At 42.7% G+C, this 43862-nt stretch carries 39 protein-coding genes (1 of these 39 only partly in view); 28 read left to right on the forward strand and 11 right to left on the reverse strand.

Going from position 1 to position 43862, the window contains the following annotated elements; all coding sequences use genetic code 11:
• From H6G05_RS11715 to H6G05_RS11725, 3 genes are all read left to right on the forward strand, one after another.
• Positions 1 to 1993, forward strand: partial view of a PAS domain S-box protein gene (locus H6G05_RS11715; protein ID WP_190578353.1) — the 3' portion only. Its footprint begins 1508 nt before the window's first position; the window shows 1993 of its 3501 coding nt (coding positions 1509–3501); the start codon falls outside the window, past its left edge; its stop codon occupies positions 1991 to 1993.
• 156 nt (positions 1994 to 2149) lie between these two features.
• Complete coding sequence (locus H6G05_RS11720) at positions 2150 to 3193, forward strand: response regulator (protein WP_190578354.1); 1044 nt, start codon at positions 2150 to 2152, stop codon at positions 3191 to 3193.
• A 169-nt stretch (positions 3194 to 3362) separates the two neighbouring features.
• Positions 3363 to 3977, forward strand: coding sequence for a precorrin-8X methylmutase (locus tag H6G05_RS11725; protein WP_190578355.1), 615 nt, complete (start codon positions 3363 to 3365; stop codon positions 3975 to 3977).
• 116 nt (positions 3978 to 4093) lie between these two features.
• Here the strand turns inward: H6G05_RS11725 and H6G05_RS11730 are convergent, their stop codons facing one another.
• Positions 4094 to 4825, reverse strand: a complete 732-nt coding sequence (locus H6G05_RS11730; RefSeq protein ID WP_190578356.1) for a pentapeptide repeat-containing protein — start codon at positions 4823 to 4825, stop codon at positions 4094 to 4096.
• 51 nt (positions 4826 to 4876) lie between these two features.
• A complete protein-coding gene (locus tag H6G05_RS11735; RefSeq protein ID WP_094533384.1) occupies positions 4877 to 5104 on the reverse strand; it encodes a gas vesicle protein GvpG in 228 nt (75 codons plus the stop codon).
• 71 nt (positions 5105 to 5175) lie between these two features.
• On the opposite strand from H6G05_RS11735, the gene H6G05_RS11740 reads away from it, so the two are divergent.
• Entirely contained in the window at positions 5176 to 6288 is a 1113-nt protein-coding gene (locus H6G05_RS11740; protein WP_190578357.1) for a quinone-dependent dihydroorotate dehydrogenase, read from the forward strand.
• A gap of 29 nt (positions 6289 to 6317) precedes the next feature.
• On the opposite strand, the gene H6G05_RS11745 is transcribed toward H6G05_RS11740, so the two are convergent.
• Both H6G05_RS11745 and H6G05_RS11750 read right to left on the reverse strand, forming a co-directional pair.
• The gene (locus tag H6G05_RS11745; protein ID WP_190578358.1) at positions 6318 to 6914 is read right to left on the reverse strand and encodes a hypothetical protein; all 597 of its coding nucleotides are present in this window, start codon (positions 6912 to 6914) and stop codon (positions 6318 to 6320) included.
• A 76-nt stretch (positions 6915 to 6990) separates the two neighbouring features.
• Entirely contained in the window at positions 6991 to 7938 is a 948-nt protein-coding gene (locus tag H6G05_RS11750) for a F0F1 ATP synthase subunit gamma (RefSeq protein WP_190578359.1), read from the reverse strand.
• Positions 7939 to 8291: 353 nt separating this feature from the next.
• On the opposite strand from H6G05_RS11750, the gene H6G05_RS11755 reads away from it, so the two are divergent.
• Positions 8292 to 9155, forward strand: coding sequence for a thiazole synthase (locus H6G05_RS11755; RefSeq protein ID WP_190578360.1), 864 nt, complete (start codon positions 8292 to 8294; stop codon positions 9153 to 9155).
• Positions 9156 to 9184: 29 nt separating this feature from the next.
• Here H6G05_RS11755 and H6G05_RS11760 read toward each other — a convergent pair whose 3' ends face one another.
• Entirely contained in the window at positions 9185 to 10192 is a 1008-nt protein-coding gene (locus tag H6G05_RS11760; RefSeq protein ID WP_190578361.1) for a glycosyltransferase, read from the reverse strand.
• 102 nt (positions 10193 to 10294) lie between these two features.
• Between H6G05_RS11760 and H6G05_RS11765 the strand changes: the two genes are divergently transcribed.
• The 4 genes from H6G05_RS11765 (at position 10295) to H6G05_RS11780 (ending at position 16315) form a co-directional block, all read left to right on the forward strand.
• Positions 10295 to 10822 carry a hypothetical protein gene (locus H6G05_RS11765; RefSeq protein ID WP_190578362.1) on the forward strand — a complete coding sequence of 176 codons (528 nt, stop codon included), beginning with the start codon at positions 10295 to 10297 and terminating at the stop codon, positions 10820 to 10822.
• 110 nt (positions 10823 to 10932) lie between these two features.
• Complete coding sequence (locus H6G05_RS11770; protein WP_190578363.1) at positions 10933 to 12882, forward strand: ABC-F family ATP-binding cassette domain-containing protein; 1950 nt, start codon at positions 10933 to 10935, stop codon at positions 12880 to 12882.
• Positions 12883 to 12959: 77 nt separating this feature from the next.
• Complete coding sequence (locus H6G05_RS11775; RefSeq protein ID WP_190578364.1) at positions 12960 to 15449, forward strand: ATP-binding protein; 2490 nt, start codon at positions 12960 to 12962, stop codon at positions 15447 to 15449.
• Positions 15450 to 15484: 35 nt separating this feature from the next.
• On the forward strand, positions 15485 to 16315 hold the full coding sequence (locus H6G05_RS11780; RefSeq protein ID WP_190578365.1) for a response regulator: 831 nt from the start codon (positions 15485 to 15487) through the stop codon (positions 16313 to 16315).
• Between the two features lie 319 nt (positions 16316 to 16634).
• Here the strand turns inward: H6G05_RS11780 and H6G05_RS11785 are convergent, their stop codons facing one another.
• Together H6G05_RS11785 and H6G05_RS11790 are read right to left on the reverse strand one after the other, a co-directional pair.
• Positions 16635 to 17693 carry a thiamine phosphate synthase gene (locus H6G05_RS11785; RefSeq protein ID WP_190578366.1) on the reverse strand — a complete coding sequence of 353 codons (1059 nt, stop codon included), beginning with the start codon at positions 17691 to 17693 and terminating at the stop codon, positions 16635 to 16637.
• Positions 17694 to 17757: 64 nt separating this feature from the next.
• Positions 17758 to 19440, reverse strand: coding sequence for a DUF6930 domain-containing protein (locus tag H6G05_RS11790; RefSeq protein WP_190578367.1), 1683 nt, complete (start codon positions 19438 to 19440; stop codon positions 17758 to 17760).
• Between the two features lie 319 nt (positions 19441 to 19759).
• On the opposite strand from H6G05_RS11790, the gene H6G05_RS11795 reads away from it, so the two are divergent.
• Positions 19760 to 19966 (forward strand): hypothetical protein, encoded by a 207-nt coding sequence (locus tag H6G05_RS11795; RefSeq protein ID WP_199310483.1) that lies wholly within the window; start codon positions 19760 to 19762, stop codon positions 19964 to 19966.
• Between the two features lie 224 nt (positions 19967 to 20190).
• A complete protein-coding gene (gene plsY, locus H6G05_RS11800) occupies positions 20191 to 20844 on the forward strand; it encodes a glycerol-3-phosphate 1-O-acyltransferase PlsY (protein ID WP_190578368.1) in 654 nt (217 codons plus the stop codon).
• A 29-nt stretch (positions 20845 to 20873) separates the two neighbouring features.
• On the opposite strand, the gene H6G05_RS11805 is transcribed toward plsY, so the two are convergent.
• Complete coding sequence (locus H6G05_RS11805; RefSeq protein ID WP_242025443.1) at positions 20874 to 21641, reverse strand: DNA alkylation repair protein; 768 nt, start codon at positions 21639 to 21641, stop codon at positions 20874 to 20876.
• A 45-nt stretch (positions 21642 to 21686) separates the two neighbouring features.
• Between H6G05_RS11805 and H6G05_RS11810 the strand changes: the two genes are divergently transcribed.
• The 7 genes from H6G05_RS11810 (at position 21687) to H6G05_RS11840 (ending at position 31179) form a co-directional block, all read left to right on the forward strand.
• On the forward strand, positions 21687 to 23867 hold the full coding sequence (locus H6G05_RS11810) for a type I restriction-modification system subunit M (RefSeq protein ID WP_190578369.1): 2181 nt from the start codon (positions 21687 to 21689) through the stop codon (positions 23865 to 23867).
• Entirely contained in the window at positions 23864 to 25195 is a 1332-nt protein-coding gene (locus H6G05_RS11815) for a restriction endonuclease subunit S (protein WP_190578370.1), read from the forward strand. Before H6G05_RS11810 ends, H6G05_RS11815 begins: the two co-directional genes overlap by 4 nt.
• Positions 25192 to 26556 (forward strand): AAA family ATPase, encoded by a 1365-nt coding sequence (locus H6G05_RS11820; protein ID WP_190578371.1) that lies wholly within the window; start codon positions 25192 to 25194, stop codon positions 26554 to 26556. The genes H6G05_RS11815 and H6G05_RS11820 overlap by 4 nt, the downstream gene beginning before the upstream one ends.
• Positions 26543 to 27229 (forward strand): HNH endonuclease, encoded by a 687-nt coding sequence (locus H6G05_RS11825; protein ID WP_190578372.1) that lies wholly within the window; start codon positions 26543 to 26545, stop codon positions 27227 to 27229. Before H6G05_RS11820 ends, H6G05_RS11825 begins: the two co-directional genes overlap by 14 nt.
• 141 nt (positions 27230 to 27370) lie before the next feature.
• Entirely contained in the window at positions 27371 to 27673 is a 303-nt protein-coding gene (locus H6G05_RS11830; RefSeq protein WP_190578373.1) for a type II toxin-antitoxin system HigB family toxin, read from the forward strand.
• A 32-nt stretch (positions 27674 to 27705) separates the two neighbouring features.
• Positions 27706 to 28107: a helix-turn-helix domain-containing protein gene (locus tag H6G05_RS11835; protein ID WP_190578374.1), complete on the forward strand. Its 402-nt coding sequence runs from the start codon at positions 27706 to 27708 to the stop codon at positions 28105 to 28107.
• 12 nt (positions 28108 to 28119) lie between these two features.
• Positions 28120 to 31179 (forward strand): type I restriction endonuclease subunit R, encoded by a 3060-nt coding sequence (locus H6G05_RS11840; RefSeq protein WP_190578375.1) that lies wholly within the window; start codon positions 28120 to 28122, stop codon positions 31177 to 31179.
• Between the two features lie 41 nt (positions 31180 to 31220).
• On the opposite strand, the gene H6G05_RS11845 is transcribed toward H6G05_RS11840, so the two are convergent.
• On the reverse strand, positions 31221 to 32660 hold the full coding sequence (locus tag H6G05_RS11845) for a WGR domain-containing protein (RefSeq protein ID WP_190578376.1): 1440 nt from the start codon (positions 32658 to 32660) through the stop codon (positions 31221 to 31223).
• A gap of 255 nt (positions 32661 to 32915) precedes the next feature.
• On the opposite strand from H6G05_RS11845, the gene H6G05_RS11850 reads away from it, so the two are divergent.
• The 4 genes from H6G05_RS11850 to H6G05_RS11865 all read left to right on the forward strand — a co-directional run bounded on the left by H6G05_RS11850 (position 32916) and on the right by H6G05_RS11865 (position 36594).
• A complete protein-coding gene (locus H6G05_RS11850) occupies positions 32916 to 33446 on the forward strand; it encodes a hypothetical protein (RefSeq protein ID WP_242025445.1) in 531 nt (176 codons plus the stop codon).
• Between the two features lie 44 nt (positions 33447 to 33490).
• Positions 33491 to 35086: an FAD-dependent monooxygenase family protein gene (locus tag H6G05_RS11855; RefSeq protein WP_190578377.1), complete on the forward strand. Its 1596-nt coding sequence runs from the start codon at positions 33491 to 33493 to the stop codon at positions 35084 to 35086.
• 210 nt (positions 35087 to 35296) lie between these two features.
• Positions 35297 to 36037 (forward strand): WecB/TagA/CpsF family glycosyltransferase, encoded by a 741-nt coding sequence (locus tag H6G05_RS11860; RefSeq protein WP_190578378.1) that lies wholly within the window; start codon positions 35297 to 35299, stop codon positions 36035 to 36037.
• A gap of 161 nt (positions 36038 to 36198) precedes the next feature.
• The gene (locus H6G05_RS11865) at positions 36199 to 36594 is read left to right on the forward strand and encodes a VOC family protein (protein WP_190578379.1); all 396 of its coding nucleotides are present in this window, start codon (positions 36199 to 36201) and stop codon (positions 36592 to 36594) included.
• A 323-nt stretch (positions 36595 to 36917) separates the two neighbouring features.
• On the opposite strand, the gene rpsN is transcribed toward H6G05_RS11865, so the two are convergent.
• Entirely contained in the window at positions 36918 to 37223 is a 306-nt protein-coding gene (rpsN, locus tag H6G05_RS11870; RefSeq protein WP_094531335.1) for a 30S ribosomal protein S14, read from the reverse strand.
• 427 nt (positions 37224 to 37650) lie between these two features.
• On the opposite strand from rpsN, the gene H6G05_RS11875 reads away from it, so the two are divergent.
• The 6 genes from H6G05_RS11875 to H6G05_RS11900 all read left to right on the forward strand — a co-directional run bounded on the left by H6G05_RS11875 (position 37651) and on the right by H6G05_RS11900 (position 43010).
• On the forward strand, positions 37651 to 38679 hold the full coding sequence (locus tag H6G05_RS11875; RefSeq protein ID WP_190578380.1) for an ABC transporter permease: 1029 nt from the start codon (positions 37651 to 37653) through the stop codon (positions 38677 to 38679).
• 29 nt (positions 38680 to 38708) lie between these two features.
• Positions 38709 to 39368: a rhomboid family intramembrane serine protease gene (locus tag H6G05_RS11880; protein ID WP_190578381.1), complete on the forward strand. Its 660-nt coding sequence runs from the start codon at positions 38709 to 38711 to the stop codon at positions 39366 to 39368.
• 270 nt (positions 39369 to 39638) lie between these two features.
• A complete protein-coding gene (locus tag H6G05_RS11885; protein ID WP_190578382.1) occupies positions 39639 to 40211 on the forward strand; it encodes a Crp/Fnr family transcriptional regulator in 573 nt (190 codons plus the stop codon).
• 189 nt (positions 40212 to 40400) lie between these two features.
• Positions 40401 to 41051 carry a phosphatase PAP2 family protein gene (locus H6G05_RS11890; protein WP_190578383.1) on the forward strand — a complete coding sequence of 217 codons (651 nt, stop codon included), beginning with the start codon at positions 40401 to 40403 and terminating at the stop codon, positions 41049 to 41051.
• A gap of 38 nt (positions 41052 to 41089) precedes the next feature.
• Positions 41090 to 42352, forward strand: coding sequence for an AAA family ATPase (locus H6G05_RS11895; RefSeq protein ID WP_190578384.1), 1263 nt, complete (start codon positions 41090 to 41092; stop codon positions 42350 to 42352).
• A gap of 1 nt (position 42353) precedes the next feature.
• Positions 42354 to 43010, forward strand: coding sequence for a phage tail protein (locus H6G05_RS11900; RefSeq protein ID WP_190578385.1), 657 nt, complete (start codon positions 42354 to 42356; stop codon positions 43008 to 43010).
• On the opposite strand, the gene H6G05_RS11905 is transcribed toward H6G05_RS11900, so the two are convergent.
• The gene (locus tag H6G05_RS11905) at positions 43005 to 43634 is read right to left on the reverse strand and encodes a cadmium resistance transporter (RefSeq protein WP_190578386.1); all 630 of its coding nucleotides are present in this window, start codon (positions 43632 to 43634) and stop codon (positions 43005 to 43007) included. The genes H6G05_RS11900 and H6G05_RS11905 overlap by 6 nt on opposite strands.
• Positions 43635 to 43862: the final 228 nt, after the last annotated feature.

Here is a 43862-nt window from a genome sequence, read left to right on the forward strand (position 1 = left end):
CATTACTAATGTTTATACCGAGCAAGACTTAGATGAATTTGGCGAACTGTTCTATCGAATGCAATTGCGATCGCTTTTAGCGATCCGTACTTCATCCCATGGATTAACCAATGGGATTATTTTATTACACCACTGTAATAGCTTTCATGAATGGACAATTGAAGAAAAAGAGTTGTTTGAATCGGTAGCAAATCAAGTTAGTATTGCTCTCTCGCAAGCAAATTTACTAATCCAAGAAACCCGTCAAAGGGAACAACTAATCAAACAAAATAATGAGTTAGAAGAAGCGCGAGTGATCGCGGAAGCAGCTAATCGATCTAAGAGTGATTTCTTAGCAACCATGAGCCACGAGATCCGTACGCCCATGAATGCCGTAATTGGGATGACAGGAGTATTACTAGACACAAATTTGACTAGAGAGCAACGGGAATTTGTGGAGATTGCTCGTAATGCGGGTAATACCTTGTTGACGATCATCAATGACATTTTAGATTTTTCCAAAATTGAATCAGGACATTTAGAACTAGAAGAACAAACCTTTGATTTGCGAACTTGTTTGGAAGATACGATCGAGTTGCTCTCAGCTAAGGCATTAGAAAAAGGTATTGAACTTGGTTATTTGATTCATCCCGATGTGGATTTGATTGTGATCGGTGATATGACACGATTACGACAAATTTTGGCGAATTTAATTGGCAATGCGATCAAATTTACGAGTCGAGGCTCTGTCAATATTTCGGTTACCCAAATGCTTGTTTCGCATTATTTGCGTTGTGAACTTAGCGATCATCATGAAGAATCTCAGTTGTTGCGAACTTTACAATTTGCAGTGAAGGATACAGGCATTGGTATCCCTAGCGATCGCTTATATCGACTATTTCAGCCCTTTAGCCAAGTAGATGCCTCCACCACTAGACAATATGGAGGAACTGGGCTAGGGCTGGCGATCAGTAAACGTCTGAGCGAACTGATGGGTGGCACGATGTGGGTGGAAAGCGGTGAGCAAAAAGGTTCTACTTTTTACTTTACGATTACGGCTCCCGTTAACATTTGGGAACAACCTGAACCAATCAATATTAATGATTCACAACTGATCTCACCCACGGCGCGATCGCCTCAGGTAATTAGTCAAACCATCAGTCAAAATATTGCTCAAAACCTAGCTAATCAGTCAAATACAGCTCAAATTTCCCTAGTCTCACCAAAGAAAAGTTTTGCCTTTGATCCACTCATGGCAAGAAACCATCCATTGCGAATTTTGCTAGCCGAGGACAATGTGGTTAACCAAAAAGTAGCCATCCATATTTTGCAACGAATGGGCTATCGGGCTGATGTGGCCGCTAATGGATTTGAGGTACTATCGGCGCTTTCACAGCAGCCCTATGACTTAGTGTTTATGGATATGCAAATGCCTGAGATGGATGGACTTGAGGCGACTCGACTGATCGAGCAGAATTTGCAAAGCGGTAAAATCATCTCCAAGCCGAGGATTGTGGCGATGACGGCTAATGCTATGCAAGGCGATCGCGAGATTTGTCTAGCCGCAGGTATGGACGACTATCTCAGCAAACCCATCATTAACGCTGAACTTGTGCGGGTTTTGCGAGAATGTCCGTCTGTGATACCAAATAAATCTAGTCCATTATCTTCAATTAATATTTCTACTCTTCATGAAGTCGCGAGTGATATTGGCGGCGAAGATCCAGAATTTTTGATTGAACTGATTGACAGTTATCTAGATAATACGCAATCACTCCTCCAAGAGTTATATACTAGCTTTGCACAGAAAAATTTTGAGGTGATGGTGCGAACTGTTCACACCTTGAAATCCAGCAGTAGTGTAATTGGTGCAGAAGATCTCTCAACTCTATGCCGCGAATTGGAAACAAATCTACGCAATCAAAAATATGAGGACTTAGATATCAAAATCAATAAAATTACTGATGAATATGCAAATGTTAAATCTGAGTTAGAGCATGAAAAATATCACTAAGTAGCTAGGCATAAGTAAACTAGAAAACCAGAAGATTGTTCCGCCCACCATGCAGGCGGAACAATCTCTGGCTTTGGGTTTTAACTATGCTAAACCACTTACACTCTTCAGGTAGACGCATGTCTGTTAACGTCAATTTTACCGTCTAACCATGTAATGACAATCGATGATATTAGCGATCGCCATAAGCAGCATCCTAACCAAGAAGTAAGCCCAGATATCAATATTCAAGAAAAATCATCATCCAAGACTGCTCAGATTTTAATAGTGGATGATGATTTGTTTATGCGAAAAATTTTGGTGCGCTATTTGGAGCGGGAAAATTATCGTGTGGTTGAGGCTGCTAACGGGATGGAAGCGTTAAAGCTTTATCAAGAATATCAGCCAGATATCATTTTACTGGATGCTATGATGCCTGTGTTAGATGGCTTTGAATGTTGTTCACGGTTGCAAAAACTGCCTCATGGTGATCATACGCCTGTTTTAATTATTACGGCGCTGGAAGATCGCGAATCTGTAGATCGAGCTTATGCGGTGGGGGCTTCAGACTATGTTACTAAGCCCATTCATTGGGCGGTACTACGGCAAAGGGTGCGCCGTTTACTGGAGCAAGCCAATCTCCGCCAGCAGCTTGAAGCTGCCAATCAACAGTTAGCTGTTGTGGTGCAAGAGCTAAGAAGATTGGTTTCCATCGATGGCTTAACGCAAGTGGCTAATCGTCGTTGCTTAGATGAATATCTAGAACAAGAATGTAAGCGATCGCATCGAGAACAAGTTCCAATTTCCTTGGTGTTATGCGATATCGACTTTTTTAAAAACTACAACGATAACTATGGACATCAAGAGGGGGATCATTGCTTGCAGCAAGTAGCCCAAGCAATCAGTAAGTCAACCAATCGTCCTGCGGATTTGGTGGCTCGGTATGGGGGGGAAGAATTTGCGATTATTTTGCCAAACACCGATGCCGAAGGGGGGATGAATGTGGCGATTCGGGCTACGGAAATTGTGCGATCGCTGCAATTGCCGCACGATTACTCGAAAGTTGCTAATCATGTGACGATTAGCTGTGGTGTGGCGACACTTTTCCCAGCTCAAGATTTTGAAGTGATGCATTTACTCAAATCGGCTGATCGCGCCTTGTATGTCGCTAAAGCCGAAGGTCGCAATTGCGTCAGGCAAAATGTTTATGTCCCAGAATAATCCCAAAATACAAAGCGGCTAAGCCGCTTTGTATTTTTACCCCCAATAGCGAGAGGCGGCGCTTCGCGCTGCCTCTCGCTATTGGGGGTAAAAATCGCGACGTTCTCTAAAATATGGTACGGTCATAGCTGAATGCTATATGACTAAACTACGGTAATCGCATAATTTTATGGAATGGCATATTACGGACGCACAAAGCTTAGCAATAATCGACAACGAGATTGGTGAACACTCACTTTCACCATCTGAATATGAAATTGTGCGCCAAGTAATTTATGCAACCGCAGATTTTGAGTATAAAAATCTCGTCAGTTTTTCTGAAAATTCCCTACAGGCTGGAGCCACAGCCCTCGCTACTCGCACCACAATTATCGTAGATGTCCCAACGGTACAAGCGGCGATCTTTCCTAAAATCTGTGGTACTTTTGCCAATCCTATTTATTGTGGTTTTGAAGCGATTACCCGTCCCCAAAAAGGTAAAACCCAAGCAGCTTGGGGAATTGAAACTTTGGCAAAACGCTATCCTGAAGCCATTTTTGTGATCGGTGAGTCGCAAACAGCATTGGCAACTTTGGTAGATTTGATCGAGATGGAGGATGTTAAGCCTGCTCTGGTAATTGGTACTCCTGCGGGGTTTATTGACACCGATGTGATCAAGTCACGTTTAAATGACTCATTAATTCCCCATATTCGTGTTGATGGTCGTAAAGGCAATGCGATCGCTGCCGCCGCGATATTTAATTCACTAGTCAATTTGGCATGGCAAGCCTACGGCAATAAATAATTATCAAGGTGACGCTCCGCGTCACCTTGATAGCTACAATACCCAAAAAAGCGAGTGGCGGCGCTCCGCGCCGCCACTCGCTTTTTTGGGTTTGGTTTGACGACAGCTATAAAATTTTATGACCAGATGATACCTGTTAAATTTGCCTCTTGGGTCAACATCCCCTCAGTGACAGCGTCTGCCATTTTTGCTTTACTTAAGTTAGCCTTATAAAAATTTACGCGAGATAGATCAGAACCTTGGAGATTGGCACTGGTGAGATCGGCTTCGCTCAGATCGGCATCACATAAACTTGCACCGTACAGACTCGCAAAAGTTAGATCTACCTCACATAGCATGGCTTTATTTAGATTTGCACCATTGAGACTAGCCCTACTCAGATCAGCACGTTGCAACATCGCCTCATTTAGCCCAGCCCCAAATAACCGCGCATCCCTGAGAATAGCCTCACTAAGATCAGCACGATTTAGCTTGGCTTTACCCATATTTGCGCCATTTAGTTTTGCACGGGGTAATTTGGCTTTGTTCAAAATAGCCCCATACAAATTCACCCCATAGAGCTTGGCATCACTAAGATTGGCTTCACTAAGATCCGCCTCTCCTAAATCAGCGCCACTGAAATTAGCACTGACAAGGTTAGCGCGATATAGCTTTGCACCATTAAAATCTGCACCATTTAGTTTTGAGTGGCTTAAGTTTGCACCATAGAGACTTGATTCACTCAGATTTGCACCACTGAGATCGGCATGACTTAGGTCAATTCCATTCATATCCGTTTTACTGAGATTGACTCCTGCAAAGTTGCGGCGACCTGCGTGGTAGCTATTGATTAGTTCACTGACTTCCATTAGTTTGTACCGTTTCTGTCAAGAATAAACCAGAGGGCAACGCGCTCTGGTTTATTCCTCTTGTTCATTGATTTCTGCTTCCATCGCTTCTAAAATCTCTTGTTCTTGAGCCATGAAATCTTCTTCACTAATATCACCAAGATCAAATTTTAGTTGTAAAGTAGTGAGCCGTTTTTGCAGGTTTTCGGTTTTTTCTAATTCAGTAGTCGCCCTTTCTTCGATTTGTTCTGCAATCCAGACTAGTCCATCGAGGGGTGCTGTCAGTAGTTGCCATATCATTGGGAAATGTACTCCTTAATTCCTTATTGCCGCTTTTCTTGCTTCGCAAGAAAAGCTAATTAACTAAACCTATGTTAAGTGCTGCCTATCAATATGGGGTGCGTCCCCTGTTATTCTCCCTCGATCCTGAAGCTGCTCATCATTTAGCGATCGCCACTTGTCGGCGGATTAGTGAGTCATCCATACTACAAGCGATCGCCAAGTCCACCTTTTACTATAGCGATTCGCGACTGTCACAAACTTTATGGAATCTAAAATTTGAGAATCCCGTTGGGTTGGCAGCAGGTTTTGATAAAAATGCAGAAGCGATCGGCGCATGGGAACATCTGGGCTTTGGCTTTGCAGAAGTAGGGACAATTACCGCCCATGCTCAGTCTGGCAATCCCCAACCACGTTTGTTTCGCTTACCTAGCGATCGCGCTGTTTTGAATCGCATGGGTTTTAATAATCGCGGTGCAGCAGCAACAGCATTAGATCTCAAAAATTATTTGCAAGCTCATAAGCTGAGTATTCCCCTTGGTATTAATCTGGGCAAGTCTAAAATTACGGAGATCGCTGAAGCGAAATTAGACTATGCCGAAAGCTTGCGATCGCTTTACGAGTTTGGTGATTATTTTGTAGTCAATGTTAGTTCACCCAATACGCCGAATTTACGGGATTTGCAAGCGACCGATCAGCTATGTGGAATTCTTGCGGAGCTAAATCCGATTAATATACAGAACAAGCCGATTTTAGTAAAAATTGCCCCAGACTTGAATGATGCCGATATTGTGGAAGTGGTTAAGGCAAGTCAAGCCTACGGTGTAGCAGGGATTATCGCTACGAACACGACGATTTCACGACAGAATTTAACAACTACGCATCTAGCAATGACTGGTAAACCTGTCACCGAAGAAGCTGGCGGTATCAGTGGTCAGCCTGTGCGCGATCGCTCTCTGGAAGTAATTAACCTGATCTGGCAAACTACACAGGGTAATCTTCCAATCATCGGCGTGGGCGGGGTTTTCACAGCAGAGGATGCTTGGCAAAAAATTACAGCTGGAGCGACGATCGTGCAGGTTTATACGGGCTTAATCTATGAAGGTCCAATGATTGTTAAGCAGATCTTGCAAGGTTTGGTTGCTAAGTTAGAAGTCAATGGCTTAGAGAATATTCAACAGGCGATCGGGCTAGCCCATAAATAAAAAGAAGACGGGCAAAGCCCGTCTTCTTTTTATTTAAATGGTAGTAAGAGAATACTCAGAATTGTTGATACTTCATTGATGAAATAATCGCGCTGATCGATTTTGAGAGTGCGATCGCATAATTGCATAAATTTCCAATCTGTCCCTGTAGTTACACAGCCATAGATAGATTGATCCGCTAAACCCGCTTTCTTATTGACTATTTGGGCTGCGATCATCTCTGCTGCACATTGCCCTAAGCCAGATTTAATATTTTCATTTTTAGCTTCAACCAACATCAAGACAGGCGATCGCACTTCATAGGAATCCTTAATGGCACTGAGAATATAGTCACAGTAACCAGTTAAGCCCTGTGTTGGATCGATGTTAAATTCTGTACCAGAGAAAAATCCAATTTCATAGTTGAGTTGACGACGTATCTCTAACAGCACAGGTGCAATCACCATTTCTGATCGTGCTTTTTCAGTATTGATCGCGGTAGCTAGTGCAAGGTTTTCATCCAGTGTGGTGATTAGATAATTGCTAGCTGTAGTTGGCAAAATATTAGGAAAGAGACTTTTTGGCTCTTCGATAACTAGCCCAAAAGTCTCTCGAACGCGGGATAGGTTGAAGTCGCTATAAGCCATATCGATTAACCTGATAGCAAAAGTTTTGATTATTCTTTTCTAAAAAAATAGCGGCGCATCGCGCCGCTATTTTTGTTTAAGTTAAAGCGGCTGCGCCACCAACAACTTCCAGAATTTCTTGAGTAATCGCAGCTTGACGAGCCTTGTTGTACTGCAAGGTTAGCGCCTTGATCAAGTCTCCAGCATTTTCACTAGCGTTATTCATTGCGGTCATCCGTGCAGCGAGTTCGCTAGCTACGGACTCTTGCAAGGCGCGAAGAATTTGGTTGCTGAGGTAGAGAGGCAATAAAGCATCGAGAATTTGTTCGGGATTTTGCTCAAAAAGTAACTCTTTAGGCAATTCCTTAACAGTGATTTCCCGCTTTTCGCGCTCGACTTGGAACTTACCACCACGAGTAATCAGGCGGAAGATTTCATCATCTTGAGGCTCTAGTCCTTGAGGCTCTAAAGGCAAGAGAGTTTGGACTACAGGACGAGAACTAATCAAAGACACAAAGCGAGTATAGATCAGCTCAACGCGATCAATTACTCCACCTAAAAATGCTGAGGTAATTTCATCACCGATCGCATTGGCTTCGGCAGCATTAGGAATTTGATTTAAGCTAACGAACTTAGCAGCGATCGGTTGCTCACGACGGGCAAAGTATTGCGCCGCCTTACGTCCGACCAAGATAAAGGTGTAATTAATACCTTGTTCTTTTAGTTCTTTAGCACGGGCTTCAGCGCGGCGAATAATGGTTGAGTTATAGCCACCACAAAGACCGCGATCGCCTGAAATTACCAGAAGACCAACGGTTTTGACAGGACGTTTTTCAAGCAAAGGCAGACTAACATCCTCGAAGGAGATGCGCTGCTGGAGACGATATAGGACTTGAGCGAGGCGATCGGCAAAAGGACGAGTGGCAAGAACTTGCATCTGAGCGCGTCTGACCTTTGCGGCTGCGACAAGACGCATTGCTTCAGTTATCTTGCGAGTATTCTTAACAGTGCCAATGCGATCGCGGATGGATTTGAGGTTAGCCATGAAACTAAATTGCTACTTGCTATTGAATACTATGGAAAATTTGAAATATCACAGAAGACACTTAAGTATCCTAAGTATCTTAATAAAAAATTGCGCCTTCAAACCGCAAACTAATGTATATCCTTGAAATTGATCCCCCCCAGACCCCCTTAATACCAATTCACGAAAGTGTGACAACACTTTTGTGAATTAAAAACCAAATCCAGTAAAGGTTTTTAAGTAAGGTTTTTAAGTTAAGAAATGGCGTAGCCATTTCTTAACTTGGTATAAAAAGGGTGGAGAAGAAATTCTTTCCCCTTTTTAAGGGGGTTTGAGGGGGATCTAAACCTTATATTTTTCGTTAATTCCTTGATATGATCGCCTCTTCACCTTCCTTTAACCCAATTTTCACGACAAATAGCCAAATATCTGATGCTGATGAGTCATCAGATGATTATCTCGAAATAGCAGGGCGTAAGTTCCGATCGCGTTTGATGACTGGCTCAGGGAAATATACTAGTTTCGAGGTGATGCGTCAGGCGATCGCCGCCAGTGGTTGCGAGATCGTCACCGTGGCGGTGCGTCGGGTGCAAACTAACGCGGCAGGACATGAAGGGCTAGCCGAAGCGATCGACTGGAGCAAATATTGGCTGTTGCCCAACACAGCGGGCTGTCAAACTGCCGATGAAGCAGTGCGCGTGGCAAGATTGGGGCGCGAGATGGCAAAGATTTTGGGTCAAGAAGATAATAATTTTGTGAAGCTGGAAGTAATCCCCGATCTCAAATATTTGCTGCCCGATCCGCTTGGCACTTGTAAAGCCGCCGAACAACTCGTCAAAGAAGGTTTTGCAGTTTTGCCCTACATCAATGCTGATCCAAGGCTTGCTAAAACCCTCGAAGAAATTGGTTGCGTTACCGTGATGCCCCTCGGTTCGCCCATTGGCTCAGGACAAGGCATTAACAATGCTGCAAATATCAGGATTATTATCGAAGAATCGAAAGTGCCTGTAGTTGTCGATGCAGGTATCGGTGTTCCTAGTGAAGCAGCCGCCGCAATGGAAATGGGCGCAACTGCTTTACTAGTGAATACGGCGATCGCCTGTGCGAATAATCCTGTGGCGATGGGTCGAGCGATGGGAATGGCAACTGAGGCAGGACGCGCCGCTTATTTATCAGGACGAATTCCAGTCAAAGCATATGCTAGTGCCAGTTCCCCGATGACAGGACTAGTTTCATAAAACATAGGGTTGCAATGCAACCCTATGTTTTATGGATTCAAACGTTTTAGTATCTTTGTCCATATTCTTTGCGATCGCAGTTTCAGCACTTGCCAATAATGTAAGTCGGGAATATTGCTTTGATATAACTGCTTGTGATCAAAAAACTCATTTAGCTCCGTCAAAATCACCTGTAACCGCATAGTGATATTTTCAGGACGATGCTCTTCTAATAATGTTGGTGACAAAGATAACTTTTGATTGGTCTGAATTACTTTGAGAATCCGTTGCATATCAAACTCTTGTGAATATCCTGCAATCTTGTAACAGTTAAAAGCAGGATCTAAATAATCTGATAAGCCATGATTGACGCTAGAAAAGACTTGGCAGCCACAGGCTAGAGCCTCCATCGGTTGCAGTCCAAATCCTTCAGTAACACCTTGAACTGCCCAATATTCTGCGGAATCGTATAGATAAACCTTGGCGCGATTAAATAATCCTTCTAAATCTTCAACATAGCGATCAACTACTTCCACACGACATTGCTTTTGCAAAGCAGGAATTAATTGGTTCATCAAATAACTAGAAGATTTTCGTGCTTGTACCAGTACATCAATATCGCGATCGCGATGCTGATCTTGAAATTTGTTGGAGATTTCATTTGGTAAATAATAAATTAATGAATGCGGCGATCGCTGTCCCCAATATCCGAGCGTATTACGACTGACGGTAATAATTGGCACACTAGCAGGTAAATTAAATCCATATTCTGCACTATGGGCATGGTAAATCGCATTCAAACGTTTTAGTTTAGGGGCTAGCTTGGCAACATCAAACCCCCAACTCATCACAAAAATCACATCATCCAAAGCTCGAAATGTATCGTCTCCCTTCAGCAAATCATCTAGCCATAAATGTCCCTTTTCCCGTTGACGATAGGTGACTACTTCCGCAGGACAAACTTTTTTAACTAATTCCAAGGTTTTTAGCTCAGCCCATAATCCGCCGCAAGCAAATTTATTTGTAGTTCCTGGTAGCAAAAAGTAAAGTCTTCTCATTTATCAAGTTCAAATATTAGGCTCAAATCCTTGTTAAACAAGTTTAGGTTAAAAGAGATAACCAGCAAAAAACTCCAATGGAGTTTTTTGCCTCTGTGGATTGTGACTACAGCTTTAAGTTATGCAGGCGGAGGCAAAGTTAGCGGGTTTGTTTCAGACTATGTAAGGGGTGATTTTGGGGTGTTTTTGAGTTTTGCCGTGATGAGTTTGGCGATCGCCATAGCCCAGTGGTTAGTGATCAGGCGGCATATTTGCGGCTTGGGATGGTTATGGACAACTTTAGTAGGCGGTGCGGTGGGCGGATCACTCAGTTCTTGGGCGAGTTTTCAATTAGCGGTTACCTATGGTGATGCGGTGGATTTATTAGCGATTTATGCTTGTTTACGGGGTTTTTCGACGGGATTTATGCAATGGACATGGATGAAACAGCACTTTAAGCGATCGGGTTGGTGGATTGTTGGTACTACAGTCAGTTGGTATGTAGGCGTAATGGTAGGCAGCTTATTGATCAGGCAGTTGGGATATTTTTTAACGCTGGTGGTCGGGGCAATTTACGGATTGCTGACAGGGATCACCTTGCTTTTATTTTTCTGGGATCGGTTTACTTCCTCTCAAGCGCCAAATAAATGAAGGTGGCGCTTTGCGCCGCCTTTATTTATTTGGCGCTTGAATTGTTATACCTCCCATTTTCTAGGCGCACTAAAGTTACACTAAGACATAAGTTCATATGATGATTAGGCATGGCACTTTTTACACTGCGATCGCTCCGCAAAGATTTTGGCATCAAGGAAATCCTCAAGGATGCTAGTTTTAGCCTCGATGAAGGCGACAAAGTCGGACTGATCGGCACAAATGGTTCGGGTAAATCCACATTACTAAAAATGATCGCGGGGCTAGAACATAGCGATGGCGGTGAACTGTGGGTAAATTCCAGCGCCAAAATTATCTATTTACCACAGCAGCCAGACCTGAATGAAGAAAATACGGTCTTAGAACAGGTATTTGCCGATAGTGGCGAACAGATGTCTTTAGTCAAGGAATATGAAGAAATTTCCGATAAGTTAACCCACGGACATGGCGATATGGATCGGTTGCTAGAGCAACTATCGCGAGTATCTGAACGCATGGATCAGACGGGGGCTTGGGATTTGGAGACTAACGCCAAAATTGTGTTAACTAAATTAGGAATTGATGACTTAGAAGCAAAAATCGGTAGCCTTTCGGGTGGTTATCGCAAACGAATTGCGATCGCCTCGGCATTGCTCTCAGCCCCTGATGTTTTATTAATGGATGAGCCGACCAACCATCTTGATGCTCTTTCAGTGGAATGGTTACAGAGCTATCTCAATCGCTATCGTGGCGCATTATTACTGATCACCCACGATCGCTATTTTCTGGATCGCGTCACCAATCGCATTATCGAAATTGATCGCGGCGATTTGTATTCCTATTCAGGCAATTATTCCTATTATTTAGAGAAAAAAGCCGAAGCAGAAGAGTCATCACTGAGTACGCAGCGTAAACATGCAGGACTATTGCGCCGTGAATTGGAATGGTTAAAAAAAGGACCAAAGGCGCGGAGTACCAAGCAAAAGGCACGCATTGATCGCGCCCATGCTCTGCAAGCCACCGAGTTTAAACAAGCCAATGCTAAAGTTGATATCACCACCGCAGGACGACGTATCGGCAAAAAAGTAGTGGAACTCGATCGCATCGGTAAGTCCTATGGCGATCGCACTCTGATCAAAGACTTCTCCTATAACTTCACGCCTGAAGATCGCATCGGTATTATCGGCAGTAATGGCGCGGGTAAATCTACGTTGATGAATATTGTGACGGGACGTTTACAGCCCGATGAAGGCACTGTGGAAATCGGCACAACGATTCATTTTGGTTACTTCGATCAGCATTCCGACGATCTTGCTGAACATGGCAATCAGCGAGTAATCGACTATCTCAAGGATGTCGCCGAACTGGTCAAAACCTCCGATGGAAGCATCATTACTGCTTCGCAAATGCTAGAGCGATTTCTCTTCCCTGGTAATACCCAATATGCGCCGATCAACAAACTGTCAGGTGGCGAAAAGCGGCGCTTATTCCTGCTGAAAGTATTGATGGCGGCTCCCAATGTCTTGATCCTCGATGAACCGACTAACGACCTTGATGTACAGACCCTCGCTGTATTAGAAGAATATCTCGAAGAATTTAACGGCTGTGTAATTGTGGTTTCCCACGATCGCTATTTCCTTGATCGCACGGTTGAGATGGTCTTTTCCTTTGAAGCCGAAGGTGAAGTGCGCCTGTATCCTGGAAACTATTCTATCTATTTAGAATACAAGAAAGACGAGGCTGAGAAAGAATCTAGTGATGCAAAGGAGCAAGCTGCTAATAAAGCAACTAAAGAGCAGAAGTCCAGTAATATCGCACCATCTGCTCCTGAAACGGCTAAATCCAAAGTGGAATCCAAAAAAACTTCGCAACTTTCTTACAAAGAGAAGCGCGAATATGAGGAGTTAGAAGCAAAAATCCCCAAACTAGAAGCAGAAAAGACTCAAATCGAGAAGAATCTTTATCACAATCCGCCTAGTGGTCATACGGAATTACAGAAGCTATCCGCTCGCTTAGCCGAACTAACTATGGAGATCAATACATCCACTGAGCGCTGGCTAGAACTTGCCGAGCGAATTTAGAGAACAACAAAGGCAGCCCCAAACGTCCCTCTTTGCTCTATTAAAAACTTGTCTTTAGTTGAAAAGGATTAGCTGCAATGGAAAGCAACAAATTTTCTACTCAAAAAACCAATAGCTCTCCGTGGGATCTGTCAAAACTAGGTATAGAAGTACATAACCCGCGCTGGTGGGTTGAGTCAGCTTGCATTATAGTTGCCTATTTTATTTCATCTTGGTTTGCAGCTAACACCATTTTCTCAACCCTTGGACCTTCTCCTGTTTGGCCAGGTTCTGGGCTAAATGCGGGTTTACTCATATTTTTTGGGCGATCGCGATGGTTGGGAATGTTTTGCGGAATATTGCTGTATAACTTACACAGAAACTGGTGGAAAGTTCTAATACCAGCATCAGGAGCGGCGATCGGTTCCACAATCGGCACACTGATCACAGTTTCTCTAATCTTAAAGCTTACCCATACTACATACCCATTCCTTAAAGTTCGCCATGTAGTTTCATTTGTACTTTGTTCGATATTTAGTGGAACGATCCTGCAAACTATAACTGGGGTTGGTATCTATGCCCTAACTAGGAGATATGAAGGTGCTAATTTTTTTACAAACTTCTTGCTTCCTTGGTGGATTGGTGATTCGGTTGGTGTTTTAATCTTTGCTTCGCTGGCTCTAACATGGCTAAAACCAAATCAGAAAGAGGAAAGCAACCCTTATCTTAGTTGGGAAGTAGTGGTAGCTTTCATAAGCATAATTGTGGTGTCCTATTTTTCTTTTTATGAAGCCCAACCCCTTGAGTACCTTCTGTTACCACCATTGATTTGGTCAGCTTTTCGCTTTGGTCATAGACTGACGACTTTGTTTGTCATGTTTATATCGATGACAGCTTCGATCGCTACTGCTAATAAGTTTGGGATATTTTATAAAGCGATTACTACGGGCGATTCACTCCTGTTATTACAAATTTTTATGGGGGTGATTTCCATCATGACCTTGGCGATCTTGGCGATCGTTGATGAAAATAAGCAAGCAAATTTGAGTTTACAGAGAGCCAATATTGACCTAGAGAAGCGCGTCTTGGATCGAACAATCGACTTACAACAAAGTGAAGCGCAAGCTCTAGAACTTGCCGCCAAAGCCGAGTCAGCAAACCAAGCTAAAAGTACTTTTATTGCCAATATGAGTCATGAATTGCGATCGCCACTAAATGCAGTTCTTGGTTTCTCTCAATTAATGATGCGAGCTAACAACCTCGCAAAAGAACATTACGAAAATGCCAGTATTATTAACCGCAGTGGTGATTATTTATTGACATTAATTAATAATATTCTCGATCTATCAAAAATTGAAGCAGGCAAAACTACTCTTTATCTTCAAAGTTTTGATCTCGATCATTTGTTGGAGGATATTGAAGATATGCTCCAGCTACGGGTCGCTAATGCGGGCTTAGACCTCATCTTTGAACGCGATCCCCAAGTACCTCGCTATATCTGCACTGATGAAGTTAAACTGCGTCAAGTTTTACTTAACTTAATTGGCAATGCAATTAAATTCACCAAAGAGGGTTTAGTCGTAGTTACTTTGACCAATGCTGCTACAAATACAGTTGAAAATACAGTCGATACAGTTAGCGATAAATGTATCCTCAATTTCAGCATTAGAGATACAGGCGTAGGTATAGCAGAAGAAGAACTACCTCAACTATTTGCATCTTTTTCTCAGGCTCAGGCTGGTCGCGAAAAACAAGAAGGCACAGGCTTAGGGTTAGCGATTAGCCGCAGATTTGTGCAGTTGATGGGTGGGGATATTTCGGTTACTAGTGAACTTGGAAAAGGCACAACTTTCCAGTTTCAGATTCAAGCCCAAATTAGTACACCTTTAATTAGTGATCCAAGCCAAAAAAGGCGCACATTAGCTCTTGCACCTGATCAGCCCAACTACAGAATTTTAGTGGTTGATGATAAACCCATTAATAGCCAATTGCTAGTCAAGATGCTAAGTCCCATGGGTTTTGAAGTTCAAGAAGCTAGTAATGGACTAGAGGCGATCGCTATTTGGGATCAGTGGGAGCCACACTTAATTTGGATGGATATGCGAATGCCCATAATGGATGGCTACGAAGCAACTAAGCATATTAAGTCCACCGTTAAAGGTAATGCCACCGCTGTGATCGCTTTAACTGCAAGTGTTTTAGAAGAAGAGAAAGCGATCGTGCTTTCCGCAGGGTGTGATGATTTTGTGCGTAAGCCCTTTAGAGAACAAACGATTTTTGATACCCTTGCCAAACATCTTGGCGTGAAGTATACATACGAAAACATCCAACTTCATGAGCATGACAGTAATTTTTTCTCAGAAATATCATTAACTTCTGAAAATTTAAAAATTATGCCAGATAGCTGGATTATGCAATTATATAGATCGGCTCTTGAAGCTGACAAAAATATTGTTATAAACTTAATTGGGGAAATTCCAGACACAGAAAATTTCTTAATCCGATCGCTAACTAAACTAGCGAGTAATTTCCAATTTGAGAAATTAATTGATCTTACCGAGCCTTTACTTTCCACATACATCGAATAGCGCTCTGCACTCTGCTTATATTGGCAACATAATTCATGATCTACAATCCGTCGCTTGAACTAACAGGCAATATCCTTTTAGTAGATGATCTTCCAGAAAATTTGCAGCTACTTAGTGATTTATTGCTAACCCTTGGCTATACCGTCCGCAGTGTAACTAGCGGACGAATGGCTCTTAAAACAGCGAAGGTAAAACGCCCCGATCTGATTCTCTTAGATATCAAGATGCCAGAAATGGATGGATATCAAGTCTGTCAAGCACTCAAAGATGATGAAGATTTACGTGATATACCAGTCATTTTTATTAGCTCTTTAGATGATGTTTTTGACAAGGTGAAAGCTTTTTGGTCGGGGGGTGTTGATTATATATGCAAACCATTTCAAAGCGAGGAAGTATTAGTTCGTCTTGAGAACCAATTGACAATTCAGCGTCAGAAACGGTTACTGCTGGATGAAATCGCTAGGCACAAAGAAACCGAAGAAATGCTCTATCAATCAAGGGCTTTAATTACTAGCGTTTTAAATAGTGTGTCCGATGGTATTGCGGCGATGCAAGCTGTTCGCGATCCGATTACAGGCAATATTATCGATTTCCGTTGCTTAGTCTTAAATCCGATGATCTCGAGGATGTTCGATCGCAGTCGCGAAGATTTAATTGGTAAATTAGTGCTAAGAAGATTTCTAGAAAAGTTTAATCGCCAACTGTTTGAACGCTTAGTTAATGTGGTGGAGACTGGGGTTCCTCTGGATGAAGAGATCTACTACACTTCGGAGCCTGTTGGTTGGTATCGAGTAATAGTGGTCAAGTTAGGGGATGGCTTTACCGTCACGATCAGAGATATTACTTCTAAAAAGCAACCCGAATAAAAAAGGCGTTGCATATAGCGCTTTTCAAGCAAGCGAGTTACAAAGGTTTGTTTACCCGCCGAAGGCGTGTAAACAAACTCGTACTTCACTAGACTGATAAACGCTATATATCCATAAAGAAACGTTTATTTAATTGGACGTAGGGATATAGAGCTGTCGCCATTCTTGTTAGGACATAAAACCCAAATAGTGTGAGGCGGCGCGAAGCGCCGCCTCACACTATTTGGGTTTTGATTTGTCCTGATACAGGTGGCTATAGCTATATGTGCAATACCGACACCTTTTTTAGACATTAAAGAGCGGCGCGTTGCGCCGTTCTTTAATTTTTGGATTGTAAAAGCGATCGCATTTGTTTAGCGATGCGATCGGGATGTTCAGCTTTCATTAAAGCTCGGACTACGGCAACTCGTTCTGCACCCGCCGCGATCGCTGCTTCTAAATTGTGTTCATCTAACCCACCGATCGCAAACCAAGGAATATTGATATTTTGAGCAGCATAGTTGACATATTCATGCCCTGAAGCTGCTTTGTTAGGTTTTGTGGGCGTGGCATGGACTGGCCCCACACCAACATAATCCACTTGATTATTTAGAGCAATCTCTAATTCTTGGGGATTGGTGGTTGACTGCCCAATGATGTACTGTGAAGCATCGCCGCCGTTAGCATTCAGAATTTGACGGACTACAGAAACTGGTAAATCCGTCTGTCCCACATGGATACCATCGGCTTTCACAGCGATCGCAATATCAACGCGATCGTTAACTAAAAACAAAGCATCATATTTATGGCAGAGGTCACAAAGCTGTTGGGCGATCGCATAGCGAGTGCTATCTTCACCATCCTTTTCTCGATACTGCACGATCTGCACACCACCTTGGAGAGCCGACTCCACAACGGAGACAATATTCTCTACGGGCATCGTCACCAGATATAAATTTGCAGCTTGTAATTTTTGGCGACGGATTTCACCAATATTGGTAACTTCATGGGTCAGTAATTGACTCTCAAGGGTATAGACCTGATAGCGCATTTGTTTCATCGCTTCTCCCATCGTGGGATCAACGACTTTGCTATATTCTTCTAAAACCCTGAGCGCTTCTTGTAAGCGTCCCATATTCGCTCTGAGGACAGCTTGGACATCAGCACGAACAGACTCATTTGCATGGCTCAAGCCTGTGGCGGGATCGTCGGGAGTATTACGGGCGCGACGAAATTCTTCTTTGTGCCATTGAGCAAGTTCTTGGCGCATGTGTTTGCAGCGATCGCACAAGTCCACATTTTCTAAGCCAAAGCGACACCATTCTTCGATGGTGCGTAGGGCTTCACGGGCGCGATCGAGGTTGGCATCGAGGATGCGGTAAATGATTTGTTGGGACATATAAACAAAAGGTGATACGCAAAAGTAGAGGCAATTCATGAATTGCCTCTACTTTTGCATTTGGTTAAAATTCAAAGTCAAATGCAGGTTCGGCGCGTAACTTGCCTAAGCCTAATTCTTTATCGTCGATGATCTTGATTTCGTAGTAGCCCAAGATATGTTGCGGTGCAGGATTACCGCGAGAAGCTCCAGTGATACCCATCGCGATGATTACACAGACATTGCCTTTAATAGTCTTGGCACGTTGTTTCCAACGTTTATGATGTTCACTATTGAGGGTTTGTTTGTCAAATTCGCCAAATAGATGGAGATCATCATTGCCCATAACCATTAAGCCAAGCTGACAAGCATTACCAAAGATATCCTCAGCAGGATTAAAACATAAAGACTGAATACCATCAAACTCCTTGATTTCTTCAATTAGTTCCAATGCTTTGGGACGCGAAGTTTGAATCATTAGCCCAGGTAAGCCTTCACCTTTACGGGCTGGGGCGATCGCGGTAACAGCCTCAGATAACTGTTGATGAATTGACGCATTGCGTAAAAATTCCACCTGTTCCCAAGGGATGGTCATCATATGGATCAGGGCATTTTCTGGCCAGAGATCCTCATTGATTAAGGGAGCATCATCCTCATCGTCATCTTCATCGACTAATTGATGTAACTCATTAGCCAGATCGGGCATAGTCTTAACGACAACCTTGATTGCTTCTTCAACATCACTATCAAGACTCGGTGCATAAATCGTATAAGTGCCTGAGAGACTAGCAAAATTAGAATTCAAGCGCTTATGGTACTGTTCCCAAAATTTATTTAAAGCCTCTAGCGACACCGTCAAGGCGATCGCCTCTTCGTCATAGAGATAGGGTCTACCGCCTTCGAGAGGGTGCAAAGCCCCATAAATCGGCTTCATCGGTGTAGTTGCCGCAGGTACAGATCTGATTTTGCCGCGAAATGGAAAAGGAGGAAAATCATCTTCCATTTCTAGCTCAGGGGTTTCAAAGAGATTGAATAGGCAGTCTTGATGCAAAAAGGTCTCTTCGATCTCATCTTCAGAGCTACCTGATACAATCCGATGCCGAAATTTGACTAGCGACTCTTCGGAACGGTAAAAAATTACGCCCTGCTCTAACCCCATCTTGCCCATGACGATCGCATAAAGGGTGTCGAGATCCCATTGATCAAGCTTGATCGAAATTACTTGATGATCCCACAGGGTATTCCAAGGAGCATTTCGCCATAAATGCTCAGATTGCTTATGCAAGGCTGCGGCAAACTTTTCTGGCACAACAGGTGGGTTTGCGGTAAAGCTTTCCAAAATATGCGAGAAAATTTCGTCAATTAAAGGTAAGCGCTCGACATATTCAACCGATATTCCCAAGTCCTGTAGTACGCCACGCAAATAGAACTGGAGTTCGCGATCGCATACCAAGATCTTTTGGGGCAGAGATGGCTGAGCAGGACTTTGAGGATGCTCGATCGCCTGTAGCAACGCACGGACAAAGGCTTCCTGACCCACTACCGAATCAACTACGTCCATAGAACGTACCATTCCCATCGAGCCGTCTACCCACAAAATGCAATGGGGCTTGGACTCTTCATCATGGGCATGGAGGGGAATAATGTTAGAAGAGTCTTGTGGTTGGCGGATCTTGGCTGGTAAGGCACGGCGATCGCCTTCCCAAACCGCAGATGACTGCTTGAGTTTTTTGAGGCGGCGAAGAGTAGATCGGTTTAGCGTGGTCATCGAAAATATTCTCTAGATTTGCCACTCTCACAGAAATTAGTAAGAATGCATTGATCGATTTAACTATGATATGGTGAGAAATTGCCAGATTTGATCAGAAATTATAGCAATCACTAGAGTGAAAATAGCCTAGAGGGATGTAATCCTTCCAACTTTCCAGATTTTAAAGATACAATTGCTATAGGTACGACCTAAAAATTGCAGTGCAAAGCGCTGTAATCATACTCAAAGAACTTTTAAAAAGTCCTTTGTATTCCTTTTGCTTGCAAAAGGCTGTAACCGATAACTAAAACAACCCAAAATATATTTCTGCATTTTTATGGACGAGCTAAAACCGATTTTCAATGAGTTCGTAGGGCAACCCGTTGCTTTCTTTGGTGGACTCGTTTCGGGCTTTCTCAAGCTCGATCTCCAACAAGATCCTTTAAAGGGTTGGCTAGAAAAGCAAGGAGCAACACCAACTACGGGGACTTCTGCTAGCAATAATGGCAAAAATGACGGCCCACAATCTATTTCTATCGATTAAAAAAAGGAGACGCAATGCGTCTCCTTTTTTAATCAATAGAAGTAGTGTGAGGCGGCGCGAAGCGCCGCCTCACACTACTTGCTTTTTATGCCCTAAAGCTATACCAAGAAAAACTTTTAAAATTTCCTTTGGTTTTCAGAAAGCGCAAAGCGCTGTAATTACCACAATATTAGAGAATAGGGGTAGCGCTTGCGCTAGCCCCTATTGTTTATGAAATACAGCTTATGTGGTTTCCCTATCTGTTGCTTGCGATCGCCTATCTTTTAGGATCTTTCCCCACAGGTTATTTGGTGGGACGGATGGCGGGTATAGACATTCGTGAGCTTGGCTCAGGCTCGACAGGCGCAACTAATGTCTGGCGCAATGTGGGCAAGTTGGCGGGAATTACTGTATTTGTGACCGATTTTGCGAAGGGGGCGATCGCCATTTACATGATGCAATCAGCGAATTACTTGCAAGCGCTCTTAGCTTCAACTTTTGGCTATACTCAAACAACCATTACCAATAATTTATCGCTATTTGTGATTGGGGCAGGAATGCTGGCTCTGATTGGTCATAGTCGCCCAGTTTGGTTAGGGTTTAAAGGTGGTAAGTCCGTGGCGACAGGGGTGGGAATTTTGTGCATGTTGAATTGGATCGCGGCGATCGCTGCTTTTAGTATTTGGCTGGCGACTATGGCAATTTGGCGTACTGTTTCGATTAGCTCGATCGCTGCGGCAGCCGCCGCTCCAGTTTTGATGTGGACATTGCAAGGGGATATTATTTATTCAAGTTTTGTAACTGTGGGCTGCATCTTTATAATTTGGCTGCATCGCTCTAATATCGAACGCATCCTCAACGGCACAGAGTTCAGTTTTAAAACTGAAAGCAAACCATAATAAAAAAGGGCGCGAAGCGCCCTTTTTTATTATGGTTTGCGCTGTAAATACGCTTGTCGTTGAGGCTGATCAAAATGCTCGATCGCATAGCGCAACATCTCACGGGGCATTTGGCTAGCATGTTGATCTAAAAATTCCAATAGAACAGGACGATTCTGCTTGCCTACTTCCCGCAACATCCAGCCTACGGCTTTATGAATGAGATGATGAGGATGTTGCAGTAATAATTCAGCGATCGCTAGGGTGTCTTGGTATTGTCCATGCTTAATAAATTTACCCGTTGTGACAATAGCAATCCTTTGCTCCCAAAGGCTAGCAGAATTCGCTAACTGATAGAGAATTTGGCGATCGCGCTGCAATAAATACATCCCCAAAATTGGATAACAAGTCACATCGACTAAATCCCAATTGTTAATAGCATGGGTATTAGCGAGATAGAAATCGACAATCGCTTGCTGTTGGATAGGAGTAGCCTTCGCAAACTGATAGGTCAAAATCAACAGCCCAGTCAATCGATATTCATGCCATTCACTGTTGAGAAGTTCTGAAATTTCTGCAAAACCTAAGTCACGATACTTTTTGGCAAGCTTACGCTGCTCAGGCATGGTAATTCCTAAGAAGCGATCGCCTTCAGCATATTGTCCTTGACCTGTTTGGAAATAGCCAGCAAGGGCGATCGCTTTCTGGGGATTGGCTAGTGCTTGCAGATCGGTTTGGAGAGTCATAAGCGTGTTAATAGGAGTAGGCTCTTGTTTACGACGATTAAGTTTGGGGATAGAGGCAGAAGGAGATGGCATAGTAATATAGAACACTGATCGCGCAAAAATTAGTCCTAAGCCTGTATGAGTTCAGTCAGCTTCCAGTCACTATCAAACTTTATCTGGTCTGTTGCTGACCTGTTGCGTGGTCCTTATCGTCCACCGCAATACGAGCGGGTGATGTTGCCGATGACGGTGTTGCGGCGCTTTGATTGTGTGTTAGAGGCAAGCAAGCCGCAGGTGCTAAAAAAATATGCTCAGCTTCAGGCAAGTGGCAAGATTACCAATGTGGACTCGACATTGAATTTTATTGCTAAGGATAAAAATGGTGAATCCTTGGGTTTTCATAACCATAGTCCCCTTGATTTTCAGATTTTGAAAGGTGATCCTGATAATGTGGGGCGGCATTTGCAGGATTACATTAATGGGTTTTCAGAGAATATTCGCAATATTTTTGATCGCTTTGAGTTTGCCCCAGAGATCGAGAAAATGGAGGAGTCGAATCGCCTCTATCTAGTGGTGGCTAAGTTTGCGGAGATGGATTTGCATCCTGATCGCGTGGACAATATCACGATGGGGCTGGTGTTTGAGGATTTGATTCGGCGGTTTAATGAGGCGGCGAATGAGACGGCGGGGGATCACTTTACGCCGCGTGAGGTGATTCAGCTTATGGTGAATTTGTTGATGGAGCCTGATGGGGATATTTTGACGGGCGGCAGTCCGATTGTGACGGTGTGCGATCCTGCCTGTGGCACGGGTGGGATGTTGGCGGAGGCGCAAAACTGGATTTTGGCGCATAATCAAAAGGCGATCTTGAAGGTATTTGGTCAGGATTACAATCCGCGATCGTTTGCGGTAGCGGCTTCGGATTTGTTGATTAAGGGACATAAGGATAGTCGGATTGAGTTTGGCAATACGCTGACTGCGCCGCCTTTTGCGGAAATTGAGGGTTTTGATTATTTGTTAGCCAATCCGCCGTTTGGGGTGGATTGGAAAGCGGAGCAGAAGGAGATTAGCCGTTGGAAGGATTTCAATGGTTATGGTGGGAAGTTGCCACGGGTGAATGATGGGGCGTTGTTGTTTTTGATTTATATGCTGTCAAAGCGTCAGGAGTATTTGCCCTCGGAGGATCTGCAACAAAATAAGCGGGGTTCACGGATTGCGATCGTGTTTAATGGTTCGCCATTGTTTACGGGTGGTGCGGGTTCGGGTGAGAGTGATATTCGCCGTTGGATTATCGAAAATGATTGGCTTGAGGCGATCGTGGCTTTGCCTGAGCAGATGTTTTATAACACTGGTATTGGTACGTTTATTTGGGTGGTGACGAACCGCAAGACTAAGCAACGCAAGGGCAAAATTCAATTGATCGATAGTCGGGACAGATGGCAACCGATGAAGCGCAGTTTGGGGGATAAGCGCCGCTATTTGGATAGTGCGATTATTGAGACGCTGACTCGCAAGCATGGGGAGTTTAGGGATTGTGAGACTTCTAAGATTTTTGATAATGCGGATTTTGGCTATCGCAGGATTACGGTGGAGCGTCCGTTACGTTTGCAGTTTGAAGTTACGGATGAGGCAAAGGAGGTTTTCTTGAATACTTTTCCTGAGCTTTACGATCCGATCGCTGAGATGGAGCGATCATTGGGGGATAAGATTTATTTGGATTGGAATGAGGTTTGGGTAAAGGTGCAGCGTATTTTTAAGGATTGTGGAGGCGGTTGGACGGCTGGGGCTAAGGGTGCGAAGCAAAAGCAGTTTTTCCGTAGTTGTTTTACGGCTGTCGATCCTGATGCTGCGCCTGTGATTGCGACGACGGGCGCGAAGGGTTTATTTTCTGTGGCAGATTTCCCTAGTTATGCTCAGTCAGAGTTAGATCGGGTGTTTGGGGTGTTTTACCCCCCTCAGTCCCCCCTTGCAAAGGGGGGAGGTTTGAGTTCTCCCCCTTCCAAAGGGGGAGTTAGAGGGGGTTCCGTTACCTATGAACCCGATCCGAGTCTGCGGGATAATGAGAATGTGCCATTAAAGGAAGATATTGTGTCGTTCTTTTTGCGAGAGGTGCGTCCCTATGTGGGTGATGCTTGGATTAATGCCGATCGCAAGTTGTGCGATGAGATTGATGGGGCGATCGGGAAGGTTGGCTATGAGATTAATTTTAATCGAGAGTTCTTTAAGTATCAGGCTCCGAGGGATTTGAAGGTTATTGATGCTGAGTTGGCAGAAGTTGAAAATAGAATTTTAGAGATGTTAAAAAAGGTGACAACGTGATTCAAGAAAATAAAATTCCTTGGCTAAAAGATGTCAATACAACATGGCAATGTTTTCAAGTAAAGCGAGGTTTTGAGACAGTACTTGGAAAAATGTTGCAACCTACTCAGCGAAATTTCGATGATATAGAAGTTCCTTATTTAAAAGCTTTGCATATTCATTGGGATGGAATCAAATTTGAAGATTTACCTGAGATGTGGGCAAACCAGTCGGAGATTAAACAACTTAGTCTAAAGCAAGGCGATCTTATAGTTTGTGAGGGAGGAGAAGTTGGTAGAGGCACGCTGTTAAATCGTCAACTTCCATCTAAATGTATTATTCAAAACTCTTTGCATAGAGTAAGAAACAAAGAATTAGGTGAGACTAGATTTCTTCGCTATATACTTCAAAGTGCGAGTGATATAGGATGGCTAGATGTATTGTGTAATCGTGCAACTATAAGACATTTTACAGTCGAAAAATTTAGTGAGTTCTGGATTGCAGCACCTTCAAAAAAAGAACAGAAATTAATTGCTGACTATCTCGATCGCGAAACCACACAAATAGACAACCTCATCGCCGCCAAAGAGCAAATGCTCACCCTGCTAGAAGAAAAACGCGAAGCCCTAATTAGCCAAGCCGTTACTCGCGGACTCGATCCTAATGTTTCTTTTAAGCGATCGGGATTAGACTGGCTAGGCGACATTCCGCAACATTGGCAAGTATGCCAACTAAAGAGAATTTGGGGATCTAATGACTATGGTATTTCTGAAAATATTCGTGGAGATGGAGAAATTAAAGTCCTAAGAATGACTTGTATTGAAGATGGAATTGTTGATTTATCTAAAGGTGGAGAAGTCGAAAGTGTAGATCCATATCTTCTTCTCAGAAAAGGAGATTTACTTTTTAATCGGACTAATAGCCTAGATCAAGTTGCTAAAGTTGGAATTGTACAATCAGATCCTGAACAACCTACAACATTTGCTTCTTACCTTGTTCGTATCCGTTCTAATGATTTAGCTTATCCTGAATTTCTAGCGGCTTACTTAAATTCTCAAGATTTCCTTACCTTTACTAGAAAAAATGCAATAGCTGCGATCGGGCAAGCTAATTTAAGCCCTTCCCGTTATGGAGAAATAAAAGTAGCAATTCCGCCAAAGTCCGAACAGAAAGAAATTGTAGACACGATTAACAAAGAACGTGAGAAAACCAAAGAGTTGGAAAATGCTCTTACTAATTCGATCGCACTTCTCAAAGAACGCCGTTCCGCCATAATCACTGCCGCAGTCACAGGACAAATTAGCATACAAGAAAAGAGCAAACACTCACAAAATGAGGTATCTCGATGAAAATTAATCGGATAGAGATCAAAAACTTCAAAAAATTTGCCGACTATGCCCTTGATTTGCACCCACAATTTACCCTGCTAGTGGGTGATAACGGTACAGGCAAAACCTCAATTCTCGATGCCTTAGCGATCGCCGCAGGAGTTTGGCTCGTCAACTCCCCCGATACCACTCTCAACAATAGCCGCCGCAACATCCTCACCTCAGAAATCCGCTTAGAAGCGATCGCTAATGATACGTTCACCCAATTCATTGAACGCAAACCCACCCAAATTAAAGCGATCGGCACAATCAACGAGCAACCTGTTCAATGGTTACGACAAATTAAAACGAGCGGCTCTCGAACTTCCAACACCGAAGCTCAAAAAGCCCTAGACATTATCTCTAGACTATTTCGACAAGTGGAAGCAGGCGAAAAAATCTGGCTACCTGTTATGGCTTACTACGGAGCAGGGCGATCGTGGCTACCCTCCAATCAACGCGACCCAAAAGCTCTAACCATCACCAACCCATCTCGCCGTTGGGATGCCTTTTATGATTGCTTTGAAGAACGGATCAGAATCGCCGATCTCCATACTTGGTTTCAAAAAGAAGCGATCGCTGCTGTAAATCGTCAAGGCAAAATGCGCCCCAGCTACGAAGTTGTAAAACTCGCTATTCTGCGCTGTATTCCCAATGCTGAGAACATCTGGTATGACCCAGAGCGATCGCAAATTGTTATCTCTATCCAGAATAATCCCCAACCTTTTAGCAACTTGAGTGCAGGACAAAAAATGATGGTAGCTCTTGTCGCCGATCTCGCCATCAAGATTGTTACTCAGAACGCTGCTTTTCTACCCAAAGAAATAGATACAGACAATCAAGCATTACCGCAAATCTTGCAGCAAACATCTGGGTTAGTCCTGATTGATGAAATTGATGTGCATCTGCATCCCAAATGGCAACGTCAAGTCGTCGATGATCTCAAAACCACTTTCCCCTCAATCCAGTTTGTTTGCTCTACCCATTCACCGTTTATCATCCAAGCGATCGAGCAAGGTGAGCTAAGAATTCTCGATCTTGGACTTGAGGATACTCAGTTTTTGGAATATGCCAATCAATCCATTGAAGACATTGCCGAAGATATTCAGTCAGTCGAAATACCGCAACAAAGCTTAAAAGCCCGTGAACTAGCTAGAGCCACAGAGAAATATTTTGATCTGCTTCAAAACCCAGAGACTGTAGAATCTGAGCAACTTTCGGATGCAGAAATAGATTATCGCCTCGCTGCTGCACCTTTTTCCAACAATCCTGGATTAAGTGCTTTTCTCAAACTGGAGGCAATGGCAAAGAAACAGGAGAGGCGCAAACATGAGACCCGTTGAACGTGGCACAGCACCTCGAACTTACTCTAAATATGGCGATGCTATTGGAGATCTAGAGGAAAGATTAGGAACCTATTGCAGCTACTGTGAACGCAGACTACCTGCAAGCCTAGCAGTTGAGCATGTTGTACCGAAAGATTTGCACCCAGAGTTAAAAACAGAATGGACTAATTTTTTATTGGGTTGCGCTAACTGCAATTCTGTCAAAGGAGACCAACCCGTAGAAGTCGATAACTTTCTCTGGTGCGATCGCGATAATACTTTTCTGGCTTTTGCTTATTCCAAAGGTGGATTTGTTCAATTAGCAGACAACCTGAATGAAGCGCAGAAAAATAAAGCACAAGCATTATTAGATTTAGTTGGATTGCAACGTCATAAAGCATCTGGCAGAAATAGACCAGCCCCAAGGGATAAGCGTTGGCAAGATCGTGAATTGGCATGGGCTTCAGCAGAGAGTTGTAGAAATAATTTTGAAATCTTAGGGCAAACCAATGAAGTTAGAGAACTTGTCTTAGAAGTTGCCAAATACTGTGGATTTTTTTCAGTATGGATGAATGTATTCAAAGATTATCCAGATGTAAAAAGAGAATTAATCAAAATATTTACAGGTACAGCAACATCATGTTTTGACGCAAATGGAAACCCGATAAACCGTCCAAATTCAATCATCTAAAAAATATTCTAAAAATATTCTTATGGCAACTAAATCTACATCTGAACAAGCCTTTGAAAATGCGATCGCCGATGTTTTATTAGCGTCTGGATATCAGCGTCACCCTTGTAATTAGCTTCGCAATTTGCTAAGATCTCATATATGCACATCATCACGCGATCGCGCCTTATTGAATTTTGGGAAAAGCATCCAGACTCAAAAACGAGTTTACTTCTTTGGCATAAAATCGCTATTACTGCCAAATGGCAAAACTTTATAGAAGTGCGTGAAGTTTTTGCCTCAGCCGATCAAGTAAAAAACCTGACAGTCTTTAATATCGGAGGCAATAAATACCGTTTAATTGCGTTCATTGATTATAAGTACCAAAAGATTTTTATTCGTAATCTTCTCACCCATGCCGAATATGACAGAAACGACTGGAAAAAAGATGACTGGTACGAATGAAACAATTAGCTATCTACAAAAAACTAAAAATTATGATTACAGCCGAACCTAATAATTACATCCAACTTCTACAAACATTTCCACCACGACCAATCAAATCAGAAAAGGACTTACTTGCAGTCCAAGAGATGATCGATCGCATAGTCGATGCTGACGAAATAACACCAGAACAACAAGACTACATCAATATTCTAGGTATGCTTATTTATGAATACGAAGAAAAGTATGTATCCATCCCCGATTTAAGCGGCGTTGAGTTACTCAAGGCACTAATCCATGAGTTTAACCTTCAACAAAAAGACCTAGTTCCAATTTTCAAAACAGAATCCATTGTGTCAGCAATTCTCAATAAAAAGCGTAAATTCACAGTAGAACATATCGAAAAACTAGCTAACTTTTTTCACCTCTCCCCTTCAGTATTTTTCAAGGGATAATCGTAGATTGCCATGAATAGAACATCTGAACAAGCCTTTGAAAATGCGATCGCCGATGTTCTATTAGCATCTGGATATCATCGTCATTTCTCACAGGAATTTGACCGCGAAAATGCCATTTTCCCAGATGAGGTACTTGCCTTTATCCAATTTACCCAACCCAAAGTCTGGGAGAAATTAGAGATTGCTCATGGTGACAAAACAGGCGATCGCGTTATTGCCGCCCTTTGTAAATGGATGGATACCAATGGCTCACTCAGTACCCTACGGCACGGCTTCAAATGTTATGGCAAAACCCTCCGCATCGCCTTTTTTAAGCCAGCCCACGGACTCAACCCAGAACTAGAAGCCCGTTACGCCGCCAACATTTTAGGATTCACCCGACAACTTTATTTCAGCCCAAAAAATCAACAATCCCTTGATGTTACTCTTAGTGTCAACGGCATACCATTAATTACTCTAGAACTCAAAAATCCTCTCAGTAACCAAACCGTAGCCGATGCGATCGCCCAATATCGTAGCGATCGCGATCCACGCGAAAAAATATTTGATTTCAAAAAGCGTACATTAGTCCATTTTGCTGTCGATACCGAAGAAGTCCACATGACAACTCGACTAGCTGGGACTTCCACCTATTTTTTGCCATTTAACCAAGGCAGAGACGGCGGTACTGGCAACCCAGCCGATCCCAATGGTCGCAACTATCGCACCGCCTACCTATGGGAAGAAGTCCTCCAACCCGATAGCTTGCTAGATTTACTCTCGCGCTTTCTCCACCTTCAAGAAGAAGAAAAACTCACCGATGAAGGCAAAAAGGTCAAAAAAGAAACCATGATCTTTCCCCGCTATCATCAACTAAAAGCCGTGCGCGATCTCGTTAGCGCCGCCGCGATCGAAGGCACGGGACATAACTATCTAATCGAACATTCCGCAGGTAGTGGCAAAAGTAACACTATTGGTTGGTTAGCCCATCGTCTCTCATCGCTCCACGATGTTAATGATAAGCGCGTCTTCGATAGTGTCATTGTCGTGACCGATCGCCTTGTCCTCGATCAACAATTACAAAATACCATCTATCAATTCGATCACCGTCAAGGCGTAGTCCAGAAAATCGAAGAAGATTCGCGCCAACTAGCTGAGGCACTAGAAAATGCTGTTCCCATTATCATCACCACCCTTCAAAAATTCCCCTTTGTCGCTCAACAGCTTGCCAAAATGTCTGAAGCGCGAGGTGAATCAACTAAAAGCCGATTACCCACGCGCAAATGTGCCGTCATTATCGATGAAGCGCACAGTTCCCAATCTGGTGAAACTGCTACCAAACTGAAAGAGGTACTTGGCGGCGAAGAGTTACACCAAAAAGCCCAAGAACTTGCCGCAGAAGAAGGCGAATCAAACTTAGAGGCTCTGTATCGCAGTATGGTCAAGCGCGGCAATCAGCCCAATATTAGCTTTTTTGCCTTCACTGCCACTCCCAAACATAAAACCCTAAAAATCTTTGGGCGCGATGGCGCACCCTTTAGTAAATACACGATGCGTCAGGCGATCGAAGAGGGCTTTATTCTTGATGTCCTCAAAAACTACATCACTTACAAAACCTACTATCGACTGCTAAAAGCTTGTGAAGACGATCCCAATGTTGAACGCAAAAAAGCCGCCAAAGCCCTAAGTCGTTATATGCGTCTTCATCCCCATAATATTTCTCAAAAAACGGAAATTATGGTGGAGCATTTTCAAAATTACAGCCGCCATAAAATTGGTGGTCGGGCTAAGGCTATGGTAGTTACAGGCTCACGTTTAGAAGCCGTCCGCTATAAGCAAGCCTTCGATAAATTAATCAAAGAAAAAGGCTATGACATCAAAAGCTTAGTTGCCTTCTCTGGAACCGTAGTTGATGACAAAATTCCCGAAAAGACCTATACCGAGCCAGAAATGAATGGCGGTATAAGGGAGAAAGATTTACCCGAAGAATTTGCGACTAGAGACTATCAAGTGCTGCTGGTTGCTGATAAATATCAAACTGGCTTCGATCAACCTTTGCTACACACAATGTATGTGGATAAGAAACTTGGAGGCATACAGGCTGTTCAAACCTTATCTCGACTTAATCGTACTCATCCTCTCAAAAAAGAAACTTTTATTCTCGATTTTGTCAATGATCCTGAAGAAACTCAAAAAGCCTTCAAAGTTTATTTTGACGGGGCAACTATGGGCGAAGAAGTCGATCCCGATCGCTTATATCAAATTCAAAATGAGCTAAATGAGGCGGCAATTTATTTAGACCCAGAGGTTGACCAGTTCTGTGAAATATTTTTTGCACCCAAAAAACTTCAAAGCCAAGCCGATCACAAAATCATGAATGCAGCGATCGACAAAGCTGTTAGTCGCTTTCAGGATTTGCTCAAAAATCAAGAGGACGAAGCCGAATTATGGCGCGGTAAAGTACAGGCTTTCTGCAACCTTTACGCATTTCTAAGTCAAGTAATTCCCTATCAAGACAGTGACTTAGAGAAGCTATACACCTATCTCAAACACTTAGCCCTGAAATTACCAAAAAGAACATCAAGTTCAGGCTATCAGTTTGACGATGAAGTTCAACTCGCCTACTATCGCCTCCAAAAGATTAGCGAAGGCTCTATCAGCCTCAAGGTCGGCTACGCAGCCAAACTTGATGGACCAAAAGAAGTTGGCAGTGGCAAAGTCAGAGAAAGTGATGTTCCCCTCTCCCGTCTGATCGATCTGATTAATGAAAGATTTGGAGAAGAGCTAAATGAAGCCGATCAGCTATTTTTTGACCAGATTACTGAAGTTGCCGCCCAAGTTGAGGCGATCGCTCAAGCCGCCCAAGCTAATCCTATTGAAAAATTTCAACTGGTTTTTAGCCAAGTACTAGAGTCACTCTTTATCGAGCGGATGGAATTAAATGAAGATCTGTTTGCTCGTTACATGAATGATCCTGAATTCAAAGAACTAGTATCTCAATGGTTAGGACAGCAAGTTTATTCGCGCATCCCAAAAACTATTTCTTATCCAATCAAGAAAAAAATCAGGAAGACTAGTGTTGGAGATTAATCTACAATGCTTTGCGCTCAAACACTTTTAACCTAAATTCGCTATACATAGCGCTTAATATCTCCATAGGCTCGATAGAAACCACCTCGCGCAGACTCGCGCAACTCCTGCACCCAATACTTTGCACCCTCTTCCCGAATATCCCGTGGAAACTGCACAAACCAATCAGAGTTGTATCCTTCGGAAACAGCCCGTACTCGTAGTTCACTTCCTTGTCGAAAACATTCAACGATTACGCCTTGACCTGATGTGATGGAACTTGCGGAACTGGTAGTTTCCATGGGTGTATTCACAGAGGCTGCCGAGGATGAAGCCTTAGCCTCAATTTGTCGAGTTTTCGGTAATTCCCCTGTCTGTGCCGAGGCGATCGCCTCAGTCGAAGCATCAACACATGCCAAAACGCCATCGGTAGTTACAAGATAGAGGCGATCACCTAAAAACTGCATCGAGAGAGCTGAACCACAGCCCGTTCCCAATTTCCAAAGCCGCTTACCTGAGGCTTCAAAGCAATAGATCGAAGAAGAACTATCTCCTGCAAAGACATATTTCCCACCCTTGGAAGCGGCACAGGAATAGACGGAAGCATCACAGGCATAAATTTGTTCTACTTCACCTTGCTTACTTAAGCGATAGAGTTTCTTGGCTGAAGTTCCCGCATAGACTCCTTCTCCTTCTAGCCAACCAAATAGAACCGCGCCATTAGTTGTTTGTTGCCATAGTTGCCTTCCTGCGTCTAAATCGTAGGCGGTTACGCCTTCATAATGCCCATGATAGAGATTTGTGCCATCGCAACGCACCATCCAGCCTGCTTGTCCTTGGCTGAGTCTTGTCCATTGCTCCCCTGTTGGTTCGATCTTGACGATCGCGCCATTGGCATCGGAAACCGCTAGCGTACCGTCGTAAATATCGAGCCAGTAAATGTCAATATTTGGGTCGATTTCGTAGGCGAGACGAGGTAATTTGCCGCTGAGGTCATAAACATTGCCATCATCGCAACCTACGTAAATCCAAATGTCATCGGCAACTATACATTTCACACCTTCAGGCAATTGGAACTGGTTATTGATCTGCCCTTGGTGATCTAAATTAAACACTTGTCCCCGTTGATTCCCCAGCCAACAGCGATCGCCATCGATAAAAATGCCAAAAGCTGTTGAGTCAGACCGAAATGACCACAAAATGGGGGCGCGGGTTGCGGTAGAGGCAACACTTTCTACAGAACGACGGGTCACCACCGATCGCTTTTGCCGCTCTCCCATCACCGCAGGTGCATAACCTTTACGTTTTTTTTCATTAATTTTTTTGGTTGCTTCAGCTTGAGCTTTTTCGGCAGTGGGATAGGTTTTGTTTTGTTGTTGACCTTTATCGCCAATGCGTCCGTAGCGAATTCGCACCTCCGCACCCTCAACGATGACCTCATAGAACTTGTGCGATCCTTGATCGCCTTCCGATAGTTCTAGATAAGTGATGTCTAAACTCATAGTTTTACTGGCGGCGATCGCCTATGTGTTGACTTGTATGTGCTTACTGGATTAATACCAATTCACGAAAGTGTAGCAACACTTTTGTGAATTGGTATTAATCCAGTAAGGGTTTTAAAAACAAAAAATGGCGTAGCCATTTTTTGTTTTGGTATAACCAATTTTGCCCGATTGCTTGACTTAACGAGCAGTTGCCTTACAAAACTTCAATTCAGCTATTTGCGCGATCGCTTCTTTGAACTATATTCTTAGAGCATGATGACAAACTACCGACCACCCAAAAGATGGCTGTATCCCATCGGAAAATTGTCCAAACTTGCGGCTGCGATCGCCCTCGCTGCATTTGCCTATATTCCTACTTCCGCAAAAGCTGAAACCTATATTAATAACCGTACCTGTCCTGCGGACTTTCCGAGCTTAAGTAAAGCTCTAGCTAAGGATTTACCAGACTATCTCAATCGCGTTTACAGTCGCTTAAGGATTAAACGCGAGGTGATGACCATCAGTCAGCCAGAGCTAGAGCCTTTGCCCCTTGCCCCCGATCAAGCCAGCGATCGCCTACCGCAACAGATATTTCTATCGATCTTAGAAAGACAAACGGGTAAAACCGAAACATCACAGCGAGCTTACTGGTTATTTGTAGTTCCTACTTCTAACGGTTGGCGGCTAGCGATCGCCTTTATGCGAGTCGGACAAGCGCCGCCTGTGGATGTCAGTGATGCGGCGATCGCTGATGCGGCGAATAAGTGGTTACGAGACTATTGCGATCCTCGGTATAAACTCTAGGATAATAAATGTCGGCTTCGCCGACATTTATTAGTTTGAAAATTATGTCTTTATTTGAAACTGTGCGATCGCAAATGCCTATGGAAGTTCCATCGCAGTTAGAACGCATGGATGCTTTTTGGAAAAGTTATCGTCAAGGTGATCAAGCGATCGCCAAAGTAGTCCATACATCTCAGGAAAAGTTAGGCGACAAAGATTTTGATGCGATCGTCTGTGGTGGCACATTGGGCATATTTATCGGCTGTGCATTGCAGCGTCGAGGCTGGCAGGTGGCGATTATTGAACAGGGGACATTACGGGGTAGGGCGCAGGAATGGAATATTTCCCGCAAGGAATTAAACGCATTTTTAGAATTAGATTTACTCACAGAAGCAGAACTAGAAAAGGCGATCGCGACTGTTTATAATCCTGCGAGAGTTGGCTTTCAAGGTGGAAAAGATCTCTGGGTGCGGGATATTCTCAATATTGGCGTTGATCCTGTTTATCTATTGGAAGTTCTGAAACAAAAGTTTTTAGATGCTGGTGGCAAGTTATTAGAACAAACTGGATTTAAACAGGCGATCGCCTACGCTGACGGTGTGTCTGTAGAAGTTGCTCTCACCGATGGCGGCCCCTCTCCCAAAGAGGGAGAGGGGAACAAGAAAATTACTGGACGATTATTACTGGATGTGATGGGGCATTTCTCGCCGATCGCCAAGCAAGCGCGATCGCTAACACAGGGCAACATCAAACCCGATGGAGTCTGTATGGTGGTGGGAAGTTGTGCGAAGGGAATGCCCGATAAATCCTATGGCGATTTGATTTACAGCTTTACGCCGATTCAAAATCAATGTCAGTATTTTTGGGAAGCTTTTCCAGCTAAAGATGGTAGAACTACTTATATGTTTACCTATGTGGATGCCGAACCACAACGTCCTAGTTTTGCTCAATTGATGGAAGACTATCTATTTTGGTTACCGAAATATCAGGAAATAGAACTTAGCAAACTGGAATTCCAACGAGTTCTCTTTGGCTTCTTTCCATCTTACAAACAAAATCCTTTGCAAACACCTTGGGATCGAATTTTGCAAGTGGGTGATAGCTCAGGGATGCAATCTCCGCTTAGTTTTGGTGGTTTTGGAGCGATGGTGCGGCATTTACCACGCTTAACTGATGGAATTAATACAGCGCTGCATCATGACTTATTGTCCAAAGAAAATCTGCGATCGCTACAGCCCTATCAGCCAAATCTGTCGGTAACTTGGCTATTCCAAAAATCGATGAGTGTTGCTGTCAATCAACAAATCGAAAGCGATCGCATTAACTATTTGCTAGGTGTAACGTTTACGGCAATGGAGAAACTAGGCGATCGGGTTCTCTATCCATTTTTGCAAGATGTAGTACAGTTCGTTCCCCTCGCCCAAACGATGCTTGCGATGTCTATCGCCGATCCTGTACTAGTTTTAAAGATCATGCAACAGGTGGGCATTCCCACCTTACTAGATTGGCTAAAGCATTATCTAGGATTAGGCGCATACAGCTTTTTAAATCAACTTGGGCAAAAAATAGAACCTGCGATCGTCAATCTTCTACCTGAACAAGAATATCAATGGCAACGTCAGCTTGACGCATGGCACTACGGTTCAGGTGGCGACTATTAAGAATAAGTGGTGCGGCGCGAAGCGCCGCACCACTTATTCCCTAAACCCAAGAATTGAGTGGCGGCGCTTTGCGCCGCCACTCAATTCTTGGGTTTTAAAACTTGCTTTGCTATATCAGTCTCAAAATTAGGTAATATAGCCCCATAGGTTGGAGTGTGAGTATAAAAACTTATCATATCCATTCAAAAATACATCTGGAGAGAAAATCCCTTGCGTCAGTTTGGTGTGCTTGGTCTGCCCGTACATATTCATGACAATTACCGTGATTGGCTAGCTCAGAGACTACAAGCTAGCCAAGGTACACATGTGGTCACCATTAATGCAGAAATGACCATGCAGGCTCAAAAAAATCCTGATTTGGCAAATGTAATTAAGCAGGCTGAGTTAGTTGTGCCAGATGGCTCAGGAGTTGTGCTGTATCTGCGATCTCAAGGTCAAAAGATCAACCGTTGTCCAGGAATTGAGCTATCGGAGCAGATTGTACAGGTCGCCGCCGAAAAGCAATGGCGCATTTTCTTAATCGGTGGCGCACCTAATGTTGTGGATACTGTAGTCAATATCTGGCAGCAAAAATGGACGGATATGGCGATCGCTGGAATGCATCACGGTTATTTTGATGACATGCTCGAACAGCAAATTTGCGAACAGTTACAAAGCTCTCAACCCGAACTGATCCTTGTGGGTTTGGGAGTACCTCGTCAAGAGCTATGGATTCAAAAATATCGTTATCTATGTCCTAACGCTGTGTGGATCGGCGTGGGTGGTAGTTTTGACATTTGGTCAGGGTTAAAAACTCGCGCTCCTGAATGGTTTAGTAATAACAATCTAGAGTGGCTATATCGGCTTTATCAAGAACCTTGGCGATGGAGAAGAATGTTGTCTCTACCGCATTTTGTCTGGTGCGTCACCAAAGATTCTCTATTCAAACCCAAGAAAGGACTCACGCAGTAGCCCTGCACTCAAGTGCGTGCAGTCTTAAAGCTTAAACCCGTTTCAACGGGTTGCTTAGAATTATTTAGAATTGTTATGTAGTCCACTTCAGTGGACTTAAGCTTTTAGGCAAGAACTCAAGTTCTTGCCTAAAAGCTTAAGTCCTAACACTTAAAAAGACTATGCAACATCACCATACTTCGATTAAAACTGCGGATATTTTTCAGGCGATCGCTTTTTATGAGGCGTTAGGTTTTGAGGTAACTGAGCGCTTTACAGCAGGGATTACGCTAGCTTGCTGGATGAAGGGTGCAGGGACTAATCTCGAACTAATGCAAGTTCCTGAGCCAAAAAACACCCCAAATCCGTTTGGTGATGAGCATTATGTGGGGTACTATCACCTATCGTTTCATGTAGAAAATTTGCAAGTTTTTTTGCAAGATCTAGTTAATAAACTCGGCAAAGTCAAATTATTATTACCACCACGAGAACAAACCATAGGTGATCGCACCTATCAAGTAGCTTTTATCGCTGATCCCGATGGGCTTCCAATTGAGCTAATGGAAAAAAGAAATTGAAACTGCTTTGCAGTCTCATCCGAAAACACAAAATATCTACGCCATTTTGTAATTTCGTCTACACTAGCTATTACAAATCCCAGAAGATGAGTGGCGGCGCAAAGCGCCGCCACTCATCTTCTGGGATTTGGTTTTAAGTATAGCTATAGCCACCTGTATCAGGACAAATCAAAACCCAAATAGTGTGAGGCGGCGCTTCGCGCCGCCTCACACTATTTGGGTTTTATGTCCTAACAAGAATGGCGACAGCTATAAAAATTGCTTTGCTATAAAAACCAAAAAAGCCGTCACCAATTGGTGACGGCTTTTTTGGTTCTCAAAAACTACCAGCTAGATTTAACTACACCTGGTAACAAGCCTTGGTGAGCCATCTCACGCAAAACGTTACGGCATAAGCCAAAATCTTTGTAATAGCCACGAGGACGACCAGTAGCCCAACAACGGTTACGGTGACGGGTAGGGTTGGCGTTACGAGGAATTTGTTGGATTTCACGGTGTACAGCAACTTTTTGTTGTTGTGTCAGTTCAGGACTGGCAAACTTTTCTTTGAGTGCTTCGAGCTTAGTTGCATATTTTTCAACTAACTTAGCGCGCTTTTTTTCGCGCTCGATCATGCTTTTCTTAGCCATTGCGGTTCTATCAGGTGATGTAGAGGTAAAAGTCTAAAAATTTAATACAATTCGCGACAGTTACCGATCATAACCTAAATCGTCAATTTATAGCCAATCTATTGAGCAATTCTCGTTATAAAAAATAATTTTTTTGAAAGTCCACCCACTGCGGGCTTTCAAAAAAATTATTTTGGTGTTTTCAATGCCGAAATTGCTATAGGCTGGTCACAAAAATTTTGGGTTTGGGTTTGCATCAAAACCAAAAGACGAGTGGCGGCGCTTCGCGCCGCCACTCGTCTTTTGGTTTTACGACCTAACAAGACTGACTACAGCCTATATAACTTGGCGCGATCGCGATCGCTTCAATGAGCTAAACGCTTACACACAAATTTAGATTAATATAACTGCATAGTAAGTGACCTAAACGATTAAGCAACTTTGAGCTATGACAACTGCAAACCAAGGAAATCGCTCTTTCTGGCGCTTGATCATTAACGATACAACAGGTTTTGTAGTAAAGCGTCTGGGACAAGCGATTATTGTCGTTTTAGGCGTGTCAATTTTAAGTTTTTTTGCAATTACTAAGTCCCCTGGAAATTGCTTTTCCGAACTGCGAAATAATCCTAGTACGCCTAAAAAGACCATTGAACAGTTAGAAAAGCAACTAAACTACGATAAACCTGAAATAGTGCAGTATCTCCTGTGGTTGCAAAATACTTTAGGTGGTGATTTAGGAGTACGTTGTCAAGGCTTAGCACCTGTCACACCACTTATTGTCGAACGTGCTGGCAATACATTGATAATGTCGCTTGCTTCCTTATTCACGACATGGCTTTTGGCAATACCGCTCGGTATTTACAGCGCCGTTAAACAAAATACTTTGAGCGATCGCCTGATCCAAATAGTGAGCTATGCAACGCAGGGTTTCCCTAGCTTTGTATTGGCAATCTTATTGTTAATGTTGGCACAAAATACAGGCTGGTTTCCTGTAGGCGGTATGACTAGCATCGATTTTGCCGATCTCTCACCCTTTGGTAAGTTTCTCGATATTAGCCATCACATGATCTTGCCCATTTTGACTTTGACAGTAGTTAGCTTTGCAGGATTGCAAAGGATTATGCGCGGTAGTTTGCTAGATGTATTGCGGCAAGACTACATCAAAACAGCCCGTGCCAAGGGGTTACCTGAGAATAAGGTAATCTATGTCCATGCTCTCCGCAATGCCATCAATCCTTTAATTACTTTGTTGGGATTTGAGTTTGGGGGATTACTAGGTGGAGCATTTATTACAGAGTTCTTTTTTAGCTGGCCGGGATTAGGCAAGTTATTGCTAGATGCAACCAAAGAAAAAGACACGAATCTAGTCATGGCAGGACTAATGCTGGGAACTTTGATGTTAGTAGTCGGTAATCTCATTGGCGACTTATTGCTTAAGGCTGTCGATCCACGGATCAAGCTTGATGACATGGAATAAAATCTATAAAGTGTCGCTTATGGTTAGCAATGTTTCCTTTACATGATGACAATCCCACCCAAGATACTTCTGTAGTTGTCTATGCGTTGATTTTGGTGAATGTGCTGATTTTTGGATATCAGGTCAGTTTGCCAAACTTTCAACTTGGTGAATGGCTAGACAATTGGGCTTTAGTTCCAAAGGAATTAATTGCTAACCCTTCAAAAGAAGCGATCGCTTTATTCTCATCGCAATTTCTCCATGCCAGTATCTTCCATTTAGTTGGGAACATGTGGTTTCTCTATCTATTTGGGAATAATATCGAAGATCAACTTGGGCATTGGAAGTTTTTATTTTTCTACTTGCTTTGTGGAGTTGTGGCAGGACTGGTGCAGGTAATCACAGCCCCCACATCGCTAGTGCCAATGGTGGGTGCTAGTGGAGCAATATCAGGTGTAATGGGTGCATATCTGATTAGATTTCCGCGTGCAAGGATTTTGAGTCTAGTATTTTTAGGGATTTTTATAACTGCGATTCCTATTCCTGCGGCTGTGTTTTTAGGTTTATGGATTGCAGGACAAACTGTTTATGCAGCAATGGCAAATCCCAATTTACCAGGGGTGGCTTATTTCGCTCATATTAGCGGTTTTGTAATTGGCACGATCGCCATGCTTTTACTCTCAAGGCTTTCTAAAGATTCTAAAGAATAGTAACAACGAGTAGGCTATCCCTATGTGAATTATTTATAAGACATAAAACCCAAGAATCGAGTGGCGGCGCTTCGCGCCGCCACTCGATTCTTGGGTTTTGGTTCGTACTAGCTAAATCTTTTTTTGTTATAGAAGTTTATTTGGGGTGAGAAAAGCAAAAAGTAAATATCAATAAAAATACGGTAACTTCACGGGAATACCGTATTTAGTAAGATACAATACTCTTCAACGTAATACAAATAAATCTACTGTTTGTCGATAGGGTATCTGATGATTTATCTTGCAAAGACTACTGGGCTTACCTATAAGCGTCGTGAAATGCTGCCCCGCAAAACTAACTATCTCTGGAAAATTGAGTCTGGGGTGGTGCGATCGCTAACGTGGAATGAGGATGGTCAAGTAATTTGCTCAGGGTTATGGACTGAGGGTGATCTCATTGGCAGTGAGTTGTCACAATTATTTCCTTACGAAATGGAATGCTTAACTGATGTGCAGCTAACCGAAATTCCGCGATCGCATTGGGGAGATTATGTTGAGTCAATTATTCGCCGCAATCAAACCAGTGAGTTTTTGTTAAAGATTGCCCATAGTCGAGCTAAGGATGAGGCTTTAAGGCTGTTATTAGCTTGGCTAACCGATCGCTTTGGTGAAGAGGATCATCGCCATGGCAAGTTAATCACTCTGCAATTAACACATCAAGAACTTGCGGAATTAATTGGTTCTACTCGCGTTACGGTCACACGCATTATCAATGATCTTGAGAAGATGGGTTTCTTATCTCGTAAAGGACGCAAGCTCAGATTTTTGGCGGAGTCTACTGAGCAATGGCACTATGAGATTTAATAAAAGCCTCTATAGGCGTTTCAGAAAGGTCAAACATCATAGCCAACTCAACCTCTTTAACACAAAGTATTTCACACGCTTTAGACCTCCGAGGCTGAAATTCTCGCTAGTCAAGCATTTTAAGCATTACAGCCAGAATTTCTTCCCGAAACGCCTATTGAGTCAAAAAATTAATTCACTACATTTTTTATGTCTAAGTACTCACCACAATCTATATCTGAGTCAAAAGAAGTAACATTAAAAAAAATTTTGGTGATTCTCTCTCTGCTTACTGCCTTTGGTTTATTAGCGATCGCTATAAGCAACTTGCCATTAGTCACTTACTGGGACAGCATAATTCTCAAAAAAGTCCATAATTTGCAAAGCCTAGAACTAGATCAAATTGCGATCGCCTTGACCCAAACCGCTGGAGCTATGGGTATCCTCGCCATTACTTCCTTGCTGAGTATGGGTTTAGTCTGGTGGAAACAATGGCGATCGCTAGGCTATGTCTGGCTAGTGATCATTGGTGGAGGCTTGATTACCTTTCTTGCAAAACTTCTCTTTCATCGCGCTCGTCCTGATGAGTGGGTTTCCCCTTTGCCACAGCCAGACTTCTCTTTTCCTAGTGGTCACGCGATGCTGAGTATGAGTCTAGTGATGGCGATCGCAATTCTGATTCCTCAGAGACATTGGCGATTAATTTGGTTAGTCACGGGTGGAATTTGGTTTATGGCGATCGCTTGGACAAGGCTATATTTGGGTGTGCATTATCCTAGCGATATTCTGGGTGGCTGGTTATTGGCAATTTTTTGGGCGATCGCTGGTGGTTTCTTAACTAAGGTGAATGTTAAGCTATAGCTAAATTCATCACGTTTGCTCACCTAAGTCTCAATCCTATGTTTACCGAAGTTCAAATCGAGAACTATAAGTCTATCCACAGTCTCAAGATAAATTTGGGTCGGGTTAATGTGTTTATTGGTGAGAATGGTTGTGGGAAGAGCAATATTTTAGAAGCGATCGCTTTAGCTGGTGCGGCAGCAGGTAATAAGTTAGATAATGAGTTTTTGGCTCCTAGAGGGATTAGAGTTACTGAACCAGAATTTATGCGATCGGCTTTTGATAAAGAAAATATTGACAGAACAATCAAGCTCCTTCTACAAGACTCCAAGAAATTTACTTTGAGATTTGCGCTACACAATGAAAATAAACCTTACTCCAAATGGAGTCAGGTATTCAATATGCTTAACTATTATGCAAAAATTTTGGATGTTCTAGATGAAAAAACTAGTGATTCAGAGGAACCGACTATAGAGCGATCCATTTTAAGCGTCATAAAGAAAGTCACGGAAGAATATATTAGAAAATCACTCAAAGAGAAAATACCTTATACTGAATATGAGTCTAAGCATAATTTAGACGAGGAAATATTCACGCAATTTTTACATAATACAACTAGAAAAATTTTAAATAATGTATCAAATGAAGTAAAAGAAAGTGAATCAATCTTAGAGGATTTTTTAATTTATTCACCTGAAAATTCTTCATTACGAACCTTTGAAGAAGAAGGTCAAATTCAACCATTAGGTGCTAAAGGGCAGGGGTTGCTCAAGCTTTTAAGAGTTTTAAATAGTAGTCCAGATAAAATTAATGAGGTTAAGCAAAAGCTTGAACTTATTGATTGGTTTGACGATTTTAAAATACATCAAGATTTTGATATAGAGAGAACTATTCAAATCAAGGATCGATATTTAGATAAAGAATTGCCGTACTTTAATCAGAGGAGTTCTAATGAAGGCTTTTTGTTTTTGATGTTTTACTTTGCTTTGTTTGTTAGCGATGATACGCCCAAGTTTTTTGCAATTGACAATATTGAGAATTCTCTAAATCCTAAACTATGCACAAGACTAATCCAAGAATTAGTAGAACTAGCTAAGAAGTATGATAAACAAGTTATATTCACAACACATAATCCTGCGATCTTAGACGGATTAGATTTACATGATGATGAACAAAGGCTTTTTACGATTTATCGAAATATTTATGGTCATACAAAAGCAGAACGTATATTTGCACCACAGCCATTAGATGATGAGGATCCAGTGCCATTATCAGAGGCTTTTATGAATGGATACATTGGAGGACTACCAGATAATTTCTAATATGAAAAAGCGTACTTTTGCAGGAATTGTTGAGGGAGTGACCGATAAGAGAGTTATTACTAATATCTTAGCTGGATATTTTAATAACCCTGACATCAAAGTTACTTGGCTTCAACCAAGGGATACTATTCCTAATACCAAAGAACCACCAGCAGGTTGGACAAGAGTTCTTAAATATTGCAAGACAAAACAATTTAAAGATTCATTTCAAGAGAATGAGTATGTCATTATTCACATAGATACTGATGTTTCACCAAAGGAAACTTTTGATATTGCTCATCACGATGAAAATGGAAACTTATTAACACCTGAACAGCTAATTGCAAAAGTAGTAAACAAATTTAGATTGCTAATTGGTGAAGATTTTTATGATCAGTATGAAGATAAAATTATTTTCGCGATCGCAGTTCACTCGATAGAATGCTGGTTAATGCCTCTTTGCATTCCAGAGAAAAAATCAGAAATCAATGATTGTATGAATGACCTAAAACGAGATTTACCAAACTTTAAGCCTAAAGACCATAAATATTATCAGACAATCTCTATGGAATATGCCAATACCAATTCGCTCCTAAAGCTTTATCCAGAAAATCCCAGCTTGAAGATTTTTATTGAGAAACTTGCGAGTAGAAATATTGAAATCTCTGAAGAATCATAATTTAATTGAAGGAAGTAATTGATAGGTTTTGCTTTCGTAGAGGATGTAAATGCCTAGCGCAATAAGGACAAAAGGCACGATCACATCACTGTATTGTGCAAGGAATTTAACGATCGCAGGATGACTACTGATACTTTTGGCGGCATAACACCAAACTGTGATCAAAATCAAAAAAGTAGCGATCGTAATTGAGAGAGTAACGGCATTGCTACTCGCAAATAAAGGAATATAAATACCAATATTGTCGCCGCCATTGGCAAAAGTGACAGCCGCCACATGATAAGTCTGTGGGGCGATTAGAGACGATTTCCTCTGTTCAGGAATCGTACAAGTTTGCACAGTTACTTCTTCTTGTTTTTGGAATAAATCCTTGAGCCCGATCGCGATCGGTAATAGTCCTAAAAGTCCAATCCATTTAGGATCAATAATCAGACCACCTAAATACGCTGGTAAACTCGCTAAGAGAATTAGTCCAAAACCTAAGTACTGACCAATCAGAATATGACGCGGACGAAACTTATCATCAACTTGGGCAAAGAAAATTGTGAGAATGAGAATGTCATCGATATTTGTAGCAGTAAAAGCAGCAATTGCGATCGCCACAGTACCGATAATCCATTCCATATTTTTCCTCAAGCTAATAATCATTAGGAGTATATAGCAACGCAAGAGATAGATAGGACAAATTAAAACTAAAAAGATGAGTGGCGGCGCTTCGCGCCGCCACTCATCTTTTTAGTTTTATGTCCTAAGGAATGAAAAACAAATAACTTGTGCAAATTAGGATAATCTCAGACAAAGAAAGAAAAGGAATAATTTTGGGTTATTACAGCGAAGAACTTGAGACAGAGA

Origin of the sequence: Phormidium tenue FACHB-1050, from assembly GCF_014696925.1 — a bacterium.
In the GTDB taxonomy this organism is placed as follows: Bacteria; Cyanobacteriota; Cyanobacteriia; order Pseudanabaenales; family Pseudanabaenaceae; genus Pseudanabaena.

Coding starts and splice junctions, on each gene's coding strand:
- H6G05_RS11820 (WP_190578371.1), top strand. CDS start 25,192: ATGAAAATTAATCGGATAGAGATCAAAAACTTCAAAAAATTTGCCGAC.
- H6G05_RS11835 (WP_190578374.1), top strand. CDS start 27,706: ATGATTACAGCCGAACCTAATAATTACATCCAACTTCTACAAACATTT.
- H6G05_RS11890 (WP_190578383.1), top strand. CDS start 40,401: ATGTCTAAGTACTCACCACAATCTATATCTGAGTCAAAAGAAGTAACA.
- H6G05_RS11865 (WP_190578379.1), top strand. CDS start 36,199: ATGCAACATCACCATACTTCGATTAAAACTGCGGATATTTTTCAGGCG.
- H6G05_RS11750 (WP_190578359.1), bottom strand. CDS start 7,938: ATGGCTAACCTCAAATCCATCCGCGATCGCATTGGCACTGTTAAGAAT.
- H6G05_RS11895 (WP_190578384.1), top strand. CDS start 41,090: ATGTTTACCGAAGTTCAAATCGAGAACTATAAGTCTATCCACAGTCTC.
- plsY (WP_190578368.1), top strand. CDS start 20,191: ATGTGGTTTCCCTATCTGTTGCTTGCGATCGCCTATCTTTTAGGATCT.
- H6G05_RS11790 (WP_190578367.1), bottom strand. CDS start 19,440: ATGACCACGCTAAACCGATCTACTCTTCGCCGCCTCAAAAAACTCAAG.
- H6G05_RS11730 (WP_190578356.1), bottom strand. CDS start 4,825: ATGGAAGTCAGTGAACTAATCAATAGCTACCACGCAGGTCGCCGCAAC.
- H6G05_RS11760 (WP_190578361.1), bottom strand. CDS start 10,192: ATGAGAAGACTTTACTTTTTGCTACCAGGAACTACAAATAAATTTGCT.
- H6G05_RS11850 (WP_242025445.1), top strand. CDS start 32,916: ATGATGACAAACTACCGACCACCCAAAAGATGGCTGTATCCCATCGGA.
- H6G05_RS11885 (WP_190578382.1), top strand. CDS start 39,639: ATGATTTATCTTGCAAAGACTACTGGGCTTACCTATAAGCGTCGTGAA.
- H6G05_RS11755 (WP_190578360.1), top strand. CDS start 8,292: ATGATCGCCTCTTCACCTTCCTTTAACCCAATTTTCACGACAAATAGC.
- H6G05_RS11905 (WP_190578386.1), bottom strand. CDS start 43,634: ATGGAATGGATTATCGGTACTGTGGCGATCGCAATTGCTGCTTTTACT.
- rpsN (WP_094531335.1), bottom strand. CDS start 37,223: ATGGCTAAGAAAAGCATGATCGAGCGCGAAAAAAAGCGCGCTAAGTTA.
- H6G05_RS11735 (WP_094533384.1), bottom strand. CDS start 5,104: ATGATATGGCAACTACTGACAGCACCCCTCGATGGACTAGTCTGGATT.
- H6G05_RS11840 (WP_190578375.1), top strand. CDS start 28,120: ATGAATAGAACATCTGAACAAGCCTTTGAAAATGCGATCGCCGATGTT.
- H6G05_RS11745 (WP_190578358.1), bottom strand. CDS start 6,914: ATGGCTTATAGCGACTTCAACCTATCCCGCGTTCGAGAGACTTTTGGG.
- H6G05_RS11770 (WP_190578363.1), top strand. CDS start 10,933: ATGGCACTTTTTACACTGCGATCGCTCCGCAAAGATTTTGGCATCAAG.
- H6G05_RS11785 (WP_190578366.1), bottom strand. CDS start 17,693: ATGTCCCAACAAATCATTTACCGCATCCTCGATGCCAACCTCGATCGC.
- H6G05_RS11830 (WP_190578373.1), top strand. CDS start 27,371: ATGCACATCATCACGCGATCGCGCCTTATTGAATTTTGGGAAAAGCAT.
- H6G05_RS11780 (WP_190578365.1), top strand. CDS start 15,485: ATGATCTACAATCCGTCGCTTGAACTAACAGGCAATATCCTTTTAGTA.
- H6G05_RS11845 (WP_190578376.1), bottom strand. CDS start 32,660: ATGAGTTTAGACATCACTTATCTAGAACTATCGGAAGGCGATCAAGGA.
- H6G05_RS11810 (WP_190578369.1), top strand. CDS start 21,687: ATGAGTTCAGTCAGCTTCCAGTCACTATCAAACTTTATCTGGTCTGTT.
- H6G05_RS11795 (WP_199310483.1), top strand. CDS start 19,760: ATGGACGAGCTAAAACCGATTTTCAATGAGTTCGTAGGGCAACCCGTT.
- H6G05_RS11725 (WP_190578355.1), top strand. CDS start 3,363: ATGGAATGGCATATTACGGACGCACAAAGCTTAGCAATAATCGACAAC.
- H6G05_RS11805 (WP_242025443.1), bottom strand. CDS start 21,641: ATGCCATCTCCTTCTGCCTCTATCCCCAAACTTAATCGTCGTAAACAA.
- H6G05_RS11720 (WP_190578354.1), top strand. CDS start 2,150: ATGACAATCGATGATATTAGCGATCGCCATAAGCAGCATCCTAACCAA.
- H6G05_RS11775 (WP_190578364.1), top strand. CDS start 12,960: ATGGAAAGCAACAAATTTTCTACTCAAAAAACCAATAGCTCTCCGTGG.
- H6G05_RS11900 (WP_190578385.1), top strand. CDS start 42,354: ATGAAAAAGCGTACTTTTGCAGGAATTGTTGAGGGAGTGACCGATAAG.
- H6G05_RS11875 (WP_190578380.1), top strand. CDS start 37,651: ATGACAACTGCAAACCAAGGAAATCGCTCTTTCTGGCGCTTGATCATT.
- H6G05_RS11740 (WP_190578357.1), top strand. CDS start 5,176: ATGTTAAGTGCTGCCTATCAATATGGGGTGCGTCCCCTGTTATTCTCC.
- H6G05_RS11825 (WP_190578372.1), top strand. CDS start 26,543: ATGAGACCCGTTGAACGTGGCACAGCACCTCGAACTTACTCTAAATAT.
- H6G05_RS11855 (WP_190578377.1), top strand. CDS start 33,491: ATGTCTTTATTTGAAACTGTGCGATCGCAAATGCCTATGGAAGTTCCA.
- H6G05_RS11880 (WP_190578381.1), top strand. CDS start 38,709: ATGTTTCCTTTACATGATGACAATCCCACCCAAGATACTTCTGTAGTT.